The sequence below is a fragment of the Microbacterium sp. H1-D42 genome, from assembly GCF_022637555.1.
GTDB lineage: Bacteria > Actinomycetota > Actinomycetes > Actinomycetales > Microbacteriaceae > Microbacterium.
Map to the genome: position 1 here is coordinate 3,412,295 of NZ_CP093342.1, position 55,001 is coordinate 3,467,295.

A 55,001-nucleotide genomic window follows, 5' to 3' on the forward strand; every position below is an offset into this window, starting at 1 on the left:
GCCGGAAGCGTGATGTTCGGCGAGTTCCGCGTCGGCGACCAGTGGTTCTCGATGATGGACTCGAACGTCGCGCACGAGTTCGCCTTCTCGCCCGGTGTCTCGCTCGAGGTGCGCTGCCACGGTCAGGCCGAGATCGACAGACTGTGGGATGCCCTGTCGGCCGTGCCCGAGGCTGAGCAGTGCGGATGGCTGGCCGACCGGTACGGCGTGAGCTGGCAGATCGTGCCCGACAACATGGGCGAGCTGATGGAACGGCCAGGTGCCTACGGTCGGATGCTGAAGATGAAGAAGCTGGTGATCGCCGACTTCTGAACTATCGCCGACTTCTGACCCGATCCACGTCACAGGGCGGACAATGGAGAGATGGGACTGTTCACACAGAAGCCGCAGGAGCCGAGCGCGTGGGCCGCGCTGCCCGGCGAGCCGCTCGATGAGACCGACCCGGCAAAGCGGCTCGACGACGTGCCGGGCGTGGGCCTGAACGATTTCGGACTCGGCGCGCAGTACACGACCGTAGTGCTGCCCGTCACGCCGCCGACCCCCGAGGCCGTGGACACCTCCGAGAACGACGGCGAGTAGCCACTACACTCGCGACATGCCCGCATCTGATGAGGCCACGCGCCTGCTGCAGCTCGCCGTCGACGCCCGCACCCGTGGAGATTCGCTGCTGCACCTGCAGATCGACATCGCCCACCTGACGGGGCAGGCGTCGACGTGGGGATCGGCCGAGAATCGGATGCAGCGCGACGACCACGTCGGGTACTTCCTCAGCGAGGTCGAGAAGCTCGGCTGGCGGCTGGAGCACACCGGCTACGCGTTCGTCGAGAGTGGCGCGACCACCTCGGCGCGCGTGTGGGGCACCGGCGAGGGCGTTGTCAACCACGGCGGCGTCGAGGCGTTCTTCACCTTCCGCGCCGTCTGAGAACTGCGCGGGCTCGCTACCGGCTCGCGGCGATGACGCGCGACATGTCGTATCGCTTGGCGTCGACACTGAGCTTCGCACCGGCGCGCGAGCGCACGATGACGCGTTCGCGCCCGAACACCTTGGCCGTGCGGCAGGACTCGATATCGGCGTAGGCGATGCGCTTCTCGCGCCCGAAGACCGTGCGGTAGCCGACAGCATCCGACCCCGCCTCGATGTACCAGTTGCGAAACGCGAGCAGCACGCACAGCCCGGCGACGAACAGCACGACCGAGGTGACCCGCATCGGCAGCAGTTCGTGCGTGTACTGGGAGGTGAACGAGGCCAGCGCCATGACGAACCCGATGGCGAGCAGCGCAGCGCCGACCAGGGCGAACAGCAGGGGCATCCGCTGTCGCAGCGGCGCCTGCTTCACGGGCGCGGGGCGCACGCGTCGGAAGGCCCGCGCGACGATCACCACGAGCAACGCGATGACGATCGTGATCACCACGACCTTCAGGCCCAATCCAGACATCCTCTGAGGCTACCGTCCGGGGCGCACCCCGCCGACGGCTTACGGTTGAAGGATGACGATCACCGCCGCGGCAGACGGCTCCGCCCTCGGCAACCCCGGACCGAACGGCTGGGCCTGGTACATCGACGACGACCGGTGGGCCGCCGGCGGCTCACCGCACGGCACGAACAATCAGGGCGAGCTGCAGGCCGTGCTGGAGCTGCTGCGCGCGACCGCCGGCACCGATGAGAAGCTCGTCATCGAATGCGACAGTCGGTACGTGATCGATTCCGTGACGAAGTGGATGCCCGGATGGAAGCGCCGCGGCTGGCGCAAGTCCGATGGCGGACCGGTGCTGAACCGCGACCTGCTGGAGGGCATCGACGAGGCCATCCGCGGACGCGACGTCTCGTTCACCTGGGTGAAGGGGCACGCCGGACATCCGCTGAACGAAGCCGCCGATGAGCGGGCGAACGCCGCGGCGAAGGCCTATCAGCAGAAGCAGGAGCCCCGCCGCGGGCCGGGATTCGCGTCAGCCGTGGACGGGGGTGCCGCCCTCGCCGGCGCCATGGCCGTCACGTCTTCAAGTCCCCGCGCGGCTGTCGCGCCCGCGCCTGCGACACCGGCGACCCAGTCGCTGTGGGCTGAAGCCTCGGATCTGCTCGATGGCCTCGGGGATGCTGAGATCGCTCAGCCCGTCACGCTGAAGGTGTCACTCACCGGCGATGAACATGCCCGCCTGCGCGACCGCGCCCAGGCGCAGGACATCTCGCTTGAGCAGGCGCTGCGCCGCCTGATCTGACGGGAAACCGCGGTCAGCGACTGAAAATCGTGAGGTCGCGGGATCGACGCCCGTCGGCTGACGTCCGCGTACACTCGCCACATGACATCCGCTCCTCGAACGGTGGCACGGGTAGGCCTCGGCGGGCTTCTCGTGTTCGCAGGCATCGCGCATCTGACGTTCGGTCGACGCGGTTTCCAGGCCGTGGTGCCCGACTGGGTGCCGGGCGATCCGGACACGACGGTCGTGGCATCCGGTGTGATCGAGATCGGCCTGGGCGCCGCGATGCTCCTCGCCCGGCGTCGGCGGCGGACGATCGGCACGCTCGTCGCGCTCTTCTTCGTCGCGGTCTTCCCCGGCAACGTGACGCAGTGGACGCATCACCGCAGCACTCCGGGGCTCGACACTGAGATGAAGCGGTTCGGGCGGCTGTTTCTGCAGCCTGTCCTGGTGTGGCTGGCCCTGTGGTCGACGCGGGTCGGGCGGCGCACCTCGCGCAGTTCCTGAACCGGGTCAGCCTGACGGCCGGCGCTCACTCCGGAACGGAGCGGACCACGCGCGCCGGCGATCCCACGGCGATGGCTCCGGCCGGGACGTCCTTGGTGACGACCGATGCCGCGCCGATCACGGCATCGTCGCCGATGGTGACGCCTGGCAGGATCGTGGCGTTCGCGCCGACCCACACCCGGCGTCCGACGACGACCGGTGCCGGGTGCATGTCGGCGCGCCGGGAGGGCGCGAGATCGTGGTTGAGCGTCGCGATGACGACGTTGTGGCCGATCAGCGAGTCATCACCGATCGTGATGCCGCCCTGATCCTGGAACCGGCATCCGGAGTTGATGAAGATGCGCCGGCCGAGGTGGATGTTGCGCCCGAAATCGGCGGTGAACGGCGGGAACAGCGTCACGGTCTCGTGGACGGGCTGGCCCGTCAGCTCGGCGAGCAGTTCGCGCACGCGCTCGGGCTCCTGGTAGGTGCCGTTGAGCTCGGCGGCGATCCGCAGGGCCTCCTGACTGGTGCGGTGCATCGTCGCGTGCAGCGGCGAATCACCCGTGATCGTGCGGCCGGAGTTCAGTTCGGCGAGAAGGTCGTCGAGTTCCATGCTTCCTCTTTCAGCTGTCGACGGCGATCCGCGTGCGCGGCAGCGCCTCGGGGTGCTCCTGCTGCAGCCAGGTCATCATCTTCTCGCGCACCTCGCAACGCAGCACCCACTGAGCGTCGGAGTCCTCGGACGACATCACGAAGCGCACGGTCACGTGCCCGCCCTGCGAATCCGTGACGTACACGCTCGATGAGCGGCGATCCCAGGCATCCGACGCCTCGATGATCTCCTGGAACTTCGCGCGCACCTCGTCCATCGGCACGCGCCAGTCGAGGTCCATGTAGACCGTGCCGAGGATGGCATCCGACTTGCGCGTCCACGTCTCGATCGGGTTGGTGGTGAAGTAGCTGCACGGGATCACCAGGCGACGCTCGTCCCAGATGTAGACGACGACGTACGACAGGTTGATCTCGCCGATGCGCCCCCACTCGCCCTCGATGACGACGACGTCGCCGACCCGGATGGCGTCGGTGAACGCGATCTGGATGCCCGCGATGAGATTGCCGAAGATCGACTGCGCCGCCAGGCCCGCGATGACGCTGACGATGCCGGCGGATGCCAGCAGGCTCGTGCCCACGATGCGCAGCGCCGGGAACGAGAACAGCACGGTGCCCACGGCGACCACGCCGATCAGCACGAGGGTGAGGCGCTGGATGACCAGCAGCTGGGTGCGGCGGCGGCGCAGGTTCGCGCCGGTGAACGTCACCGTCTCACGAGTGAGCAGCCCTTCGAAGCCGAACGAGACGAGAGCTGCCAGCAGCCAGGCGGCGGTAAGGATCGCGGCGATGAGCAGCAGGTGGGATACGGCCGGCCACCAGTCCTCGCGGCCGGGTTGGGAAACCGCTCCGGCGATCCACACGGCGATGACGAGGCAGAAGGCCGACCAGGCCCGTCGCACTCTGCGATCGAGTTCGCGCATCCACTTCAGCTTGCGGCTGAGCAGCGATGCGAGCAATCGCAGGCCCAGGACGGCCGCCAGTGCGATGGCGACCGCAATCCCGATGGCGACGATGGTTCCGATCCACGAGGTCCAATCGATCATCCGTCCACCCTAGGCGGGGCGGACGCGCCTTGCTGGGCGCGCGGTGACCATCGGGGCGGCGGATGCCTGCGGCGCTCGGTGCCGTAACTCCGGAGAACCGCCGCCACGCACGCAAGAACCGGCCGATTCGCGCGCGAACCGGCCGGTTCTTCCGGAGTTGCGGCGGTCAGACGGTGAGCACCGCCTGCTCGAGCCGCTGGTACGAGGACTCCATGCCGTCGGCCATGCCGGTGGCGAGGATCATGTCGCGGGTGTCTTTGTCGGGGAACTCCATGAGCACCGTGACCAGGGTCGCGCCGTCCTCTTCGTACAGGTTCATGTCGTTCAGGATGTCGGGGCCGTCGGTGCCCTGCATCCGCTCGAGCTGCACCGCACGGCGCGGGGCGTCGACGAGCAGCGTCTCGCCCTCGAAGCCGAACGGTTCGCCTTCGGTGTCGCCGACCGGGGCCCACGAGTTGCGGTAGCGCTCGCCGGCCTTGAGGGCGACCTCGCACTCCGTCATCTCCCAGCCGTCGGGGCCGAGCATCCACTGCTTGATCAGCTCGGGCTCGGTGTACGCACGCCACACCAGATCGCGCGGCCCGTCGACCAGACGCGTGATGCTCACATGGGTGTCGTCGAGGTACTCGACGCGGGTGCCCTTGCCCTGCGCGTACTCGCGCAGGTCGTGCAGCACGGCGTCGATCTGAGACATCGCGGCGCGGGTGCCTTCGATGACACCCATGTCGACCACCTGCTGCAGCGCTTCGAGCGAGTCGAAGTGGCTGGAGGTGACCATGCGGGTGCCGTCGCCCGTGGGCTCGAAGGCGAACTCCATGCGCATCGCGGGCATGTCGGCGTTGGGCTTGCCCTGGTCATCGCTGAAGCCGTCGAGCACGGTGAAGCCGTGCGGCTCGTTGATGGTGAGGAACTCCCAGTAGGCGCGCGAGGACTCGCCGCGCGGACCGGTCATGGAGTAGTCCGCTCGTCCGCCGATCGTGTGGTCCCAGGTGTGGAACGTCGCCGGCCACCCGGGAGGACCCCAGAAGCGCTCGAGCTGGCGGGGATCGCTGTAGGCGTGCCAAACCCGCTCGATGGGGGCCGCGAACTCGGCGGTGACGGTCATCGTCAGGTTCTCGGTGTCGGTGTTGATGTCGATGACAGGCATTTCACTCTCCTTGAGTGGGTGGTTCTTGCGTGGACTTCGGTGGATGCTGCGCCGAGTCTCCGGCGAGCAGATCGTCGAGCCGTGCGACGCGTGCGCGCCAGAGCTCTTCATAGCGGGCGAGCAGCGCCCGAGCGCGCGCGATCATCTCAGGATTCGCGCGGACGAGCCGCTCGCGTCCCTCGGCGCGCTTGATGATGAGACCGGCCTCTTCGAGGACGGCGACGTGCTTCTGCACCGCCGCGAACGACATCTCGTAGTCGCTCGCGAGGGCCGATACTGATTGCTCACGTTCGATGGTCCGGCGCAGGATGTCACGCCGGGTCGACGTCGCCAGTGCGTGGAACACACGGTCGACCTCCGCTTCGCTGAGTTCATATTGTGCAACCATTTGGTTGTACGTTACGACGGGCGGATGCTGGTGTCAAGACCCTCTTGTCACCGATTCCGGATCCAACTCCGCATCCGCCTTTCGCACCAGATACCGAGCCTCCGGCTCGTTCGCCGTCATGTCAGCGGCGGCAAGGAAGTCGGCTCTCGCGTCAGCAGCATCCCCTTTCGCGTCGCGGAGGTGCGCACGGATCGCGTGCGCCCGATGCCGGGTCAGCGGGTGCTGCAGAAGTCCATGATCACGGTCCAATTGCTGCAGTAGCGCGTCGGCGTGAGAGGGACCGAATGCATGGGCGACGGCGACGACTCGTGCGAGCATGACGACCCCGCTGGGCTCGACCTGTTCGAGCGCGAGGTAGAGCGCAGCGATCTGCTCCCAGTCGGTCTCCTCGGCGACCGGGGCGGATGCGTGCACGGCTGCGATGGCGGCCTGAAGCCGGTACGTCCCGACGTCACCTTGCGACCACGCGGCGCGGATGAGTTCTGAGCCTTCGCGGATGGCTGCTTGATCCCACCGCGTGCGGTCCTGATCGGCCAGCGGAATGAGATCTCCGTTCGCACTGGCGCGCGTGGAGTGCCGCGAATCGGTCAGCAGCATGAGTGCGAGCAGTCCTGCGGGTTCTGGGTCATCGGGGACGAGGGCGTGAAGGAGCCGCGTGAGGCGAATGGCCTCGCCGGTCAGGTCGGTTCGGGTGAGCTGCGCCCCCGTGGTCGCCGTGTAGCCCTCGTTGAAGATCAGATACAGAACGCGCATCACGGCAGACAGCCGGGCCGGGAAGTCGTCGTCGGCCATGAACTCGAATCGCGCACCGCTCTTGCGGATCTGCTGCTTTGCGCGACTGATTCGCACGGCCATGGTCTGCTCGGTCACCCCGTAGGCGTGTGCGATCTCTGCGGTCGTCAACCCGCCCACCGCACGCAGCGTCAGGGCGACGCGAGAGGCGGAAGAGAGGGCCGGGTGGCAGCACAGCAAGAGAAGGTTCAGGCTGTCGTCGTGGTCGGCAGGGCTCGGGGGCGCGAGGCCGGCGACCGGCTCGGATGCTGCGTACTCTTCTTCACGGCGGCGATCCGCTGATTCGGCGCGGAGGGTGTCGATCATCCGGCGGTAGGCGATGCGAATCAACCAGGACCTGGGGTTCTCGGGGAGCTCTTCCTCCTGCCACTGCCGACTCGCGGCGAGGAGAGCGTCCTGCACGGCTTCCTCCGCGATGTCGAAGTGGCCGAAGCGGCGCACCAGGGCGCCGAGCACCTGCGGCGCCTCGGTGCGCAGCAGGTGCTCGATCGCTCCGGAAGGGGCTGTCACGCGAAGTCGTCACCCATGATCGGCCGGATCTCCATCGGTTCGCCGAGCATCTCGACCATCCGCGCGACGATGTCCTTTGCACGCTCCAATCCCGACACGTCGATCACAGCGAACGACGCGAGCACTTCCTTCAGCTCCGCGAACGGACCATCGGTGATGACGATGCTGCCGTCGGTCTTGCGCACGGTCGTCGACATGGCCGGATGCCCGAGTCCCTCCGTGCTGACGAACTCTCCGCTCGCACGCAGTTCGGCCTCGAACTCCTGGTAGGCGGCGAATGCGGCGAGCGCATCCTCGGTCGGGGCGTCTGCGGTTGCGGCATCCCAGCTGGTGCTCGGCGTGTAGCCGAGGATGAGGAACTTCACGGTGTCATCTCCTTGAGTCGGGGCGCGTCCAGGCTAACGAGCCATCTCGGTGATGTCAGCAACGAGATTGCGCTGGCGGTGCACCAGCCGAAGGCGAAGAGCCCCGTGATCGCCACCTGCACGCTGGCGATGTCGGGGATCACCGGGGCGAGAAGGGCGAGTGCGACGATGCCGTTGGCGACCGCAGCAACCACTCGGCGCTCGCGGATTGCGCGCACAAGGGCGACGATCGCTGCCACCGCCAGCGCGGTGAACGCCACGATCGCCACCACCATGTGGACAACGGCGTGCGGCGACGGCTCTGCGGCCGGTCCGTCAGGCGTGCCGATGGGGAATCCGTTCGCGGGATCCTGCGGGAAGACGCCGGCGGCGATGAAGCCCATCCCGCCGATCGCGATGAGCACCGGAATGGCGGTGCGACCGACGCCGGCCGTCACGACTCTGCGGTGCCCGATCGACAGGCAGATCAATCCGAGCCCCACCACGATGAAGGTGAGGATCTGGATCCAGCCCAGTTCCCCGGTGGAGAGCTGGCTGAGCGGGTGGATGCGAAGGTCGAATCCTGGGCGTGTCAGCATCTGCACGATCGCGGACAGATAGAACAGCGGTCCGGCGAGTGCACCGGCGAGCAGAAGGGTCCGCGTCGTGCGCGGCAGGGCTGGGTCTCTTGTGGTCACGGTGTGCTCCTCTGGTCATTTCAGTGACGATGCGCAGATACGTCGGAGCCGGATGCCGAGCATTGACATCTGCTCGCAAGACGAATTTCCGCGCCGATGTCAATCCGCGCGACCTGGCTCCGAGGTATCTGAAAAGGCGGCCCGCCGGGCTGCCGGCGAAAGGACACCCCATGAACGAGCACCCGTTGGAGACCATCACCTCCGAGCAGATCGACGCGTACGGACTCGATGAGCAGCCCGTGCCCAGCAGCGCTGTCAGCGCGCTGGACCGGCTCATCGGCGAATGGACGGTTTCGGGGGGCGCCGAGGGCGTCATCCGATACGAGTGGATGCCCGGACGATTCTTCCTGCTGCAGCATGTCGAACTGGAGCAGTTCGGCCAGACGATCACCGGCCTCGAAGTCATCGGGCAGCTGCACCCGTTCGGCGAACCGGCCGGGACGGACGTCGTGTCGCGGTTCTACGACTCGATGGGCAACACCCTCGACTACGTCTACGAGCTGCAGGGCGACACACTCACCATCTGGGCGGGCGCCAAGGGCAGCCCGGCCTACTTCACTGGCACCTTCAGCGATGACGACCGGGTGCTGGATGGCGCCTGGGTGTACCCCGGGGACGGCGGCTACGCGTCCACGATGACGCGCCGCTGAGACTGCCGACTTCTCGAAACGGACATGATCAAGATGACCAAGACCAACACTTCCCCCACCACCTCGCTGCACCAGGTCACGTCTGCGGACGGGACGAGGATTTCGTTTGAACGCAGCGGGCACGGGCCGACTGTCGTGCTCGTGGCGCAAGCGCTGTCCGACCTTCGCGACAACCACCGATTGGGGGCTCTGCTCGCAGACGGGTACAGGGTCGTGAACTACGACCGGCGAGGTCGCGGGAACAGCGGCGACGCCGGCTCGTGGGAGATCGCCCGCGAGGTCGAAGACATCGAGGCGCTCGTCGATGCGCACGGGGGCACCGCAGTGCTGTTCGGCGCATCGTCGGGCGCGGTCCTCGCCCTGGACGCCGCGGCAGGGCTGCCCGAGAAGGTCGTCGGCGTCATCGCCTACGAGCCTCCGGTGATCGTGGACGATCAACGCGCCCCCGTTCCTCGCGACCTCGCCGCACGCCTGGATGCCCTCGTACGAGACGGCCTCGCGTCAGAGGCGGTTCGCGAGTTCAACCGCGTCGCACTCGGTGCCCCCGCGCTCATGATCTGGGCGATGCAGGCGATGATCGGGCCATGGCGAGCCATGGTCAAGATGGCTCAGACTACGGTCTATGACACGCGGCTCTGCATGGGGCTGCAAGACGGCGAACCTCTCAGCACCGACCGGTGGAAGGCGCTCCGTGCGCCCGTTCTCGTACTCGTCGGAAGCAAGAGCGAACCGTTCCTGCAGAGCGGAACCCGAGAGCTCGCATCCCTCATCGGAGCCGACTGTTCGACGATCAACGGCGCGCACCACGCGACGCCGATGATGAAGCCCGCAGCCCTGATCCCCTGGGTTCGGTCCTTTCTCACCACCGCACATCCGTGATCGTGCCGGCGGACTGCCGCGTGTACTCCCCTGAGCTCGGCCCCGACGAGGCGGATCTCATCTTTCGGGCCCTGGGCGACGTCACCCGGCGTGACATCCTCACGCGCGTCCTGGGCGAGAAGCTCTCGGTCAGTGAGCTTGCACCTCGATACGACATGAGCTTCGCAGCCGTTCAGAAGCATGTCGCGGTGCTCGAACGCGCCGGACTGGTCAGCAAGCGCACCTGCGGACGGCAGCGGATCGTGTCTGCAGACCCGGCGATGATCCAGCGGACATCGCAGCTGCTCGGCGCCTGCGGGCAGACTGAGAAGATGGATGCCACGCTCGCCGCGCTCCCCGCGGACGCCGACCACCGCACAGCCGAGCGCGCATTCACGGATGCGGGATGGACGTGGGCCGGTGCCGGGGACTGGGCGCTCGCACTGCGCGCGCCCGACGGATCAGCGGCCGTGCGGATCAGCCCGTTCGATCCGACAGGGCCGTACACGGCGGAACTCTATCGTGCAGCGGCCCACACTCGGCTCGTACCCGAGCTGTTCGCACATCGGAGGCTGGTGGGCGGCGGGGACCTGCAGCTCATGGAATGGCTGACGCCGGTCGACGAATCCGACGCCCGCGCGTTCCACGGTCTCATCACCAAGCGCGATGAGACCGTGGCCGAGCTGGTGGATCTCATCGACGGCATTCATACACGCGCACTACGCGAGCTGCCCTGGTGCGGGCCGCTCGACACGAATCCGTCGAACGTGATGCGCGGCGGCGACGGCCGGCTCGTCGTCACCGACCTGTTCTACGCCGACGGGCCAGCGCTGTATGCGACGGCGGGCGGCGATCCCGACGCGCTCGTCTCGCGCATGCCGGAGCCGGAACGGCGCTTCCTCACCGAAATCCCGCTCGCCGCCTCGGGCCCGTGGGATGCAGCGTCGCGGGAGGAGATGCGCCGCGGCATCGCTGCGGCGGATGCGCGGCGGAACTGACAGCCGGGCGTCCGCTTCCCGACCGCGCGTGCAGCAGCAGCACCGACCGGCTCGTGAGCGTCACGCGCGGCGGCGGGGCCCGGCGGCGCAATCGGGACGCGACGGGTCGCTAGAGTGTTGTCGTACTCTCGCGGTATCGGCTCGAAACGGTAGCGCGTCGTCCCGCCGATCCCCCGGAGTCACCGATGCCTCGTCCTGACGGCGCGCCTGCGCTGCGCACTTCTGTCGTCCTCGTTCTTGCACTCGCACTCGGACTTGCCGGTGGCGTCGGAGGCGCCGTCGCCACCTCGGCGATCACCAGCACTGTCGCCGGCGCGCAAGGCGCGGATGGCGTACCAGGCACCCAGGGAGTAGCGGGCGAGGTCGGCGAACCCGGAGACCAGGGCGCACCTGGAGAGCCAGGTGCACCGGGATCGCCCGGGGCCCAGGGAGAGACCGGCGGCACCGGAGCGCAAGGCACGGCCGGAGCAAAAGGCGCGGCCGGAGAACAAGGCGCGTCCGGGGCGCAAGGAAACCCCGGTGCTGTCGGCCCCAGTGGCGCTGCAGGGACATCCGGCGAACCGGGCGCGGTGGGTCCCGCCGGGCAGCCGGGCCCCATCGGTGAGCCAGGTGCTCCAGGCCCCGTCGGCCCCATCGGTGAACCAGGTGTTCCCGGATCCGTCGGCCCTACCGGGCCTATCGGCCCTGCCGGACCCGCCGGGGAGGTAGGTTCCGTCGGTCCTCAGGGCGTCGCCGGCCCTGCCGGTCCAATGGGTCCGGCAGGGCCCACTGGACCCGCGGGCCCCGCCGGGGCCGACGGCGCATCCGCTGTACTCGCCTATACCTTCCTGTCTGCACGACAGACTCTGGCGCAAGGTTCGTCATTCGTCGACTTCACCGGCGTGCACTCAGGCTCGACGCCAGCGGTCACCCATGCCGACGGGACCATCGAGATCCCCGCCTCAGGCACCTATCGGGTCACCTACGTCGCTGCCCCGGACGCCGGGTCGACATCGACAATCTCGATAGGAGCATCCGACTCGTCGAAGTACTGGCTGAGCCACAACGGCTCCGCGATCGACAGCTCGGTGGTCAGCCGGCCCATCTTCGATGTCAACATCGCCCTGATCCTCACCCTGCGCACGATCGTGCAGGGCGGCTCGTATTCTGCGACGAGCTATGTGAACGCGCAGGCGGGTGACACCTTGCGACTGGAGAGCATGACGACCCCGGGCATCCGGATCCCGGAGACGGCATTCACCCTCGTCGTCGAGAGGATCTCCTGACGCTCGCGATGGCGTAGGAGGATGCTGCGGTGTCAGAGCAGCGGAACTCCGATCGCACTGCTTTCCTCATCGAGACGATTCCGCTTCAAGGTGAGTACCGAGAAACGGGCTCCGCGTTGCCTTCCCCTGCTATCGCCTGCCGAACAGGGCGTGCAGCAGTGGGAGCGCCGACAGGCTCATGAGCGTCACGCCCAGCCACGGGACCGGCCCGAGCAGCAGGGCGCCGCCGATCAGCATCCCCCCGAACAACACGGCCGATACCGCGCGGAACGCGACCCGGATGATCCGGTCGAGGCGCTGTTCGAGATGCGAGACGTCGAAGGTGAGCGTGCCGGCCTCGAAGCGGTCGATGAGCGTGTCGACGCGTGTCGGCATCCGCCACAGCACGCCGGCGTTGGCGAGGGACTGCTTGCCGAGATCCTGCAGAAGGTGTCCGCTCTGATCGCGCAGCAGCTTGCTGGCGTAGGGCTCGACGGGCTCCCAGATGTTGAAGGAGGGGTCGAGGGCGCTGCACATTCCGGATGTCAGCGACACCGCGCGCATGAGCAGCAGCAGCTTCTCGGGGAACTGCACCGGCAGGCTGCGCATGGAGTCGCCGAACTCGGCGGCGAAGTCGCGCAACTCGTGCGGGTCGACGTCGCGCAGTTCACTGAAGCCCATGCCGCCGAATCGCGCGAACAGCACGGTGAGTGCGCGCTCGAGCTCGATCGTGTCGGCCGAGGGCAGCAGGACTCCGATCTCCTGAGCGGCTTTCACGAGCCCGCGGCTGTCGCGCGAGGCGACGGCGATCACGAGGGTGCGCAGGCCGCTGCGCAGCTCGTCCGGCACCTCGGCCATCATCCCGAAGTCGATGAAGGTGAGTCGCCAGGTGCGCTCGCCGGCGCCGGCCTCTGGCAGCGGCGTGACGAAGATGTTCCCGGGATGCGGGTCGGCGTGCACGAACGAGTGCGTGAAGACCTGGTCGAGCATGACATCGGCGAACACCTTCGCGACGTCGGTCGGGTCGATGCCGGCAGCGCGCAGCGCGACCGTGTCGTTGATCTTGATGGCCGTGACGTCTTGCAGCGTCAGCACCTTGCGGGTGGTGCGCTCCCACACGATCGCGGGCGAGTCCACGCGGTCATCGTCGGCGAAGTCCTGGGCGAATCTCTCACCGCTGGCCGCCTCGTGCAGGTAGTCGATCTCCTCGTGGCAGGTCTGCGCGAACTCCTCGACGAGCGCGGGGGCATCGACGCGGGCGGCCACCACGCGTACCCGCTGCGCCCAGCGCGCGACGCGGCGGAGAGCTGCGAGGTCGACGTCGACGATCTGATCGATGCCTGGTCGCTGCACCTTGACGACGACGCCGTCGAGTCCGGTGTCAGCGGCGTCGGTCGGGTTGAGGGTGGCGCGGTGCGCCTGACCGAGGGATGCTGCCGCGACGGGCATCCGATCGAAGGAGGCGAACGCGCGCTCGAGCGGCATGCCGAGCTCGGCCTCGGCGACGGCGCGGATGTCGTCGAACGGCACGGCCGGCACTTCGTCCTGGAGCGCCGCGAGCTCGCTGGTGATCTCGGGTGGGAGCACGTCGAGGCGCGACGACATGAACTGCCCGACCTTGATCATGAGGCCGCCGAGGTCGACGGCCAGGTCGCGGAACCGGCGGGCGAGCGCCAGCATCCGTGCGTCGCGCGTGCGCTCGGCGACACGGCCGAAGCCGAACCGCGGCAGGATCAGTTCGAACCACCAGACCTGCGCGAAGGCGCGTGCGGCGAAGCGCAGGATGCGCCGGTATCTGGCGCGGCCCTTCGACGACCTCAAGACAGGCGCCGAGCCAGGGGAACCAGCCGTGCGCGCGCGGTCATCCCCCATCGAGGCCCCCTCGTTCGCTGTCACCCTTCGGCGAGAATTGCGTACAGCTTACGGCGCGCGTCTTCGAGGATGGCGACCCCCTGCTCGACCTGTTCCGGTGTGCCGGTGCGGGCGAGCTGCGCTGTGGCGCTGGCGAGCTCCATGCCGGCCTTGGGGAGGGCAGCGAGGTGGCTCGTCGAGCGCCCTCCGGTGTTCTCCCACGGTGCGGGCTTGGATGCTGCCTCTTCGGACTCGGCGATGCCGGCCTCCGTCAGCGAGTACGTCTTGCGACCGCCCTGTTCTTCAGCGGTGATCAGGCCTTCGTCGGCGAGCAGCTGCAGGGTCGGGTAGACCGATCCGGCACTGGGCTTCCACGCACCGCCCGAGCGCTCGCCGATCTCGCTGATGATCTGGTAGCCGTGCATCGGCTTCTCGGCGAGCAGCGAGATGACCGCCGCGCGCACGTCGCCGCGAGCCATGCGCGAGCCGCCGGAGCGCTGCTCGAAGCCGGTGCGCAGCTGGTCCATGGCCTCCCAGACGCCGGCCAGGGGGTTGCCCGCACCGTTGCTGGCGCCGAAGCCGAACCCACCAGAGGGGAATGCGTTGTTCATGATGCCTCCTCAGAATCTGAACGATGGTTAACGATATGTCGCTAGGTGTCGTTCGGCAAGTGGTCTGGGGTCGACTGGCGGCTGCTGCGGGGGCTCCGGCCGCAATTTCTCCCGCCTGCGGGGCCGGACGACGATTCCGGTCGCAATTTCTCCCGCTGCACGTCGATCGAAGCGGGAGAAATTGCGACCGGAATGGCGCACCCTCGCCCGGTCCCGCCCGCCCGCGAACCGCGCGCATCCGGACCCGGGAACCGCGCGCGCACCCAGCACCCTCGCCGCACGACGCACGCACGCACCTGCAGCACGCGACCGAACGATTAACGATAGATTATCCCCGTAGCTCGATGAGAGGATGTTGTCATGGGAAGAGTGACGATCTGGGTGCTGCGCGTCGTGATCGCGCTGGCGCTGCTGGGTTCGCTGGTCGTGCAGACCGTGATCGTGCCGCTGCTGTGGGCTGATCTCGACGGCGCCCCGCAGTGGTTCCGGGTGAGCTTCGTCGTCATCGCGATCCTCGGCATCGTGACGATGCAGGTGTTCGCGGTGTGCGTGTGGATGCTGCTGACGAAGGTGCGGCGGGGTTCGATCTTCCAGCCGTCGTCGTTCCGCTACGTCGACGTGATCATCGGCGCGTTCGGCGCCGCCGCGCTGCTGGCGTTCTCGTTCGCGGTCGTCCTCGCGCCCAGCGAAGCCGCGCCCGGCATCGTCGCGCTGGTGTGCGGCGCCGCTCTGGTGCTCGCCGGGATCGCCCTGCTCGTCGTCGTCATGCGCGCGCTGCTGCGTCAGGCCATCGACCGCGAGGACGAGGCGCGCCACCTGCGCGACGAGCTCGGCGAGGTGATCTGATGGCCGTCATCGTCGACATCGACGTCATGCTCGCCCGCCGCAAGATGGCTGTGGGCGAGCTCGCCGAGCGCATCGGCATCACCCCGACGAACCTCGCCGTGCTGAAGAACGGGCGGGCGAAGGCGGTGCGCTTCACGACGCTGGATGCCCTGTGCGAGGCGCTCGACTGCCAGCCGGGCGACCTGCTGCGCTGGGTGCCGGACGACGACGCGTAGGAGCAGTCCCGCCTGTGCCGCCGACGCGCAGGTCTGTCAACGGGGTTCGTCGGGAGAATTCCGGATGCCAGTGTGGGCTCTCCCGAGGGACGCCGATGAGCCCTCGTCACACGATCGGAGCCGAAGATGTCAGATCCCACGCCGTTTGCCGATGACCCGACGCGCGCCTCGGGCGTCGATCCCGACCTCAGTCAGGATGACGACGAGCGCGAGCGCCCCGACGAGCGCGACGGAGACGATCGCGACGAGGACGCCATCCCCGATGCCGACGACCGGATCGACGTCAAGGATCTCCCCTGACCGATGACCCGCGCTGCGACGCGTCGAGCCACGCTCGCAGAAGGTCCCGCGGCCGAAGACCTCTCGACCGCGGGACCCTCTGTCGACTCAGCGCAGCGTGAACTCCACCGTGGTGGAGTTTCCGGCCACGTCGTAGGCGACGAGGGTGTTCGCCCCGGTCACCGCGCCGAAGACGCCCGGCCTGACGAAGTTCACGTCCGACCAGGGATTGTCGCTCAGATCCTTCACGACTCCGTTGATCTCGACGCGATCGATCTTCCGGGCGTCGTGCAGCTTGAAGCTGACCGTCTCGTAGCCCGCCTCGTCACCGACCGTAGCCGAGACCTCGGTCTTCACCGTCACGGTCGGCGCCGTGGCGTCGATGACGACGTCGAACGTCGAGGTCTTCGAGACGTTGCCCGCAGCATCCTTCGCGTTGTACTTCACGGTGTACTCCCCGTCGGGAAGCGTCACCATCGCGTTGTGCGAACCACTGGTTCCCTCCACGGCGGACTGGGTGCTCTTGACGACCTTGCCCTTCTGATACATGTTCGCGACGATCCGCTCGAGCCCGACCTCGTCGGTCGCGTCGACCTGGATGTCCAGAACCGGTGACGGCCCGGCGGTGGTCGGGCTGACGAGACTCACCTGCGGTCGCACCGCGTCGCCTGCAGCATGGTCGGCGACCGCGAAGCGGGTGACGGCCTCACCGTCGATCTCCGTGGTGAGCTCCACGACCGCCACACCCGCGGCGATTGTCGACTGCTTGGTCTGGAACGTCCGCGAGACGGTCTCGCCGGGCCGCACGCCCGTGAACTCGTGGGCGCCGAACGCGGTCAGCACGTTCGCATCGACCGGCTCGCTGTCGTCGTTGGTGACCGAGACCGACAGCTTGACCTTGCCGCCGGCAGTGCTGGTCTCAGCAGTCACCGTCGCCTCGGGTCGCTGCGCCGCCAGGTGTCCGAGCGGCGTGAGCTCGGCGGCTGCACCGAACGCGAGTCCGTTGTGCGCGCTGATTCCGGTGAGCCGGATGTAGCGCCCGCGGACCTCCGCGAAGTCCACCTGCTTGGAGCCGGTTCCGGTGCTGAAGGATCCGGCTGCGACCGGGTCGCCCCACTGCTCGTTGTCGTTCGACACGTGGATCTCATAGCCCTTGAGGTTTCCGTTGGTCCCGGTCTGGCGGGGCAGGTACCGCAGACCGTCGAGCACATGCTCGGATCCCAGGTCGAGCGTGATCCAGTGCGGGAAATCCGCGGGCGGCGCGACCGCGTACTGCGTGTGCCACAGCGACGCCGGGTTGCCGTCGATCGCGTTCGCAGCGGCCTCATCGGCGCCGGCTCCCTGGCTGGAGAAGCCGGCGATCGACAGACGCGAGCTCGGCACCTCGCCGTCGGCGAGGGTCGTCAGAGCTGTGCGGCGCGTGATGGAGCCGGTCTCGCCCGCAGATGTGTAGGTTGCCTCGCCCGCCAGCGTGTGACGCCCGGCGGCAACATCCGTCGTGGGCACCACGACCCACTCGATCGCGCGCTCTTCTTCGTTCTTCAGCTTCTTGAAGTTCGAGTCGCCCGTGGCGAAAGCGTTCCAGCCCTCGGGCACGTTCAACGCGACGGAGACGTCCGTCATCGTCGCGCCCGACTGATTGGTGAAGGTCGTGGTGACCGTGGTCGCCTCGCCGGGGATCAAATCGGCGTCGGCGGTCGTCAGCTTCAGCCGGCTCGGCAATGCGGCAGCATCCTCACCCGCCACGAACTCGACCTTCTTGGGCTCGGATCGGTTGCCGTACATGTCGACGGCCGCCACCTCGGCGACGTACTCGGTGCCGCGAGTCAGGCTGACTGGCTCGGCATCGCTCTGGCTGCGGTTGCCGATCGCCAGTGGGATGTTCAGGATGCTCGGGCGGGGCGCCATCTGGAAGTCCGCCAGGACCTTGGCTCCGGCGCGGATGGGCAGTCCGAGCGCCCCGGTCGCAGCATCCGTCACCTTGACGTCGTAGCCGTACACCGACTCGTCATCGGTCGCTGCCGGCACGCGCAGCACGTCTTTGCCGTCAACGAGGATGTGCGCGGGCGTGCCGTCGAGCGATGGAGCGACGGTGTCGCGGGCGGCTGAGGTGTAGTCGAAGTTCTCGCGGACCTCGTCCGGGGTGCTTCCTTCGAGACGCACGGTCCAGGTGGGGCCGGCGAGCGTTCCGGCACTCGCAAAGGGATAGTCGTCCTGGTAAGCGCCCCACTGCCCATCCGCGTAGGTGCGCTCGTTCTCGGCCGCGAAGTTCACGCGGTCGATCTCGGTGCGATCGTCGTACACCTCGACGTACAACGCCTGCGCGGTCGGGATGGTGAATTCCTCCCAGAGCGCGTTGCCGTCGGACTGATAGACGTCGTGCGGAGTCTCGGTGTACGACATCGAACCGTCGTTGACGGCGGTGAAGCCGTCCTGCCAGATCGATCGCTCGTCATTCAGGTGCAGGTGCGAGTGGCCCGAGAAGTACACGACCTGGGGGTGCGCGGCGAGATCCTCGGTGAGGTCGCCGTTCGAAGACTGCGCACCGTCGTGCACGGTGCCGGATGCCGGACGGTGGCCCACCACGAACACCGGCGTGTCCAGGGCTTCGCCCTCCGCCGACAGCGCGGCCAGTCGCTGCTGCAGCCAGCTGCGCTGGGCGCCGGAGTAGCGCTCGGTGTCGATGACGAGGAAGGTGCTGCCGCCGATGGTCTTCTCGTAGTAGCCGCCCGTGGCGTTGGGGAACCAGTCGCCGTAGTACTGCGCCATGTCGGCGTTGCCGACGTCGTGGTTGCCGTGCGACATGAGGATCGGAGTGTCCTCGATGTCGAGCCGCGCCATGTTCTCGTCGAGAATGGTCTTCACGACCTGGTGATCGGGTGCGGTGTTCCAGTTGTTGTCGTTGATCTGGTCTCCGTTGGAGATGATCAGGTCGGGGTCGGGGTTGATCGATGCGAGCGTGTCGAAGTGGCTCTTCCAGATGCCACGGCTCTTCTCGTTCAGCTGCGACGTGTGGATGTCGCTCATCACGAAGAACGACAGCAGCGGCTTCTCGTCGGACTTGACGATGTAGCCTTCGATCTCGGCGGGGGATACGGCATCGCCCTTCACCGAGGTCGCCGCGATGTTGGTGGTCTCGTCGACGACGAGGGGCTTCTCGTACAGCGGGCTCTCGGCCGTGGGCATCGAGCCGTCGAGCGTGTAGCGGATCTGCGCACCCTCGGGCGCTGCGAGTTCGACGGTAGTCGACTCGGTGTAGCGGCCGCCGTCCTGGCTGAACGTGGGCGCTGCGAGCTCGTCCGCCGCCTGCGCAGCTGTCATCGGCAGCGCCGCAGCGGCCACGACGGCCGCCAGCGTGCAAACGCCTGCGATCTGTCTGTTCACTTCGTCCCACTTCCACGTGTATATCCATGTCGCACCGAACCGGTGACGATAGCGACGTTAGGGAGTGATCACAGACGCTGAGGGGCGAAGGAAGGAACGTTAGGTAAACAACCTCCCCGGAAAAGCGCGGAGGGTCGCGAAAAGAAGTAAATACAACATCACGAAAACTTGAGCCCGCCCTGTCGGCGGCCCCCTGCCTCACCGCCCGGCGAGCATCTCCCGCAGGCGCTCGGCCTCAGCATCCGCCATCGCGTACCCGTGCTCTGGTCCTGGATACGCGCCCGAGCGCACCTCGTCGGCGTACGCGGCGATGCCGTCGATCGCCGCTTCGCGCAGCGAGGCGTACCGCTTGACGAACTTCGCGGCGGGCCCGCCGTAGATCCCGAGCAGGTCATGGAACACCAGCACCTGCCCGTCAGCATCCGCCCCGGCGCCGATCCCGATCACCGGGATCTCGAGCAGCGGCATGAGGGCTGCTGTCACCTGTGACGGCACGGCCTCGATGACGAGAAGCGAGCATCCGGCGTCCTGCAGGGCGAGCGCGTCGTCGATGACGGCGAGTGCCGCCTCGGCGGTCCGGCCCTGCGCGCGGTAGCCGCCGAGCGCGGTCGCGGTCTGCGGCGTGAGTCCGACGTGCCCGACGACGGGGATGCCAGAGCCGACGAGCGCGCGCGCCCGGTCGACGCTGGTGCCACCGCGTTCGATCTTCACCAGGTCGACGCCGGCCTCTTTCACGAACCGCTGCGCGGTCGCGAGCGCCAGGGCATCCGAGCCCTCGTACGATCCGAAGGGCAGGTCACCGACGAGCAGCGGAGCGGTGAGGCCGCGCCGCACAGCCTTGGTGAGCATGAGCATCTCGTCGGTGGTGACGGGCACGGTGCTGTCGTATCCGAGCACGGTCATCGCGCCGCTGTCACCGACGAGCACCAGGTCGACGCCGGCGGCCTCGGCGATCTGCGCGCCGGGGTAGTCATAGGCGGTGACCATGACGATGGGCTCGCCGGCCTGCTTCTTGGCGGCGAGGTCGCCAACGGTGATGCGCTTGTTCGGGGCTGCGTGCGTGCTCACGATGCGACTCCGGTCAGCAGCTGGTCCACGGCGGCGTCGACCTGGATGATCGTGTTGCTGCGGTCGACGTGCACCACGGTCGGCGCGTAGTCAGCCAGGTCGTCGCGGGAGTACTCGGCGTACGAGATGACGATGATGGTGTCACCGGCGTGCACCAGCCGGGCGGCGGCGCCGTTGACCTGCATGACGCCGCTGCCGCGCGAACCCGCGATCGTGTAGGTCTCGAAACGGGCGCCGTTGTCGACGTCGACGACGTGCACCTGCTCGTGCGCGAGGATGTCGGCCGCCTCGAGCAGGTCGGGATCGATGGTGATCGACCCGACGTAGTTCAGGTCGCTTCCGGTGATCATCGCGCGGTGGATCTTCGATTTCAGCATGGTGCGTCGCATCAGCCGGCGCCTTTCAAGAGGTGATTGTCGATGAGGCGCGCAGCGCCGACGCGGGCGGCGACGGCGACGGCGAGCAGTGCATCCTCATCGACGCGGTCGAGGGTGCGCAGATCAGTGGCGCTGCGCAGTTCGAGATACTCGGGGGTCACGTCGGCATCGGCGAGCACGCGGCGGGCCGCGGCGAGGATCGCCTCCGCGTCGCGTTCGCCGGATGCGAAGAGGTCGGATGCTGCGCTGAGCGCCCCGTTCAATGCCGCGGCCTGCCGGCGGGCGTCCGCGTCGAGGTACACGTTGCGCGAGCTCATGGCGAGCCCGTCGGCCTCGCGCACCGTGGGGAGTGCTTCGATTCGCACGTCGAGGTTCAGGTCGCGAACCACCCGGCGCACGACGAGCACCTGCTGGGCGTCCTTCTGCCCGAAGTACGCGGTGTCGGGGCGCACGATGCCGAGCAGTTTGGTGACGACGGTGGCGACGCCGTCGAAGTGGTGCGGGCCGCGGGCGGCGCCGTCGAGCACGTCGGTCAGGCCTGAGACGTGGATGCTGGTGGCGAAGCCGTCTGGATAGATCTCTGCGGGTTCCGGGGCGAAGAGGATGTCGACGCCCTGCTGTTCGGCGAGCGCGGCGTCGCGGGCCTCGTCGCGCGGGTAGCTGCTGAGGTCTTCGCCCTGACCGAACTGGGTCGGGTTGACGAACAGCGACACGACGACGAGTTCGTTGTGCGCGCGAGCGTGTCGCATGAGGGCGAGGTGTCCGTCGTGGAAGGCGCCCATCGTGGGGACGAGTCCGACTCGGTGCCCCTGCGCGCGAGCAGCGCGCACGGCGTCGCGGACGTCACCGATCGTGCGGAGGATCTTCATGCGGCGGGCCTTTCTGCGAGCACTCGCGTGCTGTCGGCGAGCGCGTCGAAGAGGTGCTCGAGGTCGAGCGGAACGGTGGCCGTGCGCTGGCGGGCGACAGTGGTGTGGTCGCCGCGCGCGATCGGCCCGGTGAGGGCTTCCTTCGCCCCGACTGCCACCCAGTTGTCGACGCTCTGGCGCACGAGGGGTGCGAGCAGGTCGCGTGCTTCGTCGCGCGGGATGCCGACGGCGTGAGCGAGCTGCTCGGCGGCGTCGAGCACAGTGAGCACGAAGTTGGAGGCGAAGGACGCGGCCGCGTGATACTCCGCGCGGTGCGCGTCGTCGAGCACGACGGGACGTGCGCCGAGGGCGCGCGCGAGCTGCTCCGCTGTTGCGAGCGCCTCGGGCGTCCGTCCGGCGACGGCCGCGCCGATGCCGTGGAACACGTCGGGCGCCTCGGTTCCGGTGAAGGTCTGCAGCGGGTGGATGCTGAAATCCACGGAATCCAATGAAGTGGCACCGGAGACGTGTCCGATGAGATCCGCGTGCGGGCGGGCTGCGTCGGCAGCATCCGATATCGCGGAGTCGGGGACGCAGAGCAGGGCGATGTCGATGCGCTCTGTGTTCTCGGTGCTCTCGGTGGTCGAGGTGTTCGCGATCTCGTCGCGGACCAGCGGGCCTCGCACATCGAATCCGGCCGCGCGCAGGGCGCGCGCGAGCACCGTGCCGAGGCGGCCGGCGCCGACAACGGCGATGGTGGTCTCGTGCGGCGCTGCAGCGGAGAGGGGCATCAGGCTTCCCAATGGAGAGGTGGGTGGATGCCATGAGTATCCGCCCGCGCGGGTGGCTGATTCAAATTGCGGAGCAGATTGACAAGCACTAAACGCTCCGTAGTTATCCAAACCGAGCATCACGCACGACATTACTTGTCATTTCGATCCGCCGCCGAATCGGCGCGGCCGCCTTGCAGTTGCTCTTGCAGGAACCGGTGCGGTCAGTTGTCGGGGGTGAACAAGGTGTCCTCGAACCGTTGACAACCCTCAGACCCTCCGAAAGACTCTCGCGTACGACGAGATATTCCAGAATTCCGGAGCCTGTCCAACGAGGGAGTACGGCCATGAGGAAGAAGTCGATCGCGATTGCGCTGGGCGCGTCTGTTGTTCTCTCGCTGGGAGCGGCATCCACTCCTTCGGCGAAGAGCAGCGCAGAAGAGCGGTTCGAACCGGACGTCGCGTACGACCTTTCAGTGACCGGCGACGAGCGCGAGACGGTCCACGCAGAGGTGGATGCTCTGGCCGGCGTCGTCAGCAGCGCACGAGCCGGCGACGGTTCGTACGATCCACTCACGCTGGTCGGAGCGATGCTCGATGGCTCCAGTTACGACTCCATCTCGCGGGGCGGCACGGCCGCGACGACGTATCCCTTCCCGGTCAGCAACACCGAGGCGAACCAGAACGAGTACGACCGCAAAGTCGCCAAGCTCGCCTGGGTGGTCAAACTCGCGAAGGACCTCGGCTTCCCCGTGGTTGTGCAGCGGCAGCCCGATAAGTACGTCTACGTCGAGATCGGTGACCCAGACGCCCCCGAGATGGTCATGGCGCTGAGCCACCTCGACTCGTCGAGGTCCGCTGTGTCACCAGAGCAGTTGGAACGCTGGCGCGACGCCGACGGCAACCTCGGCGCGCCAGGGGCCTACCATTCGCCGTACGTGCAGGACGGCTGGATCTATGGCGCCGGCATCCAGGATGACAGCGGCCCGACGCTGGCAACGCTCTTGGCCGCGAAGGCGCTGCTTGAGGCCGGCCTGCCGATCGACCGGCGTATCCGCATCGTCATGGGCATCTACGAGGACGGCGGGCCGGGCACGCCAACCGCGGCGAACACCGCCGCCTTCCAATCCATCCCGTACAACGCGAACCCGAGCTTCTACGACAACTGGGCCTACAAGAGCCTCAATCGCGAGGAGATGCCGATCGCGGGCTACACCTCGGATTCGCGGTTCCCGGTAATCGTCGGCAACTCCGGCGCGGTCACGCCAACCGTGTCGATGGACCTGTCGAGCGACAGCACGAAGGCGTTCCATCTGACCGGCGCGACTGCCGGCGTCACGCTGCGCGAGGGCGATTCGACACTGAAGGACATCGCGTACGGCAGCACGACACAGATCGCGTCAAGGGCAACGTTCACGCTCGACGTGGCAGATGCGAGCATGGGTGATCGCGACGAGTTCGTCGACGCGATCACCGACTCCGCTACAGCCAAGGACTGGCTGCCGACGGAGGCCGGAGCCACACCGAAGGTTCAGGTCGCGATCGCGGACGGCGTGCTCAGCCTTGAGATCAACACCGACGTGGCGATGGAAATGCCCAGCCCGCAGTACGGCAAGAACGCGGTCGTCTGGGGCATGTCTTTGCTCTCCGACGGCTTCGACGCCGTGGGAGTGACTGCCGATGAACTGCAACTGAAGAAGGCATCCGATGGCGTCCGCGATCTGTTCTTCCAGGACGGCGTCGAGGGCGAGGCCTACATCGGCAAGTACATGGGCATCCCCGCAAGCCTCCTGCGCAACCCCGACAACGGAACGCCGAACCTCACGTTCGCGCTGATGGGCGGCATCCGCTCGGAGGAGCCGACGAGCTTCTTCGCGAACGACGCACTCAGCATCCCGATGTACGTGCGCAGCATGCACGTCACGGCAGACGATTCCAGCCAGGCGACGACCGCGGTGACAGCCGCTTTCCAAGGCAAGGGCTTCACGATCAGTGCGCTGGGAGCGCCGGTCGGAGCCGGACTCTACGTCACCCACGACAACCCGCTGACGGCGTTGCAGTACGGCAGCTATCGCGCCACGGTCGAGAGCGACACCGAGGAGTTCGCCGACCCGTACGCGCTGCAGGACGTGGTCTACCCGCAGGGCACCACCGGTGGCACGCTGGCCAGCAACTTCCGCAACAAGATGACCGCCTTTGGCGCCATCATCCCTGGCAACGAGCGCTGGTGGCACACGGCCAACGAGCGGATGGGTGTCGACTCAGCCGTGCAGATGACGAAGATGATGGCCGACGGGATGCTGGAGATGGCGCGATACACCGGGCCGGCCGGCGCGCAGTTCCTGTGGGCCGACATTCCGGGGCTCAACCCCGACCGAGCCGACCTCGATCTGCTCGACGTCACGATCGGCACGTACAAGGATGCGTCGAGCGAGGTGGATGCCAGTGCGCTCGACGACCAGGCACTGCTCGGCGCCACGTCGTTCACCATTCCGATGTGGGACGGGCGCGGCAATACGACGCGGAACGCCGCATCGTTCGCACTCGGACACGAGCCGGGCGGTGTGTATCTGCCATTGACGGATGCGGACTATCTGGCATCGACATACGTGGCGCCGATGCGGTTGGAGTTCAAGGTGGAGCGTCCTGCCTACATGTCGGATGCTGCGTGGCAGACCTTCGTCGAAGGCGGCTACGGTGACTTCGCGTTCAATATCCTCGCAGGCGATCAGGTGGTTCCGCTGGCAGCACCTTCGGGCCAGGATGCCGACGAGTACTTCTCGTCGCGAACCTCGGCGACGAACCCCGACGCTCTCTACCTGTCGGTGAACCTGGCGGTCACTGACGCCCCGTATGCCGGCGTCGAGGGGGTGCTGGCGGACTCCAAATCGGATCTCTACACCGTCAACCCCGACTACCTCGAGTCGAACTCGAACCCGTTCCCCGAGCGCGGCGCCGTCGAGAAGCGCGGCTTCTTCGTGTTCGGCGACGGCGCCAAGGACGCGGAATTCTCGTCACCTGACGCGGTCTACGTGACAGTCGACAACGCGGTCGTCGACGCCGAGCCGTCGGCGGTGGTGAAGAAGCTCAAGGGCAACACGAACGAGCTGACGATCACGGTGGACGAGACCCACGTTGACGGCAGCACCTCGAAGGTCTCGGAGACGTTCACCATCCGCAACAACGCATCGGGCACGTACACAGTCGGCGACTACGAGGTCTACGTCGAGACGAAGGGGAACACGCAGGTGCGGGTGGTGGAGATTCGGTAGCGGTGACGGACGGGCGTTGGCCGGGCATCACGCCTGCGTACGTGGGTGACGTGGCTCAGTAGGCCCCGACCTCAGGAATGCTGTCGTCGGTAACGCGCAGCGCTAGTGTGTGGATCAGCCGGATCTTGTTGCCCGCGCTGTCTGTGTCTTTATTCCACCTCGCTCGCGGCGCGCGCATGACCTCGGTTTAGCGAACGCCCGACCCTACCTGAACGCAGGTGTTCGCATGGCCCGCAAACGTCCGGTTGCTGTCGCTCAGAAGAAGAGCCCTCGCGGATGGATCGTGTTCGCGGTGATCGTCGGCATTTTGATCATTGGTGGCGTGCTGGGTCGGGTTGCTACGCCACTACTCGTCATCTCTGTATTGCTCGCCGTCGGCCTTGGCCTGTTCACTGTGATCAAGGGCGCCACCCCGAGGCTGGGGATGCGATCAAGGAAGTCAGGGTTTGTCGCCCTCGGAGCCGCCGTTCTGCTGATTGTGGGTGGCGGCGCTGCCAACGCAACCCCGTCCAATAATCCACAGGCTCCGGCGGCGCTCATGGAGATCGCGCCCGAACCGAACACCCCGAAGAAAGTGGATACTCCCACGCCGACTCCCATTCCCACCACGTACGAGCAGGTGAACGTCGACACGCCGATACCCTTCGAGCGCACGACCCTCGACGACGCGTCCCTGGCTGAAGGAACCACGACGGTTACGACGACAGGCGTCGACGGGACCATGCGCGCGACCTACAAGGTCACGTACGTTGACGGCGAGGAGACCTCCCGCGAACTGATTGAGGAGGCGGTGTTCCTGAACCCCATATCCGAGGTCACGACTCGCGGAACCCTCAAGCCGGTCGCTGCACCGGTACCGCTCGTGCAGAACGGAGGCGGCAAATGTGACTCCAACTACACAGGCGCTTGCGTACCGATCGCGAGCGATGTCGACTGCGCTGGCGGTTCCGGCAACGGACCGGCGTACCTCGATGGCCAAGCCCGCGTTGTGGGCTCAGATATCTATGACCTCGACCGCGACAACAATGGAATCGCCTGCGACTAGACGTACCGCAGGACGGCCGCGCGAATGTCCTCTGCGTGCGCGTAGATGTCATCCAGCCCCTCGATCGGATGACGGGTCTCGACCTTTTCCTCGTCGAGCAGACCGAGGTACTTCTGCTTGCCGTTGAAGTGCAGACGAGCGATTGGCTTGCGGTTGTTGTCGTCAAGCAGCACCGCGAAGTAGCTCTTTGCATCACGTTGGGTCACGCGCTGCGGCTTGACCTCTCCACAGGCGATCGCTTTGACAATCTGGTAACCCTCAAGCTCCTCGAGAGTCGTCTCAAGCTCAGGGTCACGGTCGATGTCCGCCTCGGCGATTTCCGAGCTCGTCGGACTTTCGGTCAGGGCGGTGCTCGAACTACTGGCCCCCAGCGCTGCCTTGAGGCGATCATTCACTCGTTCCGTAAGGAACTGCTGGGCAGCCTTTCCGACGAGTCCCGTGAACTGCTGCCGGACTCGCTGGGTGAAAGCCCCTTCGTACACTCGTGACGTAAAGAACTTGATCCATTCGTCAGACGGCTCACGGAACTGCGATGCAATCTCGCGCTTGAGTGCACCGATGTACTTGAGCTCCTCAGCGGCACTGATGATGGAATCGAGATCGAAGCTGTCCTTGCTGAGCTTCCGAAGCTCTGCGATCAGGGTCTCATCGATATCGAGCAAATCAAGCACCAGGAATGGCTTTGCGTCCATGCGATTGGGTGCATCAAGGTCCGTGTAAAACTCCCACATGACACCGTTCGTCAGAGCTGCGATGCGCGCGTTGGTCACCGAGAAGTATCGGAACAGTTGCGAAGCATGCTCGATCTTTAGCGCGCCCATCGACGGTTTGCACTCGATGAGAATCTGCACCTCGCCGTCACGCATGATGGCGTAGTCGACCTTCTCACCCTTCTTGGTCCCGACGTCAGCGGTGAACTCGGGAACGACTTCAAGCGGGTTAAACACGTCGTATCCGAGAATCGTCGCGATGAAAGGCATTACGAACGCGTTCTTTGTCGCCTCCTCAGTACCGATGGATTCCGCTTGGCTCCGCACCTTCCCAGCGAGGGCCCCGACACGCTCCGCAAACTCCACAGTTACTCCGCTCAATTCATCCGACATTGGATACTTCAGACCATAGCGGAGCCGAACGATTGGTCTCACGCCACGCGGCGGCGGGTGCGCGGGCAGGGCCGCCGATAGGCTTGCCGCAACCGGTACGTACACGGAGATTCATGTGAAGAAGCAGATCAATGTCGTTGGCGCAGTCGTCGTACGTGGCGACGCCGTGCTGTCGGCACGGCGAAGCACAGCAATGCAACTCCCGGGCGTATGGGAGTTTCCCGGCGGAAAGGTCGAGCCTGGTGAAACGCCTCAACAAGCTCTTCGTCGTGAGATGCGGGAAGAACTGCTTTGCGAAGTCGACGTGGGCGAACACGTCGAGACAACGAGCCACGAATACGACTTTGGCGTCGTCACACTGACGACATTCTTCGCGACGCTCGTGGCCGGCGAACCGCAACTCACCGAACACGCCGAGTTGCGCTGGATCCCCGCCGCGCAGCTGGGCTCCGTCGAATGGGCGCCCGCCGATGTTCCCGCCGTTCAGCGAGTGGTCGCAGTGCTTCTGGGATGATGTTGCTCCAGGTTGAATCCATCTCCGTCCTTGAACACAAGGCCCAGATCCGCCTGCTCGAGGTAGTCACGGAGATCTGCGCTCGGCCGCTCCGGGAGGAGGACTGAGCACCTTAGGTCACGTACTCCGACGTGCCGGCGATAGTCGTAGAGCTGGCCGACTGCCATGCGTAGCTCCGACCGTCCAGCCAGCGCCTTCGCCTCGTACAGCACCCGATCGGTCTCGTCATAGATGTCGGTGAGCAACGGTGAACGGTCTTCCGGCAACTTGATCGCAAACCTGGAGAACTCGTGGCCGGACTGGCTAGCGACGAATTCATCCACCAGAAGAGACTCACGCCGAACTGCAGGGCCACCGAGTTGGCCCGACGTTTCGAAGAAGTACTTTGAGTTGATCTCGATCGGCACTTTCAGAGACTTCGCCGTGTTGCGGATGCCCGTAAACCCGACGATTTGTTGCAATATCTCGGGGACCAGCCCGACAGGAAGTAACCGGAACACAATGACGGTCCGCGACGCTCCGTTCACGTCTGGCGCTGGCATCCGCTCGTACGGCCTAGCGGGATCCAAGATGAACTCACCGAGATAGCGTTGCCGCTTCGTCTGCGTCCCCGGCATGAGCCCGTCTGCGACGAAAGCGTGGAGCGATCGCCCCTTTTCGGCGTGCGTAACGATCGGAGAGTTTGAGCCCGTCTCCAGTTGATCGCCGCCCTGTCCAGCACCGGTGTAGTGGAGAACGGTGCCGTCAGGGCTGAATCCGTCATACACGTATCCGAACTGGTTTCCTTCACTGTGGTCCGTGAAAATGAAGACCGTGTTGGACCGCTTGCTGGCGATGATGCCGCCCTGGGTTGCGCCGCCGTACTCGAGCGCGAGGTCCCGACGCGTCACGTAGTCACCGAGTCCAAGGCGAATGGGAGTTGGCGACATGCTCACACTGTAGGGGCAAAGTCCAGCGGCCGGCCGGCGTAGCGAATAGCTAGTTGCGAGAAGGGCTGGAGTCTATCGCTGGGCTAGTCGGCTGTCGGCATCCGCCTCTTCACCGCTCCAGCACACACCACCGCCACCAGCCCCGCGATCGGCACGATCACCAGTCCGGCCCGCAACCCGACGTTGTCCGCGATGACCCCCACGACTGGCGGCGCGAGCAGGAACCCGAATCGCAGCATCCACGCAACGATCGTGATCCCGCTGCCGTGCTTCAGCCCCGGCATGTCATCCGCTTCCTGGAACGCCGTCGGAATCAGCGTCGCTGACCCGAGTCCGGCCAACGCGAAGCCGAGAATCGTCCCGGGCACTGTCGGGAATGCCAGCGCGAGCCCCATCCCCGCCGCGGCGAACAGGCCACCAGAGATCACCATCGCCCGAGCTCCGAACCGGTCGATCAGTCGGTCGCCGAAGATTCGACCGACGAACTGCGCTCCAACGAGGGCGATGTATCCAGTCGCGGCGAGCGCGGCCGCGGCGCCCAGCGAGTCCGACAGGTACAGCGTGGCCCACGACATGCCGGCATCCTCGATCACCGCCCCGGCGGTCGCGATCAGGATCAGCGCGACCAGCGTCACGGCCAGGCGCGGCGAGAAGCCAGTGCGCGCGCCATCACCAGAGGCGGTGGCACCAGCATCCGCCCCCGACTCCGCGTCGGGCCCCGGCAGGCACATGCGGTAGGCGAGCACGACGACCACACCGAACACGACCGTCGACACGGCCAGGTGCGCCCCGACCGGCACCCTCAGCGCGATCGCGACGGCGGCCATCGACCCGCCCAGCACCGCGCCGATCGACCAGATCGCGTGGAACGAGTTGATGATCGACCGGTCATACGCGCGCTGCACGCGCAGGCTGTGCGCGTTCTGCGCGACGTCGGTGATGGCATCCGCCGCCCCCGCCAGGAACAGACCCAGCGCGAAGACGATCGCCGTCGGCGCGAGCCCGGCAAACAGCAGCGCGAGCGCCGTGAGGATGCTGCCGATCATCGCCACGCGCGCCGAGCCGAATCGGCGGATGAACACCGCTGCCGAGAGCCCCACGAAAATCGCTCCGGCGGGGAAGGCGGCGATCGAGAGTCCGTAGAAAGTGGCGTCCAGCCCGAGCGACGCCTTGATCTCGGGGTAGCGCGGCAGGATGTTCGCCAACAGCGCGCCGTTCGTGAGGAACAGCAGCGCAACCCCCACGCGGGCGCGACGAATCGTCGGTGTCGGGTGGGGGATGGTCACAGGACGAGCCTACGGATCCTCCCGCCCGACACCGGTTTACGCCGCTTCCCCAGCTTCCCCTCCCGCCTCGATGCTCTGGCGCGAGCTCGCCTTCTCGATCCCCTTGAGCGCCTTGTCATCCGCGTTGCTGTGCCGCGCCTTGCGATATGCCTTGCGGATCTCGGCCGCGACGAAGCCGGTGAGGTACCCCCACGGATCCGCGGTGACCATCAGCCAGGTGCGCTCGGCTCCCCAGGTGTTGTCCTCGAGCACCTCGAGCACGATCGCAGCGACGCCGTTCGGGTCGAGCGTGGCGCCGACCTCGGCGAGCACGCGCGTGCGGATCTCGGGCACGATGCGGCGCCGCGCCTGCGCGAGGAAGCACGTGCGGTAGTCGTCGTCGGCGTCGACTCCGCGGGTGAAGACATCACCGGAGCGCAGCGCGGTGAGGAAGGTGCGAAGCTCGTCGTTGGTCCAGTCGATTTCGGGCATGGCAGAGACTCCTGTCGTGAGTGAACGATGACAAGAAGACGGGCCGCGGCGGCCCCGCAGTCAGGACTGCAGGTCTTCTTGTCTCGGTAGCTCGCGAGCGAATGACAGGAGGGCGGATGCCCGGTACGCGCCGTTCCACGCACGCCGAGCGTCGCCACGACGGGCAGACGTGCGGGTGCAGATGACGGACATGCAGTCGACCGTAGCGGGTGGGCGCGACACTGGTCAATAGCCCCGGCCGCCGGACGCACCCGTGTCGGCGACTCCGGCGTACCCTGACCTCACACGCCGAACCACGAGGAGCCCCGATGACCAGCCGCGAAGTCAAGATGATCGTCCTCTCCACCGACGACCTCGATGAGTCGATCCGCTTCTACACCGAGACCCTCGGGTTCCCGCTGAAGTTCCGCGACGGCAACCACTTCGCGGCCCTCGACGGCGGCACGATCACGATCGCCCTCGCGACCGAGATCGACCACCCGATTCCAGGGCAGGTCGTCGTCGGCATCAAGACCGGCGACGTCGACGGCGATGCCGCAGCCGTCGAAGAGAACGGCGGCGGAATCGTCAAGGCCGCGTACAACGATGCCCACGAGCGCCGCGCCGTCGCGTACGACAGCCAGGGCAACGGGATGGTGCTGTACTCACCACTGCCGCACTGAGCACCGGCAGACCCCTGCCGGATGTCCGTGGCGGGTGCGAGACTCTCTCCATGAGGCTCGCCGAGCTCACCACCAGCGTCGAAGAGGTCGCGGCCACGTCATCGCGGCTCGCGAAGATCGACGCGCTCGCGCGGCTGCTCGAGCGTGCCGAGCCCGATGAGCTCCCCGCACTGACCGGGCTGCTGCTCGCCGCCCCACGGCAGGGGCGACTGGGCGTCGGCTGGCGCGGGCTCTCCGCACTCGAGGTCGCGCATGCCGCCGATCCCACGCTCTCGATCACCGATGTCGACGACGCCCTCGACGCACTCGCGCATGCCTCGGGAACCGGATCCGCCGCGCAGCGCACCCAGATCCTCACCGGTCTGGCATCCCGCGCCACCGCGACCGAGTGGGACTTCCTGGCCCGCGCGATGCTCGGAGAGCTGCGCACCGGCGCGCTCAGCGGCGTGCTGCTCGACGCCATCGCCCGGGCATCCGCTCGACCGATCGCCGACGTCCGCCGCGCAGCCATGCTCTCCGGCGATCTCGGCGAGACCGCGGTGATCGCACTGACGGCGAGCGCCGAGCAGCTGGCATCCGTCGGTCTGCGCGTCGGCCGACCAGTGCTCCCTATGCTCGCCGCCACCGCCGCGACACCAACGGCCGCGCTCGATCTCACCGGCCGGGCATCCGTCGAATACAAGCTCGACGGCGCCCGCATCCAGGTGCACCGGCACGGCGACGACGTCGGCGTCTACACCCGCAGCCTCGCCGACATCACCCACCGCATCCCCGAGATCGTCGAGATCGTGCGCAGCCTGCCGGCCCGCGACCTCATCCTTGATGGCGAGACCCTCGCGCTCGATGAGAACGGCGGCCCGCGCCCGTTCCAGCAGACGATGTCGCGGTTCGGTGCCGACGTGGCGCGCGAGCTGGTGCTGCGTCCGTGGTTCTTCGACGTACTGCACGTCGACGGCCGCGACCTCATCGACGAACCGCTCTCGACCCGGCTCGCGGAACTCGAGAGGATCGCAGGACAGTGGCGGATGCCCGGCATCGTCACCGCCGACGCGGATGCCGCGGAGCAGTTGTCCCGCGAGGCCCTCGCGGCCGGGCATGAAGGCATCCTGGTCAAGGCGATCGCTGCGCCGTATGCAGCCGGGCGACGGGGCAAGTCCTGGATCAAGGTCAAACCGGTGCTCACCTACGACCTGGTCGTACTCGGCGCGGAATGGGGCTCGGGCCGGCGACGCGGATGGCTGTCGAACCTGCACCTCGGCGCTCGCGACCCTTCGGGGGAGTTCGGTGAACCCGGTGGATTCGTCATGGTCGGCAAGACCTTCAAAGGCCTCACCGATGAGCTGCTGCGCTGGCAGACCGAGACGTTCCCCGAGTATGAGCGCGACCGCACGCAGCATGCCGTGATGCTGCGGCCCGAACTCGTCGTCGAGATCGCCATCGACGGCGTGCAGCACTCACCCCGGTATCCCGGCGGAATCGCTCTGCGCTTCGCGCGGGTGAAGGGCTACCGCCCCGACAAGACCGCTGCCGAAGCAGACACCATCCAGACGCTGCGTGCGCTGCTGCGCGAGTAGGGGCGCAAGTCAGTCGCGAGCGCCGATCCCGCGCATGACCATCTGCACGACAGCATCCACTCGCTGCTCACTCAGCGGCTGACCCAGCAGCGCCGCATAGCTGGCGGTGGCGATGAAGTGGTCGGCGACGACGTCAGCATCCACGTCCTCGCGCACGTCCCCGTCGGCGACCGCCTGCCGCAGCCGCGTCTTCACCCACTCGCGGATGGGCGCCGCCAGGCGCTCGTTCAACACGAGCCCGAGTTCTGGATCGGTCGCGGTCACCGCAATCAGCGCACGCGCCACCTCGATGCCGACCATATCGCCCTGCCCCGCCGACACCCCAGCGAACCACGCCCGCAGGTCGGCGGCCAGGTCATCAGTGGTCGGCACGACAGCATCCGACCCCGGCAGCTCACCCTCGAGCAGCGCCTCGCCGAGCACGGCGGCCTTCGACGGCCACCACCGGTAGATGGTCTGCTTCGAGACGCCCGCCTCGGTCGCGAGGCCCTCGATCGTGACGGCCGCGTAGCTGTCTTCGGCAAGCGCGCGACGCATGGCCGACATCACGGCCTGCCGGGCTTTCTCACTGCGGGGACGAGGCATTCCCACAGGGTAGCGCGCGTACACTGGAATAACGAGACGATGCGTTGCGTTATTGCTTGACACGAGGCCTACAAGAGGAGAAACCATGGCACTCACCGCTCACTCCACCATCGGCGAATGGCTCGACGACGCCACCGGCGGCCCGCTGATCACCGCCCTGCTCACGCAGTCCGGCTCCGATCCTGCACAGCTGACGCCCGTGCTCGGCCTGCCCCTGCAGCAGCTCGTCGCGATGAGTCAGGGCGCCATGCCTCAGTCCGTCGTCGACGACCTCGTCCGCGCCGCGAACGGCGGCGAGATCCCCGCCGACACCGAGACCGCCGGCTGGACCGAGAAGGTCACCGCCGGACGCTTCGCCGGCAAGACCGTGATCGTCACCGGCGCAGCATCCGGAATCGGCAAGGCTACCGCCACGCGCATCGCTCGCGAGGGCGGCCGCGTGATCGCGTCCGACATCGCCGCAGACAAGCTCGACGCGCTGCGCGAAGAACTGTCGGATGCTGACATCGTCACCGTCGCGGGCGACCTCACCAAGCAGGACGCCGTCGACGCCGTCATCGCCGCCGCCGGCGACCGCATCGACGCGCTCGCGAACGTCGCCGGCATCAACGACGACTTCTCTCCCGCCGGAGAGACGTCGGATGCTGTCTGGGACCGCGTCATCGCGATCAACCTCACCGCGCCGTTCAAGCTCATGCGCGCGGTGCTGCCTCTGATGGAGGCAGCCGGTCGCGGGTCGGTGCTCAACGTCTCGAGCGAGGCCGGCCTGCGCGGCAACGCCTCGGGCAACGCCTACACGGCCAGCAAGCACGGCATCATCGGCGTCACCAAGTCGGCCGCATTCATGTACGGCCCGAAGGGGATCCGCGTGAACTCCGTCGCTCCGGGTGGCGTCGCCACCGGCATCCCGATGCCGCCGAACATGTCGGCCGCAGGGTCCGCGCGCCTCGCGCCGTTCCAGCAGGCGATCCCCTCGGTCGCCACGGCTGAGCAGCTCGCAGCATCCATCACCTTCCTGCTCAGCGACGACGCCGTCAACATCAACGGCGCCATCCTGGCCTCCGACGGCGGGTGGTCGGTGCAGTAAGCACCTGCGCGATTCCGTGCGGGCGCGGCCGGACTCCTGTCCCGGTCGCGCCCGACCTGTCAGAAGCGAGTACCGTCGCATCCATGCCGCGCCCCGACACCCTCGCCGCCGTCCGTGACTTCGCCGCCGAGCGCGGGTGGCATCAGGCGCATTCGCCGGAGAACCTCGCCAAGAGCATCTCGATCGAGGCCGCCGAGCTGCTGGAGTGCTTCCAGTGGACGCCCGACTACGACGCCGATCACGCCGCCGACGAGCTCGCCGATGTGCTCACCTATTGCATCCATCTCGCCGACAGGCTCGGCGTCGACATCGATGACATCGTGCTGCGCAAGCTCGAGAAGACGCGGCAGAAGTACCCGGTCGAGCTGCAGGGCACGGCCATCCCGACACCAGTCGAGCGGCCGGCCTGACCCCAGGCCCAGCCCCGCGCGCGCCCGCACACTTTTCCCCGTTCTGCACATGGATTCACCCGGTTCCTGTGCACTCCGGGGGTTTCTGTGCGTGCGCGGCGACGCACCCCGTCCCCGCATGGGAGGCCCCATAGACTCGCCCCATGGATGCCGACGTCGCCACCACCCAGCAGGCTGACGAGCTCGCGGCCGACATCATGAGGCCGCGCCAGCGCCCGCTGGTGCTGGTCTCGACAGCATCCGACGGTACGTTCCGCTTCGACGTCCCGCGGCTGCGCTCCGAGCTCGACGGCATCGCCGATGTCGTCACCATCGCCACCGGCACGGCGACCAAGCACCTCGAGCACCTGCTGCCGCCGAAGGCCCAGGTGTTCAACGGCGCCGGCCGCTCGTACCCACCGGACTTCAACGGCGACGCCGACTGGCACCGCTCGCACCTGCGCTTTCCCGAGCACTCCGACACCCGCGACCTCGTCGACGATGCGATGGCGCAGACCGGCCGGCGCACGGTCGAATCCGCGCGCACCCCCAGCATCCGACGCGCGACGGGCATCGTGCAGCGGTTCTTCGATGACGACACCCGTGCGATCGTCCGGCTCGGCGACGGCACGATGGTCAGCGCGACCGCCGCGCTGCTGCCGCCCGACCTCCCGCTCGCGGCGGCGCTCGTGGTCGGCGAGCCGGTCAGCGGCATCCTCGACGATCTCGAGCTGCGTCCGGAACCTGTCGCCGCCGACCTCTCCGCACTCAGCGCCGGGTCGCACACGCTCGCCCTGGTCGTGAAGGTCACCGAGCTGCGTGCGACGGTGCAGCTGCACCCGCGCGAGGCGTTCGTGCTGCGCCGCCGCGATGTCGCCGGGGACGACGTGCCGGTCGGCGACGTGCTGCACGTAGGAGACGTGATCCGCGTGCGCGTGCGGCGCGATCCCGGCCTCGCGCTCAGCCACGCGGATGCCGACCCCGCAGCACCGCTCACCCCGGCACCCGCACTGGTGGTCGGCGGTGCGCCGTGGCTGGCCGAGGGTCGCGCGCGAAGCGCGCCGAATCAAACGATGTCGGATGCTGCCGCGCCTGCCACGCCGGTCACAGAGCCGCAGGATGCCCCGCCGGCACCCACTGCATCGGCCGCGCCGCGCGACGCTGATCACGCCACCCGGCACGACGTGAACGCCCTGGCGCGGGAGGTCTCTGCCCTGCGCGGTGACATGCTGGCGCTGACCAATCTGGTCGCACGTGGTGGACGCAGCGCGACCGACGACGGCACGCTCGCGCGATTGCGCGCCGAGAACGAGCAGCTGCGGGCGAAGCTCGCCGAGGAACGTGCCGAGCGGGCGAACGCCGAGGCGAAGTTGGCCGAAGCGACCCAGGAGGGGCGTGAGAAGGGACGCGCGCTGCGTGACGCCCGACGGGCCGCGGAGCGGTCGCATGTGGATGCCACAGCCGACGGCATCCGCTTGGAGATCGAACGCACCTGGGGAAACCGCACCGCTCCCGGCGAGCGCACCCGCTGGCCCCTGCGCGAGTACCGCTTCGGCACGGGCTTCATCGAGTCGCTCGACGCGCTCGACGAGAATCAGTTGAGCAAGGCCGTTCGCGCGTGCGTGGATGCCATCACCGGGCGTGACCGCGAGATCCCCGCTCGTGAACTGCACCGGCTGCGCACCGGCGAGGGTGGCGACGATCCGTACGTCATCCGCGACGCGGACGGCGCCAGATGCTGGCGTTCATCGATCGAGCAGAACGCTCCGGGGGCGCGGCGCCTGCATTACTGGGAGCTCCCAGGCGGCGTGATCGAGCTCAGCCGCATCGTGCACCACGACGACACGAGGCCGTAACGCCGCAGTCGGCCGGGCCGCGTCTGCCGTCAGAGTCATCGATCTGCGATCCGATCCCGTAGGTTGATCTGAACACCGTCCTTCTACCGCGCGGAACCTCCATTGCCTCAGTTCGACTTCGGCCACTTCTACAAGTTCATCGTCTCTGCAGGCCTCGTCCTCGTCGCGACGGCGCTCGTGGTCCCGTGGATCGTGTTCCAGTCCACCGGCATCCTGACGATCCCCAAGAGCGAGCTCGACGGACTCACCGACACCGCGAAGACGATGATCGTCGAGCGCCAGAGCGGTCTCTCGGACTTTCAGGACTGGGCATTCCCCGGACTCCCGCTCGCTCTCGGCACCGTCGGGTTCGGTGTGATCGTGCTCGGGCTGATGTCCTGGCACAAGCGCCAGACCCAGCAGAACGCCATCGATGACCTCGACCTCGAGACCAAGCGCGCCGCGTTCGCTGACGCCACGCAACTTGAGGTCGACTCCAAGCTGCGTGACGAGGTGACCGAGGAACTCCGGGCGGAGGCGGCGACCACCCCGGCCGTCGAACCCGTGCCCGACGATCCGGCATCCGACGGCGAACGTGAGCCTTCGATACAGACTCCGCCGGGCGAGCCCGGCCTCTCCCGACCCGGTGCGGATTCCGACCCGAGCGGCGTCACCTCGCTGATGCATCGCATGCGCGACTGGGAGGTATCGCTGTTCGAGCGACTCGAACTCGCCTATACCGGTGCGACCGAGCCTCGGCGCAACGTGCGCATGACGACCGGAGACGGTCGCGTCTACATCCTCGACGCGCTGCTCTCGCCGGACGGCGAGAGCGAGTGGGGGCAGCTCGCGATCGAGTTGAAGGCCGTCTCGACGGCGCAGCTCGTCGTTCCCCGCATCCGCGACGCCATGACTCGGATAGGCGCCGTCGCCGTGAATCTCAAGCCAGGGCTCGTGTACACCGGGCTGCCCGGGCGTCCACCCCGGACGACGACTACCGCTGTCGTCATGCTCATCTGCCAGGACTTCGAGGCCGGTCAACGGCTGCGGTCGTCAGCGGAAGCGACCGTCCGCGAACTCAACTCGATCATGCAGGTGCGGGTCGGAGTGATCGTGATCTCTGCAGAGTCCTTCGAGAACGCGGATGCCACCACGCTGCGACGGCTGATCACACGGGCGTGGTCGAGCCGCGGCGACGAGGGTCAGCTCGTCTGGCATCCCTGACGGGCAGCGACTTGGGCGGCAGGTGCCGGTCAGTCCGCGCGGCGGGAGAGCAGCATCCGCACGCCCGTACCCAACAGACCGATCACGAGGGCGACCACGGCGGGCTGCCACAGCACGGCCAGTGCCTGCGGGAAGATCTGCGTGGCAGCATCCGCCATCTCGCGCAGGTCTCCCAGCAGCACTCGTGAGCCGAGAACGTACTGCATCGCGGTGAACACCGCCGGCAGCACCCACACGGCGAGCGGGCCGACGATCCAGACGGCGAGCCGACTGAGCGGACGCACGCCGCACCACGCGAGCGTGACGCCGACGATCACGGCCGGCAGCCAGCGCAGCACTTCGCTGACGACCGGCGGATAGCCCATATAGGTGGTGAACGCGACTATCGCCGTGCCGATCCAGCTCGCGAACGGCACGGCGGCGAGCACGATGCCCAGAGCGACCGGCGTCACGGTGCGGCGCGAGGTCAGCAGCAGTCCGAGTTGGGCGAAGAGGATGCCCATGATGACGCCACCCAGCATCCCGCCGAAATAGAGCACTTCGCGTCCGCCGGCGGTGCCGCGCGTCAGGCCGAGTCCGTCAGCCACCACCGCGAAGGACTGCACCGTCACGATCGCGTGCACGAGCAGCACGCCGAGCGCCGCGATGCCGGCGCGCATCGGCCGCCTTCGTGACAGCACCCGCACGGCAAGCCCGGCCACGATTCCGCCCATGAGCAGCATGCCGAAGATGTTCAGCGCGTAGTACTGACTGACCGGCAGCAGCGAGAACGGCATGTCGTCCGGCATGGTCTGCGTCTGCCACAGGTTCTGCAGCGGCAGCCGCCCTCCGCCGACCCACGACGGGAACAGCATGACGGCGGATGCCACGATGCCGACCAGCAGCGATGGCCAGGTCGCGGACTTCTCAGCGCTCGGCTCAGCGCTCGGCTCTGCGGTCGATGTGGTCGCGGCTTGAGTCTCTGCGGTCGCGGCGTCGATGCCAGGTTCCATGGGTCGAGTCTGGCAGGTGCGTCATCGCGGAGTACGCGGGACACTGGAGACCGGCGATATGAGGAGGCCCATGACGAACCCACCCACCGTGCTGCTGCACGTCTCAGACCGTCCAGAGGACATCGTTCGGGCCCTCGGCTCCGCCCGCACCCTGCACGCGCACCGGCCCGAGTTCAGCATCCGAATCATCGTCAACGGCCCCGCCATCACAGGTCTCACCGTCGGCGCGCCGGCGCTCGAACTGTCGGAAGCGGCGACCGTGGAGGCCTGCGAGGTCGGGATGCGCGGCCACGACATCCGCGCCGAGCAGCTGCAGCCGGGCGTGCGCACGACAGCATCCGCCGTCGTCGCACTCAGCAACGGGCAGTTCGACGGCGCGGCCTACGTGCGGATCTGACTGAGCGGGGTTGTGGGCCAGGTCCGCACGGGCCGTCAGGCCTTCGCGAGCTTCGCCAGCGTCGCGTTGTCGTTGGGGAATCCCGCGTTCGCCATGAACACGTCGTACGCCTTGACAGCGTCGATCCGCGTCAGTGACGGGTCGTACACCGTGAAGACGCCGGTGACGAGGGCATCCGCTCCCGCCGCCGCGCAGGCCTGCGCCATCTCGAGAGTCACCCCGCCGTCGATCTGGATGAGCGCCTCTGGGTTCTCGCGGTCACGCAGACGCGAGAGCTCCTCGAGTCGCTGCAGCGAGCCGGGCAGAAAGCTCTGCCCGGCGAATCCGGGTTCGACTGTCATCAGCACGACGTAGTCGACATACGGGAGTACGGGCACGACGGCGTCGACCGGCGTCGACGGGTTGAGAGCGACCCCGGCACGCATGCCGGCGGCCTGGATCTGGGCGACAGTGCGGCGGGCGAACCTCGTCGAGTCGAGATGGAAGCTGGCGGCATCGCAGCCGGCCTCCTGCAGGGCTCCGATGTACTGCCCCATGTCGTCGACCATCAGGTGCGCATCGATGACGAGTTCGGGGTAGTTCCGGCGCAGCGATCGCACCATGTCCACCGAGAAGCACAGGTTCGGCACGTAGTGAGCATCCATCACATCGACGTGCACCCCCCGCACTCCGGCGTCGACGAACGCGTCGAGATCGGCGCGCAGCGTGAGGAAGTCCGAGTTCGCGAGAGAGGGCAGATTGATCATTCGGGCTCCTAGTTGAACGTGGTGCCGTATGCGGGCTGGATGCGGAGGTTCATGAACTCGCGATCCTCGCGCTCATGCGACGCCATGAAGTAGATGTATGAGATGCCGCCGGCGGGGCTGCCCACGCTCGGGTGATATCCCCGCGGCACCGAGACGAGGTGCCCCTCCCGCACGAGGGAGACCGAGTGCGGGGCATCCATGCCGTCGTCGTCGTAGGCGAGCTGCACGCCGAACGAGCCGTCGAGCCCGAAGTAGACGTACGTCTCCTCGCGTTCGAGGGTGTGCTCGTGCGGAGGCCAGGCTGTCCAGCCGCCGAGCGCCCCCTTCGCCTGACCGCACAGCACGCGCTGCGAGTCGAAGTCGCCGTCGATCACGTCCCACACGTCCCGCAGCGTGTTGGCTCCGGCATCGCCGTACACGTTGTGGCGTCGCGGATCTGCATCGACGTCGGCGAAGGCCAGGTGTGCGAAATCGGTGGCGCGGTCGCAAGGCACCCAGAACGCCATCACCACGGGCAGCTCCGAACCCTGCGGACGCAGGGTGATCGAGTCGCGCCACGGCACGTAGAGAGTGTCGCGCAGAGTCGCCGTCCCGCTTCCGGATGCATGGTCGAAGTCGACTGAGCCGGCGATCACCACGAGGACGAGCTCTTCATCGGCGGTCGGAATGCTCACGTCTTCACTGACTTCGAACCGCTGCACCGACGTCAGTCGCTGGCCGATCTCGTGTGCCTCGACCCGACGGGTCAGCTGCTGTGGCAATAGGTGGACAGAGGTCATGGTCGATCAGCCCTTCTCGAGAATTCCCGGCCGCACGCGGCCGTTGTGAACATGTGCCGGCCAGCCCCCACCTGGGCGGCCGAGCACGGTGGGAGTTCCAGGCCCGACGACCGCGACGTCTTCGGCCTTGAACCCCGCATGCGAGGGGTTCCAGGCCACCACCATGCCGGGAGCCAGGTGGAGGTTCTCGCCCTTTCCCGCGATGACCTCGCGGGCGACGAGACCGGCCAGCCCTCCCTGGTGGTGCGCTTTCCACGCGTCGCTCTCCAGTCCGGATTCGGCGTAGGCTCGCGTGCCGCGTGCGAAGACGCCGTTCAGATCCGCACCGGCGACGGAAGCATCGAGGAATGCGCCCTCCACCTGCAGCAGGCGCTGGAACAGATCCCGCTGCTCATTCCCCAGCGGGCCGAGGGCCGTGATCCGCGTGACGCTGGTGACGACGCCGTCGCGCTGCGCGCCGACCGAGACCAGGACGTTGCCCGCGAGGGGTTCGGCGGACGGAAACGGATGCTTGACGCGGGCGAACCGGTCGCCGCTGCCCACCAGCAGCACCGCGGGCTGAATGCCGTTCCGACGCAGCGCTCGGGCGAGGTCCCCCGCCAGGTCCCGCTCCGAGGCACCGCCGTCGGCGAGCAGCAGCGCGTCCTCGACGACCCTCGTGACGTCGTCGGTGAGCGCCTCGAGCCGGGTGAGGTGCTGCGGCAGCATGGTGCGCCGCAGCACCTTCAGGTCGGCGGTGAACGCCGCATCCGTCTCTTTCGCCATCGGCCACTGCTGCCATGGAACGGCTTCGAACTCCAGGGCTGCGCCCTGCACAACACCGCCGAGCATGAGGTCCCGCACCTGTTCGATCTCATTGACCGGGGCGATCACTCGGACGACCGGCTCGTCACTCAACGCCGACAGATCGATGACGAACGCCGGATCGGTGCTGCCCTCGCGCACCGCGCTGCGGATGCCCAGCATCCAGTTCAGCACCAATCCGTCGTCGATCACCGCACGATCGAGTCCGTGCGTCGCCGCGAGTTCTGCGATCCGCTGCAACGGCGCGGTCAGATCCCAATCGGTCACGCTGCGACCCCTCCTGCTCGGTGCGGTCTCTGGTCAGGCTGCGGCGCGAATGGCGTCGTAGAGGGCCTTCTTGTCATCCGTGTCGAGGACGTCGTCGACCATCGGCTCCAGCACGGCCCGGAACGCGTCGGCGTCGACTTCGTTGAACGTCGAGCCGGCGGCTTCGGCGGTCTTGACCGCTTCGGCGGACTGCGCATCCCAGATGGACATGAACTCGTCGACCGAGTTCAGGAACGCCGTCGAGACGATCTGCTGGTCCTCATCGCTCAGGGAGTTGAAGACGTCCGAGTTCAGCACCAGGAAGTCGGCGCCGATCAGGTGGCGGGTGTACGAGAAGTAGGGTGCCACCTCGTAGTGCTTCTCGGTGACGTAGGAGACGCTGTTGTTCTCAGCACCGTCGATGACGCCGCTCTGCAGCGCGGTGTAGACCTCGCCGAACGCCATCGGCGCCGGCGATCCGCCCATCGCTGTGAGCATGGACACGTGCAGCTCGCTCTCCTGCACTCGGACCTTCACACCGGCGAGGTCGGCCGGCGTCTCGACCGCGTTCTGCGAGTTGTACACCGAGCGCGCACCCTGCGTGTAGGCGCCCACGATCGTCAGCTTGTTGCTCGACTCGAGCGACTTGAACAGCTCCCCGGTGATCGTGGGATCGTTGATCGCCTTCATCTGGTGTGCTTCGCTGTCGAAGACCAGCGGCATGTCCAGCACGGCGAAGTCTTCGTTCAGGTTGTTCATCTGCGTGCCAGAGATCGATGCCGCGTCGACGGCACCGCTGCCGACGAGCTGGACGCTCTCCTGCTGCGCGCCGAGCACGGCGTTCGGGAAGATCTGGACGTCGACCCGACCGTCGGTCTTCTCACGGACCTCATCGGCGAAGCTGGTGAGTGCCAGGTAGTTCGGGTGCTCTTCGGTCTGGTTCAGCGACAGCCGGATCTCGACCGTCTCGGCGGCGCCGTCGCCTTCGGACTGCGTCGTGCCGGCGCAGCCGGTGAGGGCGAGCAGTGCGACCGTGGTGATGCCGAGCAGGCGGGCGGTGGACTTGATCTTCAAGGGGTGCTCCTCTGTGACGGGCGGGCGTGGGCGCGACGGAACGTCAGCTGCGACGATGGATCGGCTTGCTCTCACGCAGTGGATCGGGTGGTTGCGCTCATCACAGCACACGATCGACGACCGCATCGCGGAGTTGCCAACTGTTGCGAGAACCACCAGGTGCCCCAATACCGGAAATCTCGCGCCACCAGGCGAGAACTAGGATGACGACATGGCCGCACCGTCGGATCCGTCGCGTCGGGTCACCATCTACGATGTTGCCGAGGCGGCCGGAGTATCGCCGTCGACGGTGTCGCGCGCGCTCTCGCGTCCGGGCCGCATCAGCGCTCTGACCGCCGACAAGATCCGTGTGGCCGCCGATGCGCTCGGCTATCAGCGCCTGGCGGGTCTGCCCAGCGGAGAGCCCGCCGAGCTTCGACTGCTCGTAATGCTGGTCAATGACATCGGCAACCCGGTGTTCGTCGAACTCATTCGCGGTGTCGAGGCCGTCGCTGACGCTGCCGGCTACACGGTGGTCCTTCTCGACTCTCGGGAGAGTCACGTCAGAGAGCGCCTCGTCGAGGAGTTCTTCCCCGCGGTCAGCGGCCTGGTGCTGGCGAGCCCAAGACTGTCGGATTCGGGCATCCGACGCCTGGCGAAGACCCGCCCTCTCGTGGTGCTCAATCGCGCGGTGCACGGGGTGCCATCGATCCTGGCCGACACCGCCAGGGGAGCGCGCACCGCCGCAGGCCACCTCCATGATCTCGGCCACCGCGAGATCACCTACCTCGCCGGCCCTGAGACATCATGGGCCGACGGGATGCGCTGGCGCGCTCTGCAGGAAGCAGCACGCGAGCTCTCGATCAGAGTCCGCCGACTGGGTGCGCATCAGCCGACCGTCTCCGGCGGTCACGCCGCCGCGAGATCGTGGATGGAGCAGCAGACCACAGCAGTCCTCGCGTTCAACGACGTCGTCGCAACGGGCTTCATGCAGGTCGCCGAGGAGAACGGATTCGATGTCCCGACTGATGTGAGCGTGATCGGCTTCGACAACAGCCAACTGGCCTCACTGGTTCGGCCCGGCCTGACCTCGATCGCTGCACCGTCCCGCAAACAGGGTGAAGCCGCCGCCCGCGCCCTCATCGACATCATCGACGGCGCCCGCCCCGACCCGATCCCGCTGTACCTGCCGACCCGCCTGATCTCGCGGTCGTCGACGGCACCGGTGCCCCCGGCGTGACGCGGCCGGCCGCAAACGCAGCCACCGCGAACGGCCGAGTCACGGCCGGGTGAGGGCCGACGAATAAGCGCCTAAACTGGAGGTGCCCCGCCGGCCCCTGATCTTGGAGTGCGCGTGACCACCCCGAACACCCCCACCACACACGTCCCCGACTCCGTCGCGAATGCCGCTGCGACGCCCGAGAAGGAGCAGCCGTACGGCGCTCTCGGGCTGAAGGACGACGAGTACGCCCGCATCCGAGAGATCCTCGGCCGCCGCCCCACCAGCGGCGAGCTGGCGATGTACTCGGTGATGTGGTCGGAGCACTGCTCGTACAAGAGCAGCAAGAACTATCTGCGCCGCTTCGGCGAGAAGGTCTCGGAAGAGATGAAGGAACGCCTCATGGTCGGCATGGGGCAGAACGCCGGCGTCGTCGACGTGGGCGAGGGCTGGGCCGTCACCTTCAAGGCCGAGTCGCACAACCACCCGTCGTTCATCGAACCCTTCCAGGGTGCCGCGACCGGCATCGGCGGTATCGTCCGCGACATCATCTCGATGGGCGCCCGCCCCGTCGCCGTGATGGATGCCCTGCGCTTCGGCGCCATCGACCACCCCGACACCCCCCGCGTGGTGCACGGCGTCACCAGCGGCATCAGCTTCTACGGCAACTGCCTCGGCCTGCCGAACATCGGCGGCGAGACCGTCTTCGACGCCGTCTACCAGGCCAACCCGCTGGTGAACGCCCTCGCGGTCGGCGTACTGCGCCACGAAGACCTGAAGCTCGCGAACGCCGAGGGCGTCGGCAACAAGGTCGTGCTGTTCGGCGCCCGCACGGGCGGCGACGGCATCGGCGGAGCGTCGATCCTGGCATCCGACTCCTTCGACGACGGCGGCCCCACCAAGCGCCCCGCGGTGCAGGTCGGCGACCCGTTCGCCGAGAAGGTGCTCATCGAGTGCTGCCTCGAGCTGTACCGCGACGAGCTCGTCGAGGCGATCCAGGATCTCGGCGCCGCCGGCATCTCGTGCGCCACCAGCGAGCTCGCCGCCAACGGCAACAGCGGCATGCACGTGTCGCTCGACAACGTGCTGCTGCGCGACCCCACCCTGACCGCCGAAGAGATCCTGATGAGCGAGTCGCAGGAGCGCATGATGGCGATCGTCGCGCCCGAGAAGCTCGACGCGTTCCTCGCGGTCGTAGCGAAGTGGGACGTCGAGACCAGCGTGCTAGGCGAGGTCACCGGAGATGGCCGCCTCGTGATCGACTGGCAGGGCGAGCGAATCGTCGACGTCGACCCGTCGACCGTCGCCGTCGACGGCCCCGTCTACGACCGTCCCGTCGCGTACCCGACGTGGATCGACGCGCTGCAGGCGGATGCTGCCGAGGACCTGCCCCGCTCGAGCGAGCCCGCGGTGCTGCGCGAGCAGTTCCTCGCGCTGCTGGGCTCGCCGAACCTCGCCGACACCAGCTGGATCACCAACCAGTACGACTATTACGTCGGCGGCAACACCGCCCTCGCCTTCCCCGACGACGCCGGCATGATCCGCGTCGACGAGGAGTCGGGCCTCGGCTTCGCGATCTCGACCGACGCCAACGGCCGCTACTGCCAGCTCGACCCGTACGCCGGCGCGCAGCTGGCCCTCGCCGAGGCGTACCGCAACGTCGCCGTCACCGGCGCCACCCCGACCGCGATCACCGACTGCCTGAACTTCGGCTCGCCGGAGAACCCCGAGGTCATGTGGCAGTTCGGGCAGACCGTCGATGGCTTGGCGGATGGATGCTACGAGCTGGGCACCCCGGTGACCGGCGGCAACGTGTCGTTCTACAACCAGACCGGCGACGTGCCGATCCACCCGACCCCGCTGGTCGGCGTGATGGGCATCATCGACGACGTCTCGCGCCGCATCCCGTCCGGCTGGCAGGACGCGGGCGAGAACATCTACCTGCTCGGCGTCACCTCGACCGAGCTGTCGGGCTCGGCATGGGCCGACACCGTGCACGACCACCTCGGCGGGCTGCCGCCGAAGGTCGACCTGGCCGCCGAGAAGCGCCTGGCGGGCCTGCTCGGAGCCGCGCGCGAGGAGTGGCTGATCTCGTCGGCGCACGACCTGTCCGAGGGCGGCCTCGGCCAGGCCCTCGCCGAGGCCGTCATGCGCTTCGGCGTCGGTGCCCGCCTGTGGCTGACCGAGCTGATGGAGCGGGACGGAGTGGATGCTGCATCCGCACTGTTCTCGGAGTCGACGGGCCGCGTGCTCGTCACCGTGCCCCGCGAGGACGACGTGAAGTTCCAGGGCCTGTGCGAGGGTCGCGGCTACCCCGTGCTGCGCATCGGCGTTACCGACAGCGAGCCGACGCTCGAGGTGCAGGACGTCTTCACCGTGTCGGTCGACGAACTGCGCGAGACCTCACGCGGTACGCTTCCTGCAGTGTTCGGTCCGACCGTGACCGAGCCCGCCTCTGCCTGACCGATCGACGACCGATCCGTCAGCCCCCTGAACCGAAAGACTCCGAGAAGAGCCTGATGAACTCCACGCACGAAGAAGCCGAAGACCTCTCCGTCTACAGCGAGCGTCGCCAGAAGCGCATCCGCGTCATCGCCTGGGTGACCATCGGGTCGCTGATCCTGGTCGGCGGCGGCGCAACCGTCCTGTCGCTGCTGTTCGGCTGATCTGCGGTGAAGGACCTCAAGCGTCTGCGCGCCCTGCTCGCGTCGGACAAGCCGCTGAACTGGGTGCTGACCGGCGACTCGATCACGCACGGGCTGCTGCACACGCTCGGCGAGCGCAACTACGTCGACCACCTGCACGAGCTGGTGCGCGGCGACATGGGACGCGTGCAGGACGTCATGATCAACACGGCCATCAGCGGCTGGCGGGTCAAACTGCTGCTGAAGGACTTCGACCGGCGCGTCGCCGCGTGGAAGCCCGATGTCGTGACGCTCATGATCGGCACGAACGACTGCTCTGACGCCGGCAAGTTCCCCGTGATCTCACCGGCCGAGTTCGCGGCATCCGTCACGGAGTTCGTCCGCCGCGTGCGCGCCCTCGGGGCGATCCCGGTGCTGCAGACGCAGCCCACCATCGACGTCGCACACGCCCCCGAGCGGGCGCGCATCGCCCAGTTCGCGCAGGCGATCCGCGATGTCGCCGCTGCAGAGGACGTCATCCTCGTCGACCAGTTCGCGAAGTTCACCGAACTCGGCCACGGCGGCGTCGCGATGAACCTGCTGCACGACCCATTCCACCCCGGCGCAGCAGGACACGCCGTGCTGGCCCTGGAGATCGCCCGCGTCCTCGGACTGCAGCCCCCACCGGCATCCGATCGAGTGCTGCCCGACCTCGCCATCCGCGCCGCGCGCTGAGCGACGCCTCAGGTGGCGGGTCTTGGGCCGCCGCGCGCGATCAATCGTGCGCCGGTGGAACCAGCCGCACGCAACTCGGTGCAATCGGTTGCAGAGGGTTGCAGAAGCCGATAGAGTCCACACTGTACCCGTTGATGCGACGGGGTACAGGATGGGTATACGTGGATGACACCGTCGTCGTTCCACCACAGGACCTCGGCACGCGCCCGGGGCGGAAAGGGCTCACCGTGGCCAAAGTGACGATCTATTCGATCGCAGAAGAACTCGGCGTGCATGCGTCGACGGTGTCGCGGGCGTTCAGCCGTCCGGATCTGGTGAAAGACGATGTGCGGCAGCGCGTGCTCGACACCGCAGAGCGTCTCGGCTTTCAGCCCAGCCGCGTCGCCCGACGTCTGGCGACGGGCAGCACCGGCGCGATCGGTCTGCTCGTGCCCGACATCACGAACCCGTTCTTCCCCCCACTCGTGCGCGAGATCCAGGCTGCCGCGGGCGAGGTCACCGTCGTGCTCGTCGATGCCCAGGGCTCTGCCGAGGCCGAGCCGGCCCTGATCGCACGGCTGCGAGCGCAGGTCGACGGCATCCTGCTCGCCTCCCCCCTCGCGTCGGACGACGTGCTGCGCGAAGCGATCGGCTCGACGCCGACGGTCGTACTCAACCGCGAGATTCACGACCTGCCATCGGTGGTCAGCGACATGTCCACAGCCCTGCATGCCGCGGGCGACTATGTGTATGGGAACGGTCACCGGCGCGTCGCGCTGCTCACCGGCACGGTCGGCTCGTGGGCGGCCGAGCAGCGACGCGATGCGATCCGCGCGTGGGCGGCGACCACCGACGTCGCACTCACCGAGCTCGGTCCCTTCGACGCTTCCTACGACGGCGGCCGAGCAGCGGCCAGCGCCTTACTCGACACCGACGCCACAGCCGCGTTCGCATTCGACGATCTCACCGCCTGCGGCGTGATCGCCGGCCTGGCGGAAGCCGGCGAGCGCGTTCCCGATGATCGTTCCGTGATCGGCTGCGATGACGTGCTGCTGGCGCGTGTGGTGACACCCACCCTCAGCACCGTGCGGACACCGAACGAAGAGCTGGCACAGACCGCGATCGCGACGCTGCAGGCCGCGGTCGCGGGTGAAGAGACCGCCTCCGCGCGGCTGGAGGGGACCTTCGAGCCACGGCAGTCGATCGCGTCGGCGGCCTGAACGAGACCATCAGCACAGGCTGCGCCTGGCCGTCTGCGCCGCGGCGAAGACGTTCGCGTACACAGCGGCCGTCCTCGCCGCACTGACCGCCGGAGTTCCACCCCGAGCGAGCTCGAGCATGGCGTCCGCCGCGCCGTGATACCCCAGCTCCGCCGCGCCCGGCGCGAGCTCGACGACCCGCACGCCGCGGTCGGTCACCGCGCGCACGGCGTAGACGTCGGTGCCGTCCACGCCTGACACGCTGACGTTCACCTCGACCGTGCCGATCCGCGCGCGGACGGTGCCGTGTGCCTCGGATGCCGTCGGCAGTCCCTCCCGCGCCGCGGAGCCATCCAGGATCTCGGCCCGCCCGCCTGGCAGCAGCACGTCGACCATTTCCCAGGCATGCACTCCGAAGTTCACCAGCGTGCCGCCAGCCCCGGTGAGCTCGTCCTGCCAGCTGCGCGGCTCCAGAAGCGCGGCGATGCTGTGCTGCACGCGCACATCGAGGGTGCGCAGCTGCCCGCCGGCGATCTGCTCGGCTAGGGCCACGAGCTTCGGCGCGAAGCGCAGCACCGACGAGGTGAAGCGGGGCGCGCTCCCGGCCGCTGTCCACTCCGCGTAGGCCGCAGGCGTGCTGGCGACGGTCTTGTTGAAGAACGCCGGTGTTCTGCTCTCGGCGACCACCAGGGCAAGCTCCGCGGCGCGCGGCGTGCGGACGGTCGACACGATCAGATCGGCCTCGGTGAACAGACGATCCCGATCGGCAACAGCGGAGACCTCGAACTCAGCGCAGAAATCCGCCGCGCGGCTGGGATCGTCGACGTCCCACAGCCCGATGATCTCCGCGCCAAGAGCGCGCAGATTCCGGGCGTCCGAGAACGCGTGCGAGTGCGCCGCCCCGGCGAACGCGACGCGCGGTGCCCGCTCGCCGCGACGCACTACCGCAGCCACTCGTCGCGATGCTCGGCGATGAACTCGTCGTCGAGCAGCTCGGGATACGCATTCCGCACCCGGCGGATCTCGTCGGATTGACCGGGCGAGAGCCCCTCGTCCGGATCGAGGCACCAGATGCCCTCAAGCAGCCCTTGCTGTCGCAGCACCTCGTGCACCCCGGCGATGACCCCGTGGAAGTCATTCGCAGGGTCGAAGACGGCCTGGTTCAGATCGAGCAGGTCCGTCGCGGTCGACGAGAGCTCGGCCAGTGCCTCGCGGTCACCCGCGGCGCCCCGGTGCACTTTCTGCAGCATCCGCACCGCCGCTCGCGTGCCGACGGCCCACTGCCCGAGCAAGCCGCCGGCGAAGCGCAGCGTCTGGCGATCATCGGGCGTGTGTACGTGATACTCGGCCAGCAGGTCACTCACGATCGCGTCGTCGTTGCCGGTGTACAGCGCGATCTCGCTCGCGCGTCCCGACTCGGCGATACCTCGCACCAGCTCGAGCGTGCGGTAGCGATCGAAGGGTGCCGCCTTGACGGCGACCACCGATGGAATCGCCCCGAAGTCACGCCAGAACGAACGATCGAGCGCTGGCCCGCCGATCGCCTGCTGCAGATAGAAGCCGACGACCGGCATCACCTGGCCGACGATCCGCGCTCGCTCCAGCAGGTCGGCTGGTGTGGCCCCGGCGACGCGGGGGCTCAGCAGCACCGCGTCGTAGCCCAGCGATCGCGCGAGCTCGGCCTCGGCGACTGCCTGCGCCGCCTCACCGACGACGCCGGCGATTCGCACCAGCGACGCATCGCCATGGGAATCCATCTCCTCGGCGGCGAGAGCAAGCACCGGTTCGAACAGGCCGTGCTCGGGCAGCCGGATCTCGAACTGGGTCGTGTGCACTCCGACGGCCAGACCGCCCGCCCCGGCCGTGAGGTAGTACCGGGTGAGCGCTCGCTGACGTCTTTCATCGAGACGACGTGACGCGTCGAGGGCGAGCGGGTGGGCGGGGATCACCGTGCCGCGCGCCAGCGTGGCCGCGGCTTCGAGGCGCAGAGCAGGATGGGCGGAAGCCATCAGAACCGACCGTCCCGCACGGCCCACTTGGTGGGCTTGGCGACGAGAGGAAGGTCGGCGCTGATCCAGCGAGCCTGCCAGTCGATGAGCGTGTCTGTGGCCACGCTCGGGTACCCGAACAGCGAGGCGCAGCGCCGGGCGTCACTCAACAGCGCGGTGGGCTGCGGGTCGTCGGCGAAGGTGACCGGCCGTTCGAAGAGCGCTCCGAATCGGCGTGCGATGGTCGCGACGCTCAGCAGCTCGGGTCCGGTGAGGTTGACAATGAACGGCTCGGTGGATGCGTGGCGCAGGCTGCGCAGCACGACCTCGTTCGCGTGCCCCTGCCACACCACGTTCACGTTCGCCGTCGCCAGCGAGATCGGCTCACCGCGGTGCACGGCGAGTCCGATGTCGGCGAGCACGCCGTAGCGCAGATCGACAGCGTAATTCAGCCGGATTGTCGCGACCCTCGTACCGCGCTCGACTGCACCGAACTCGAACACCCGCTCGCGACCGAGACACGATTGCGCGTACTCCCCCACCGGCGCGGGCGTCGTGTCCTCGTCCGCACCGCCGGAGGAGGCCGGAACGAAGGGGTAGACGTTGCCGGTGGACATCACGGTGATCGCGCTGTCGCGGTAGCGGCGTGCCACCCGGTCGGGGAGGGCCGCGTTGACCTCCCACGCCCACGACGCGTTGGTGGCGGCGCCGAACTTCGCACCGACCATGAAGATCACCTCGGCGGCATCCGGGAGCGCCGACAGGTCGTCTTCGGCGATGAGGTCGAACGGAATCGTGCGGACACCGGCATCCTCGATGCGGCCACGCACCATCTCGTCACTGAAGCGCGACACGGCGTACACGGTGTCCTCGGTGCGGCCCGCGAGGTCGAACGCGCGACGTGCGAGCATCGCCAGCGTCGGCCCCATTTTTCCGCCAGCGCCGAGGATGACCAGGTCACCCCTGCCGTGCGCCATGTCGGCGACCAATGCGTCGCTCGGGGTGGACAGATTCTGTTCGAGTTCGCCCTCCGAGGCGAATCCGTCATTCATGCGTGCTCCTTCTGAGGGCTTTCGTCATCCAGCTCGATCAGCTGCATGAGGTTGCGGGTGATGTGGAACGGATCCTTCACTGGCAGTGCGACCACCTGGTCGAGCGGGCTGCCGTCGCGGTTGCGTATCTGCACCCACTCCGAGCCCTCATCGACCCGCGGGAAGGTGCTGAGCGCGTAGTCCCAGATACGGGTGCGCCAGGGCTCGCACTCGGCGCGCCCATGCCGGCGGGCTCCGATCGCCGTGGTCGCAGCGGCCTCGCTGTGCACCCACCACAATTTCGTGTCCCAGGTGCGGTGCACGAGCTGCTCGTAGTCGGTGTCACCGGATGCCCCGCGCGGCTTGCCGCCGGAGCGGTCGACGTAGCGCAGCATGCCGCCGAACTCCGAATCCCAGCCCAGCTCGCAGAGCGGCGCGATCGAGTCGAGCGCAGGCGTGCGGTGCGCGGCGGCATCGCCGCCAGCCAGCACGATGGCATCGAGCACGATCCAGATCGCCTCGAGCGCGTGGCCTGGTACCCGGTGACGCGTGATCAGGTCGTCGCCATCGCGGCCATCCAGGCGCGGCATCTCAGCGAAGGCGCCGTCATCAGTGCGGAAGGACATCACCGCGTCGATCTCGTGCGAGAGCTCGACGTCGAGAGTGCTGGATGCCCCGATCGCGCGCTCTGCGGCGGTGAACACGCCGAGCGCGTTGAGCAGGATGAGGCGCGGCCCGAATGCACGATGACCGGCGGGCACCGCGTACGGCGGGGTGGGTGCAGTGCGGTCGCGGATGTCATCGATGGCGCGCAGCAGAATGCCACGCGCCGGCGCGATCCAGTCCCTCTCACCCGACACCCGTGCGTACTCGGCGAAGCCCATGGCCGCGAAGAGGTCGGCGTACACGCTGCGAACGGGCTGCCCGACGACCGGCTGCGACCCGTCGCGTGTCAGCGCGAACGCGCAGGTGCCGTCGAAGCGCAGCGCGTTCTCACGCAGGAAGACGGCACCGCGGCGCGCCAAGTCGAGCGCGCGCTCCGCATCGACCCCTGGTACCGCGAGCTTGCCACGTTCGGCGAGCCCGGCGGCATGCGCGAGCAGCCAGATGAAGCGACCTTGCGACCAGGTGTACTTGTCGTCAGCGACGCGGGTGCGGCCGCGATTGTCGAAGCAGGTGTGGAATCCGCCGTGCTCGAGGTCGATTCCCTGCCTGATCCAGAACGGCAGCACGACCTGTTCCAGGTGGCTTCGTGCATCCTGCGTCATGCGACTCCTTCGTGGCGGCGCCATCGTTGACCTCGGCGACGGTCTTCCCGTAGTGTAACCTGCAACCGATTGCAAAGGAACACCATGCACAACATCCCGATGGAGATGCCCCGCATACACACAGCGGCATCAGTCGCCGAGGCGGGGCGCGAAGCGGCGCGGCGGGCGGCAGCCGTCCTGCGCGAGGCGATCACCTCCCGGGGCACGGCGCGAGTGATCTTCGCCTCCGCACCGTCACAGCAGGCCATGCTCACCGCGCTCGCCCAGGAACCGGGCATCGACTGGACCCGAGTCCATTCATTCCACATGGACGAGTACCTGGGTCTTCCTGACGACCATCCGAACAGCTTCGGGCAGTGGCTGCAGCAGCGCCTTCCCGCCGAGGCCCTGCCGCGGCTCGAGCGGATCCGCCCCGACGTCAAGCCCGCCGCCGAGGCCGCACACTACGCGGGCCTGCTCGCCGAAGCGCCCATCGATCTGGTGTGCCTCGGCATCGGCATGAACGGCCACATCGCCTTCAACGAACCCGGCACCTCCAGCCCCGATGACTCCGAGACAGTGCGCGTGGCGACACTCGACGAAGCATCCCGTCGTCAGCAGGTCGAAGAAAAGCTCTTCACACAGCTCTCCGAGGTGCCCACACACGCTCTCACGCTCACCGTGCCCGCCCTGCTGTCGGGCAGGTCACTGGTCTGCACCATCATCGGCGCCCACAAAGCGGACGCTGTCGCGCGCGCAGTACGGGGACCGATCGACTCCTCGCTCCCCGCCAGCTTCCTGCGCACCCACCCGGACGTCTCCTGGTTCCTCGACGCCGCCGCAGCCGCAGCACTGAATCGCGAACCGACGCACCCCCGCACTAGCCTCCAGCTATGAGCGTGACATCGTGGCCAGGACTCGTCGACCTGCAGGTGAACGGGTTCGGCGGCTTCGACGTCAACGCCGACGACGTCACGCCCGACACGATCGTCGCACTCACGAGGGCACTGTGGCGCGAGGGCGTCACCACCTATCTGCCGACGGTGATCACAGCATCCGAAGAGAAGATCGCGCACGCCCTCGAGACGATCGCGCTCGCCAGGCAGATCGACCCCCTCATCGCCCGCTCGATCGCCGGCATCCACATCGAGGGCCCGTCGCTCAGCGCCGACGACGGTCCACGCGGAGCACATGATGCCGCGCAGCTGCGCGACCCCTCCGTCGACGAGTTGACCCAATGGCAGAACGCGGCCCCGGGACTCGTCCGTATCGTGACGCTCGCGCCGGAGCGTGCGAGGTCGCTCGAGTACATCACTGCGGCGGCGGCCCGTGGCATCCGAGTCTCGATCGGCCACTGCGCACCGGACACAGAGCGGATCCGCGAGGCAGTCGCCGCCGGAGCGAGCCTGTCGACGCATCTCGGCAACGGCGTCCACCGGGAGTTGCCCCGCCACCCGAATCACCTCTGGGCGCAACTCGCCGCCGACGAACTCACCGCGATGTTCATCGCGGACGGCCACCATCTGCCTGCTGACACGCTGACCGCCATGATCCGGGCGAAGGGCGTGCAGCGCAGCATCCTCACCTCCGACTCGGCCGCCCTCGCCGGATCCCCGCCCGGCCGCTACGCGACCCCGGTCGGGGGCGTCGTGATCGTCGCAGAGGACGGCCGTCTGTCGCTGGGCGACACCGGACTGCTGGCCGGGTCGGGAGCGTCCCTGCGACACTGCGTCGAGTGGGCACTGGCGCACCTGCCATTCACGGAGGA

At 67.7% G+C, this 55,001-nt stretch carries 58 protein-coding genes (2 of these 58 running past the window's edge); 29 read left to right on the forward strand and 29 right to left on the reverse strand.

Going from position 1 to position 55,001, the window contains the following annotated elements; genetic code table 11:
* The 3 genes in view from MNR00_RS16050 to MNR00_RS16060 are tightly spaced (at most 51 nt apart) and all read left to right on the forward strand, a layout consistent with a single transcriptional unit that may run on beyond the window.
* A protein-coding gene (locus MNR00_RS16050; RefSeq protein WP_241926911.1) for a VOC family protein crosses the window boundary here: on the forward strand, positions 1-312 show its 3' portion. 591 nt of this gene lie to the left of the window's left edge; 312 of the gene's 903 nt are visible here — the last part of the coding sequence; its start codon lies beyond the left edge, outside the window; the stop codon is at positions 310-312.
* Positions 313-363: 51 nt separating this feature from the next.
* The gene (locus tag MNR00_RS16055; RefSeq protein ID WP_241926912.1) at positions 364-579 is read left to right on the forward strand and encodes a hypothetical protein; all 216 of its coding nucleotides are present in this window, start codon (positions 364-366) and stop codon (positions 577-579) included.
* Positions 580-595: 16 nt separating this feature from the next.
* Positions 596-922: a hypothetical protein gene (locus MNR00_RS16060; RefSeq protein WP_241926913.1), complete on the forward strand. Its 327-nt coding sequence runs from the start codon at positions 596-598 to the stop codon at positions 920-922.
* 16 nt (positions 923-938) lie between these two features.
* Here the strand turns inward: MNR00_RS16060 and MNR00_RS16065 are convergent, their stop codons facing one another.
* Positions 939-1,436 (reverse strand): hypothetical protein, encoded by a 498-nt coding sequence (locus MNR00_RS16065; RefSeq protein WP_241926914.1) that lies wholly within the window; start codon positions 1,434-1,436, stop codon positions 939-941.
* A 52-nt stretch (positions 1,437-1,488) separates the two neighbouring features.
* On the opposite strand from MNR00_RS16065, the gene MNR00_RS16070 reads away from it, so the two are divergent.
* On the forward strand, positions 1,489-2,217 hold the full coding sequence (locus tag MNR00_RS16070; protein WP_347271918.1) for a ribonuclease H: 729 nt from the start codon (positions 1,489-1,491) through the stop codon (positions 2,215-2,217).
* A gap of 81 nt (positions 2,218-2,298) precedes the next feature.
* Entirely contained in the window at positions 2,299-2,703 is a 405-nt protein-coding gene (locus MNR00_RS16075) for a DoxX family membrane protein (protein WP_241926915.1), read from the forward strand.
* Positions 2,704-2,728: 25 nt separating this feature from the next.
* On the opposite strand, the gene MNR00_RS16080 is transcribed toward MNR00_RS16075, so the two are convergent.
* The 7 genes from MNR00_RS16080 to MNR00_RS16110 all read right to left on the reverse strand — a co-directional run bounded on the left by MNR00_RS16080 (position 2,729) and on the right by MNR00_RS16110 (position 8,219).
* Positions 2,729-3,298, reverse strand: coding sequence for a DapH/DapD/GlmU-related protein (locus MNR00_RS16080; protein ID WP_241926916.1), 570 nt, complete (start codon positions 3,296-3,298; stop codon positions 2,729-2,731).
* A 10-nt stretch (positions 3,299-3,308) separates the two neighbouring features.
* A complete protein-coding gene (locus tag MNR00_RS16085) occupies positions 3,309-4,340 on the reverse strand; it encodes a mechanosensitive ion channel domain-containing protein (RefSeq protein ID WP_241926917.1) in 1,032 nt (343 codons plus the stop codon).
* A gap of 166 nt (positions 4,341-4,506) precedes the next feature.
* Positions 4,507-5,487 carry an SRPBCC family protein gene (locus MNR00_RS16090; RefSeq protein WP_241926918.1) on the reverse strand — a complete coding sequence of 327 codons (981 nt, stop codon included), beginning with the start codon at positions 5,485-5,487 and terminating at the stop codon, positions 4,507-4,509.
* Position 5,488: 1 nt separating this feature from the next.
* The gene (locus tag MNR00_RS16095; RefSeq protein WP_241926919.1) at positions 5,489-5,875 is read right to left on the reverse strand and encodes a metalloregulator ArsR/SmtB family transcription factor; all 387 of its coding nucleotides are present in this window, start codon (positions 5,873-5,875) and stop codon (positions 5,489-5,491) included.
* A 33-nt stretch (positions 5,876-5,908) separates the two neighbouring features.
* Positions 5,909-7,177 (reverse strand): sigma-70 family RNA polymerase sigma factor, encoded by a 1,269-nt coding sequence (locus tag MNR00_RS16100; protein ID WP_241926920.1) that lies wholly within the window; start codon positions 7,175-7,177, stop codon positions 5,909-5,911.
* Entirely contained in the window at positions 7,174-7,542 is a 369-nt protein-coding gene (locus MNR00_RS16105; RefSeq protein ID WP_241926921.1) for a YciI family protein, read from the reverse strand. The genes MNR00_RS16100 and MNR00_RS16105 overlap by 4 nt, the downstream gene beginning before the upstream one ends.
* Entirely contained in the window at positions 7,539-8,219 is a 681-nt protein-coding gene (locus MNR00_RS16110) for a DUF998 domain-containing protein (RefSeq protein ID WP_241926922.1), read from the reverse strand. The genes MNR00_RS16105 and MNR00_RS16110 overlap by 4 nt, the downstream gene beginning before the upstream one ends.
* Before the next feature lie 170 nt (positions 8,220-8,389).
* On the opposite strand from MNR00_RS16110, the gene MNR00_RS16115 reads away from it, so the two are divergent.
* The 4 genes from MNR00_RS16115 to MNR00_RS16135 all read left to right on the forward strand — a co-directional run bounded on the left by MNR00_RS16115 (position 8,390) and on the right by MNR00_RS16135 (position 11,990).
* Positions 8,390-8,869, forward strand: coding sequence for a hypothetical protein (locus tag MNR00_RS16115; protein WP_241926923.1), 480 nt, complete (start codon positions 8,390-8,392; stop codon positions 8,867-8,869).
* A 33-nt stretch (positions 8,870-8,902) separates the two neighbouring features.
* The gene (locus MNR00_RS16120) at positions 8,903-9,748 is read left to right on the forward strand and encodes an alpha/beta hydrolase (RefSeq protein WP_241926924.1); all 846 of its coding nucleotides are present in this window, start codon (positions 8,903-8,905) and stop codon (positions 9,746-9,748) included.
* Positions 9,749-9,768: 20 nt separating this feature from the next.
* On the forward strand, positions 9,769-10,725 hold the full coding sequence (locus MNR00_RS17230; protein ID WP_347271919.1) for a metalloregulator ArsR/SmtB family transcription factor: 957 nt from the start codon (positions 9,769-9,771) through the stop codon (positions 10,723-10,725).
* Between the two features lie 749 nt (positions 10,726-11,474).
* A complete protein-coding gene (locus tag MNR00_RS16135) occupies positions 11,475-11,990 on the forward strand; it encodes a hypothetical protein (protein ID WP_241926925.1) in 516 nt (171 codons plus the stop codon).
* Between the two features lie 129 nt (positions 11,991-12,119).
* Here the strand turns inward: MNR00_RS16135 and MNR00_RS16140 are convergent, their stop codons facing one another.
* Together MNR00_RS16140 and MNR00_RS16145 are read right to left on the reverse strand one after the other, a co-directional pair.
* Positions 12,120-13,790 carry an AarF/UbiB family protein gene (locus tag MNR00_RS16140; protein ID WP_241926926.1) on the reverse strand — a complete coding sequence of 557 codons (1,671 nt, stop codon included), beginning with the start codon at positions 13,788-13,790 and terminating at the stop codon, positions 12,120-12,122.
* Between the two features lie 71 nt (positions 13,791-13,861).
* Positions 13,862-14,431 (reverse strand): PadR family transcriptional regulator, encoded by a 570-nt coding sequence (locus MNR00_RS16145; RefSeq protein ID WP_241926927.1) that lies wholly within the window; start codon positions 14,429-14,431, stop codon positions 13,862-13,864.
* Between the two features lie 360 nt (positions 14,432-14,791).
* Here MNR00_RS16145 and MNR00_RS16150 point away from each other — a divergent pair, with 360 nt between their 5' ends.
* The 3 genes from MNR00_RS16150 (at position 14,792) to MNR00_RS16160 (ending at position 15,792) form a co-directional block, all read left to right on the forward strand.
* Entirely contained in the window at positions 14,792-15,277 is a 486-nt protein-coding gene (locus MNR00_RS16150; protein WP_241926928.1) for a DUF2975 domain-containing protein, read from the forward strand.
* Positions 15,277-15,492 (forward strand): helix-turn-helix transcriptional regulator, encoded by a 216-nt coding sequence (locus MNR00_RS16155; protein WP_241926929.1) that lies wholly within the window; start codon positions 15,277-15,279, stop codon positions 15,490-15,492. The genes MNR00_RS16150 and MNR00_RS16155 overlap by 1 nt, the downstream gene beginning before the upstream one ends.
* A gap of 126 nt (positions 15,493-15,618) precedes the next feature.
* Entirely contained in the window at positions 15,619-15,792 is a 174-nt protein-coding gene (locus tag MNR00_RS16160; protein ID WP_241926930.1) for a hypothetical protein, read from the forward strand.
* Between the two features lie 87 nt (positions 15,793-15,879).
* Here MNR00_RS16160 and MNR00_RS16165 read toward each other — a convergent pair whose 3' ends face one another.
* The 5 genes from MNR00_RS16165 to MNR00_RS16185 form a co-directional block, all read right to left on the reverse strand.
* Positions 15,880-19,155 carry a discoidin domain-containing protein gene (locus MNR00_RS16165; protein WP_241926931.1) on the reverse strand — a complete coding sequence of 1,092 codons (3,276 nt, stop codon included), beginning with the start codon at positions 19,153-19,155 and terminating at the stop codon, positions 15,880-15,882.
* 198 nt (positions 19,156-19,353) lie between these two features.
* Positions 19,354-20,223 (reverse strand): 3-methyl-2-oxobutanoate hydroxymethyltransferase, encoded by an 870-nt coding sequence (gene panB / locus MNR00_RS16170; protein ID WP_241926932.1) that lies wholly within the window; start codon positions 20,221-20,223, stop codon positions 19,354-19,356.
* Positions 20,220-20,612, reverse strand: a complete 393-nt coding sequence (gene panD, locus MNR00_RS16175) for an aspartate 1-decarboxylase (protein WP_241926933.1) — start codon at positions 20,610-20,612, stop codon at positions 20,220-20,222. Before panD ends, panB begins: the two co-directional genes overlap by 4 nt.
* On the reverse strand, positions 20,612-21,469 hold the full coding sequence (panC, locus tag MNR00_RS16180) for a pantoate--beta-alanine ligase (protein WP_241926934.1): 858 nt from the start codon (positions 21,467-21,469) through the stop codon (positions 20,612-20,614). The genes panD and panC overlap by 1 nt, the downstream gene beginning before the upstream one ends.
* Positions 21,466-22,239: a Rossmann-like and DUF2520 domain-containing protein gene (locus tag MNR00_RS16185; RefSeq protein WP_241926935.1), complete on the reverse strand. Its 774-nt coding sequence runs from the start codon at positions 22,237-22,239 to the stop codon at positions 21,466-21,468. The genes panC and MNR00_RS16185 overlap by 4 nt, the downstream gene beginning before the upstream one ends.
* Positions 22,240-22,565: 326 nt before the next feature.
* Between MNR00_RS16185 and MNR00_RS16190 the strand changes: the two genes are divergently transcribed.
* A complete protein-coding gene (locus tag MNR00_RS16190) occupies positions 22,566-25,490 on the forward strand; it encodes a M20/M25/M40 family metallo-hydrolase (RefSeq protein ID WP_241926936.1) in 2,925 nt (974 codons plus the stop codon).
* A 226-nt stretch (positions 25,491-25,716) separates the two neighbouring features.
* Positions 25,717-26,535, forward strand: coding sequence for a G5 domain-containing protein (locus tag MNR00_RS16195; protein WP_241926937.1), 819 nt, complete (start codon positions 25,717-25,719; stop codon positions 26,533-26,535).
* On the opposite strand, the gene MNR00_RS16200 is transcribed toward MNR00_RS16195, so the two are convergent.
* Positions 26,532-27,611: a type I restriction endonuclease gene (locus MNR00_RS16200; protein WP_241928874.1), complete on the reverse strand. Its 1,080-nt coding sequence runs from the start codon at positions 27,609-27,611 to the stop codon at positions 26,532-26,534. The genes MNR00_RS16195 and MNR00_RS16200 overlap by 4 nt on opposite strands.
* Before the next feature lie 142 nt (positions 27,612-27,753).
* Between MNR00_RS16200 and MNR00_RS16205 the strand changes: the two genes are divergently transcribed.
* Positions 27,754-28,152, forward strand: a complete 399-nt coding sequence (locus MNR00_RS16205) for a (deoxy)nucleoside triphosphate pyrophosphohydrolase (RefSeq protein ID WP_241926938.1) — start codon at positions 27,754-27,756, stop codon at positions 28,150-28,152.
* Here the strand turns inward: MNR00_RS16205 and MNR00_RS16210 are convergent.
* The 3 genes from MNR00_RS16210 to MNR00_RS16220 all read right to left on the reverse strand — a co-directional run bounded on the left by MNR00_RS16210 (position 28,122) and on the right by MNR00_RS16220 (position 30,838).
* Positions 28,122-29,081, reverse strand: coding sequence for a hypothetical protein (locus MNR00_RS16210; protein WP_241926939.1), 960 nt, complete (start codon positions 29,079-29,081; stop codon positions 28,122-28,124). The two genes, MNR00_RS16205 and MNR00_RS16210, sit on opposite strands and share 31 nt — an antisense overlap.
* An 83-nt stretch (positions 29,082-29,164) precedes the next feature.
* On the reverse strand, positions 29,165-30,367 hold the full coding sequence (locus tag MNR00_RS16215) for an MFS transporter (RefSeq protein ID WP_347271920.1): 1,203 nt from the start codon (positions 30,365-30,367) through the stop codon (positions 29,165-29,167).
* Between the two features lie 36 nt (positions 30,368-30,403).
* Positions 30,404-30,838: a hypothetical protein gene (locus MNR00_RS16220; protein WP_241926940.1), complete on the reverse strand. Its 435-nt coding sequence runs from the start codon at positions 30,836-30,838 to the stop codon at positions 30,404-30,406.
* Between the two features lie 308 nt (positions 30,839-31,146).
* Between MNR00_RS16220 and MNR00_RS16225 the strand changes: the two genes are divergently transcribed.
* Both MNR00_RS16225 and MNR00_RS16230 read left to right on the forward strand, forming a co-directional pair.
* Positions 31,147-31,500, forward strand: coding sequence for a VOC family protein (locus MNR00_RS16225; RefSeq protein ID WP_241926941.1), 354 nt, complete (start codon positions 31,147-31,149; stop codon positions 31,498-31,500).
* Between the two features lie 50 nt (positions 31,501-31,550).
* The gene (locus MNR00_RS16230; protein WP_241926942.1) at positions 31,551-33,074 is read left to right on the forward strand and encodes an ATP-dependent DNA ligase; all 1,524 of its coding nucleotides are present in this window, start codon (positions 31,551-31,553) and stop codon (positions 33,072-33,074) included.
* A 9-nt stretch (positions 33,075-33,083) separates the two neighbouring features.
* On the opposite strand, the gene MNR00_RS16235 is transcribed toward MNR00_RS16230, so the two are convergent.
* Positions 33,084-33,659, reverse strand: coding sequence for a TetR/AcrR family transcriptional regulator (locus MNR00_RS16235; protein WP_241926943.1), 576 nt, complete (start codon positions 33,657-33,659; stop codon positions 33,084-33,086).
* A gap of 85 nt (positions 33,660-33,744) precedes the next feature.
* Between MNR00_RS16235 and MNR00_RS16240 the strand changes: the two genes are divergently transcribed.
* The 4 genes from MNR00_RS16240 (at position 33,745) to MNR00_RS16255 (ending at position 38,194) form a co-directional block, all read left to right on the forward strand.
* Positions 33,745-34,746 (forward strand): SDR family NAD(P)-dependent oxidoreductase, encoded by a 1,002-nt coding sequence (locus tag MNR00_RS16240; RefSeq protein WP_241926944.1) that lies wholly within the window; start codon positions 33,745-33,747, stop codon positions 34,744-34,746.
* Between the two features lie 83 nt (positions 34,747-34,829).
* A complete protein-coding gene (locus MNR00_RS16245) occupies positions 34,830-35,156 on the forward strand; it encodes a nucleotide pyrophosphohydrolase (RefSeq protein ID WP_241926945.1) in 327 nt (108 codons plus the stop codon).
* Positions 35,157-35,299: 143 nt separating this feature from the next.
* Positions 35,300-36,991 carry a hypothetical protein gene (locus MNR00_RS16250; RefSeq protein ID WP_241926946.1) on the forward strand — a complete coding sequence of 564 codons (1,692 nt, stop codon included), beginning with the start codon at positions 35,300-35,302 and terminating at the stop codon, positions 36,989-36,991.
* Between the two features lie 102 nt (positions 36,992-37,093).
* On the forward strand, positions 37,094-38,194 hold the full coding sequence (locus MNR00_RS16255; RefSeq protein ID WP_241926947.1) for a hypothetical protein: 1,101 nt from the start codon (positions 37,094-37,096) through the stop codon (positions 38,192-38,194).
* A gap of 29 nt (positions 38,195-38,223) precedes the next feature.
* Here MNR00_RS16255 and MNR00_RS16260 read toward each other — a convergent pair whose 3' ends face one another.
* Positions 38,224-39,186 carry a hypothetical protein gene (locus MNR00_RS16260; protein ID WP_241926948.1) on the reverse strand — a complete coding sequence of 321 codons (963 nt, stop codon included), beginning with the start codon at positions 39,184-39,186 and terminating at the stop codon, positions 38,224-38,226.
* Positions 39,187-39,256: 70 nt separating this feature from the next.
* Between MNR00_RS16260 and MNR00_RS16265 the strand changes: the two genes are divergently transcribed.
* A complete protein-coding gene (locus MNR00_RS16265) occupies positions 39,257-39,583 on the forward strand; it encodes a hypothetical protein (RefSeq protein ID WP_241926949.1) in 327 nt (108 codons plus the stop codon).
* A 35-nt stretch (positions 39,584-39,618) separates the two neighbouring features.
* Here the strand turns inward: MNR00_RS16265 and MNR00_RS16270 are convergent, their stop codons facing one another.
* The 4 genes from MNR00_RS16270 to MNR00_RS16285 are packed head-to-tail and all read right to left on the reverse strand — an operon-like array spanning position 39,619 to position 43,232.
* Positions 39,619-40,329, reverse strand: a complete 711-nt coding sequence (locus MNR00_RS16270) for a ribulose-phosphate 3-epimerase (protein ID WP_241926950.1) — start codon at positions 40,327-40,329, stop codon at positions 39,619-39,621.
* An 8-nt stretch (positions 40,330-40,337) separates the two neighbouring features.
* Positions 40,338-41,108, reverse strand: coding sequence for a 5-deoxy-glucuronate isomerase (locus MNR00_RS16275; protein WP_241926951.1), 771 nt, complete (start codon positions 41,106-41,108; stop codon positions 40,338-40,340).
* 6 nt (positions 41,109-41,114) lie between these two features.
* Positions 41,115-42,179 (reverse strand): M24 family metallopeptidase, encoded by a 1,065-nt coding sequence (locus tag MNR00_RS16280; protein ID WP_241926952.1) that lies wholly within the window; start codon positions 42,177-42,179, stop codon positions 41,115-41,117.
* Positions 42,180-42,212: 33 nt separating this feature from the next.
* Positions 42,213-43,232 (reverse strand): TRAP transporter substrate-binding protein, encoded by a 1,020-nt coding sequence (locus tag MNR00_RS16285; protein ID WP_241926953.1) that lies wholly within the window; start codon positions 43,230-43,232, stop codon positions 42,213-42,215.
* A 211-nt stretch (positions 43,233-43,443) separates the two neighbouring features.
* Here MNR00_RS16285 and MNR00_RS16290 point away from each other — a divergent pair, with 211 nt between their 5' ends.
* From MNR00_RS16290 to MNR00_RS16310, 5 genes are all read left to right on the forward strand, one after another.
* A complete protein-coding gene (locus MNR00_RS16290) occupies positions 43,444-44,451 on the forward strand; it encodes a LacI family DNA-binding transcriptional regulator (RefSeq protein WP_241926954.1) in 1,008 nt (335 codons plus the stop codon).
* A 114-nt stretch (positions 44,452-44,565) separates the two neighbouring features.
* Complete coding sequence (gene purL / locus MNR00_RS16295) at positions 44,566-46,893, forward strand: phosphoribosylformylglycinamidine synthase subunit PurL (protein ID WP_241926955.1); 2,328 nt, start codon at positions 44,566-44,568, stop codon at positions 46,891-46,893.
* 56 nt (positions 46,894-46,949) lie between these two features.
* A complete protein-coding gene (locus tag MNR00_RS16300) occupies positions 46,950-47,096 on the forward strand; it encodes a hypothetical protein (RefSeq protein ID WP_241926956.1) in 147 nt (48 codons plus the stop codon).
* A gap of 6 nt (positions 47,097-47,102) precedes the next feature.
* Complete coding sequence (locus MNR00_RS16305; RefSeq protein ID WP_241926957.1) at positions 47,103-47,789, forward strand: SGNH/GDSL hydrolase family protein; 687 nt, start codon at positions 47,103-47,105, stop codon at positions 47,787-47,789.
* A 161-nt stretch (positions 47,790-47,950) separates the two neighbouring features.
* On the forward strand, positions 47,951-48,988 hold the full coding sequence (locus MNR00_RS16310; protein WP_241926958.1) for a LacI family DNA-binding transcriptional regulator: 1,038 nt from the start codon (positions 47,951-47,953) through the stop codon (positions 48,986-48,988).
* Between the two features lie 9 nt (positions 48,989-48,997).
* Here the strand turns inward: MNR00_RS16310 and MNR00_RS16315 are convergent, their stop codons facing one another.
* The 4 genes from MNR00_RS16315 to MNR00_RS16330 are packed head-to-tail and all read right to left on the reverse strand — an operon-like array spanning position 48,998 to position 53,254.
* A complete protein-coding gene (locus MNR00_RS16315; protein WP_241926959.1) occupies positions 48,998-49,921 on the reverse strand; it encodes a hypothetical protein in 924 nt (307 codons plus the stop codon).
* On the reverse strand, positions 49,909-50,976 hold the full coding sequence (locus MNR00_RS16320; protein ID WP_241926960.1) for a dihydrodipicolinate synthase family protein: 1,068 nt from the start codon (positions 50,974-50,976) through the stop codon (positions 49,909-49,911). The genes MNR00_RS16315 and MNR00_RS16320 overlap by 13 nt, the downstream gene beginning before the upstream one ends.
* Complete coding sequence (locus tag MNR00_RS16325; protein ID WP_241926961.1) at positions 50,976-52,007, reverse strand: epimerase; 1,032 nt, start codon at positions 52,005-52,007, stop codon at positions 50,976-50,978. The genes MNR00_RS16320 and MNR00_RS16325 overlap by 1 nt, the downstream gene beginning before the upstream one ends.
* Entirely contained in the window at positions 52,004-53,254 is a 1,251-nt protein-coding gene (locus MNR00_RS16330; RefSeq protein ID WP_241926962.1) for an AGE family epimerase/isomerase, read from the reverse strand. The genes MNR00_RS16325 and MNR00_RS16330 overlap by 4 nt, the downstream gene beginning before the upstream one ends.
* Positions 53,255-53,338: 84 nt before the next feature.
* On the opposite strand from MNR00_RS16330, the gene MNR00_RS16335 reads away from it, so the two are divergent.
* Positions 53,339-54,130, forward strand: a complete 792-nt coding sequence (locus MNR00_RS16335) for a glucosamine-6-phosphate deaminase (protein ID WP_241926963.1) — start codon at positions 53,339-53,341, stop codon at positions 54,128-54,130.
* Positions 54,127-55,001: the 5' portion of an amidohydrolase family protein gene (locus tag MNR00_RS16340; RefSeq protein ID WP_241926964.1), read on the forward strand. It continues 145 nt past the right edge of the window; only the first 875 of its 1,020 coding nucleotides appear in the window; its start codon is at positions 54,127-54,129; its stop codon lies off the right edge, out of view. Before MNR00_RS16335 ends, MNR00_RS16340 begins: the two co-directional genes overlap by 4 nt.

What these genes read in the sequence shown, in the direction of transcription:
- MNR00_RS16055 (WP_241926912.1), top strand. Translation starts at nt 364, where the DNA reads ATGGGACTGTTCACACAGAAGCCGCAGGAGCCGAGCGCGTGGGCCGCG.
- MNR00_RS16060 (WP_241926913.1), top strand. Translation starts at nt 596, where the DNA reads ATGCCCGCATCTGATGAGGCCACGCGCCTGCTGCAGCTCGCCGTCGAC.
- MNR00_RS16065 (WP_241926914.1), bottom strand. Translation starts at nt 1,436, where the DNA reads ATGTCTGGATTGGGCCTGAAGGTCGTGGTGATCACGATCGTCATCGCG.
- MNR00_RS16070 (WP_347271918.1), top strand. Translation starts at nt 1,489, where the DNA reads ATGACGATCACCGCCGCGGCAGACGGCTCCGCCCTCGGCAACCCCGGA.
- MNR00_RS16075 (WP_241926915.1), top strand. Translation starts at nt 2,299, where the DNA reads ATGACATCCGCTCCTCGAACGGTGGCACGGGTAGGCCTCGGCGGGCTT.
- MNR00_RS16080 (WP_241926916.1), bottom strand. Translation starts at nt 3,298, where the DNA reads ATGGAACTCGACGACCTTCTCGCCGAACTGAACTCCGGCCGCACGATC.
- MNR00_RS16085 (WP_241926917.1), bottom strand. Translation starts at nt 4,340, where the DNA reads ATGATCGATTGGACCTCGTGGATCGGAACCATCGTCGCCATCGGGATT.
- MNR00_RS16090 (WP_241926918.1), bottom strand. Translation starts at nt 5,487, where the DNA reads ATGCCTGTCATCGACATCAACACCGACACCGAGAACCTGACGATGACC.
- MNR00_RS16095 (WP_241926919.1), bottom strand. Translation starts at nt 5,875, where the DNA reads ATGGTTGCACAATATGAACTCAGCGAAGCGGAGGTCGACCGTGTGTTC.
- MNR00_RS16115 (WP_241926923.1), top strand. Translation starts at nt 8,390, where the DNA reads ATGAACGAGCACCCGTTGGAGACCATCACCTCCGAGCAGATCGACGCG.
- MNR00_RS16120 (WP_241926924.1), top strand. Translation starts at nt 8,903, where the DNA reads ATGACCAAGACCAACACTTCCCCCACCACCTCGCTGCACCAGGTCACG.
- MNR00_RS16135 (WP_241926925.1), top strand. Translation starts at nt 11,475, where the DNA reads ATGGGTCCGGCAGGGCCCACTGGACCCGCGGGCCCCGCCGGGGCCGAC.
- MNR00_RS16145 (WP_241926927.1), bottom strand. Translation starts at nt 14,431, where the DNA reads ATGAACAACGCATTCCCCTCTGGTGGGTTCGGCTTCGGCGCCAGCAAC.
- MNR00_RS16150 (WP_241926928.1), top strand. Translation starts at nt 14,792, where the DNA reads ATGGGAAGAGTGACGATCTGGGTGCTGCGCGTCGTGATCGCGCTGGCG.
- MNR00_RS16155 (WP_241926929.1), top strand. Translation starts at nt 15,277, where the DNA reads ATGGCCGTCATCGTCGACATCGACGTCATGCTCGCCCGCCGCAAGATG.
- MNR00_RS16160 (WP_241926930.1), top strand. Translation starts at nt 15,619, where the DNA reads ATGTCAGATCCCACGCCGTTTGCCGATGACCCGACGCGCGCCTCGGGC.
- panD (WP_241926933.1), bottom strand. Translation starts at nt 20,612, where the DNA reads ATGCGACGCACCATGCTGAAATCGAAGATCCACCGCGCGATGATCACC.
- panC (WP_241926934.1), bottom strand. Translation starts at nt 21,469, where the DNA reads ATGAAGATCCTCCGCACGATCGGTGACGTCCGCGACGCCGTGCGCGCT.
- MNR00_RS16185 (WP_241926935.1), bottom strand. Translation starts at nt 22,239, where the DNA reads ATGCCCCTCTCCGCTGCAGCGCCGCACGAGACCACCATCGCCGTTGTC.
- MNR00_RS16190 (WP_241926936.1), top strand. Translation starts at nt 22,566, where the DNA reads ATGAGGAAGAAGTCGATCGCGATTGCGCTGGGCGCGTCTGTTGTTCTC.
- MNR00_RS16195 (WP_241926937.1), top strand. Translation starts at nt 25,717, where the DNA reads ATGGCCCGCAAACGTCCGGTTGCTGTCGCTCAGAAGAAGAGCCCTCGC.
- MNR00_RS16210 (WP_241926939.1), bottom strand. Translation starts at nt 29,081, where the DNA reads ATGTCGCCAACTCCCATTCGCCTTGGACTCGGTGACTACGTGACGCGT.
- MNR00_RS16220 (WP_241926940.1), bottom strand. Translation starts at nt 30,838, where the DNA reads ATGCCCGAAATCGACTGGACCAACGACGAGCTTCGCACCTTCCTCACC.
- MNR00_RS16225 (WP_241926941.1), top strand. Translation starts at nt 31,147, where the DNA reads ATGACCAGCCGCGAAGTCAAGATGATCGTCCTCTCCACCGACGACCTC.
- MNR00_RS16230 (WP_241926942.1), top strand. Translation starts at nt 31,551, where the DNA reads ATGAGGCTCGCCGAGCTCACCACCAGCGTCGAAGAGGTCGCGGCCACG.
- MNR00_RS16235 (WP_241926943.1), bottom strand. Translation starts at nt 33,659, where the DNA reads ATGCCTCGTCCCCGCAGTGAGAAAGCCCGGCAGGCCGTGATGTCGGCC.
- MNR00_RS16240 (WP_241926944.1), top strand. Translation starts at nt 33,745, where the DNA reads ATGGCACTCACCGCTCACTCCACCATCGGCGAATGGCTCGACGACGCC.
- MNR00_RS16245 (WP_241926945.1), top strand. Translation starts at nt 34,830, where the DNA reads ATGCCGCGCCCCGACACCCTCGCCGCCGTCCGTGACTTCGCCGCCGAG.
- MNR00_RS16250 (WP_241926946.1), top strand. Translation starts at nt 35,300, where the DNA reads ATGGATGCCGACGTCGCCACCACCCAGCAGGCTGACGAGCTCGCGGCC.
- MNR00_RS16260 (WP_241926948.1), bottom strand. Translation starts at nt 39,186, where the DNA reads ATGGAACCTGGCATCGACGCCGCGACCGCAGAGACTCAAGCCGCGACC.
- MNR00_RS16265 (WP_241926949.1), top strand. Translation starts at nt 39,257, where the DNA reads ATGACGAACCCACCCACCGTGCTGCTGCACGTCTCAGACCGTCCAGAG.
- MNR00_RS16270 (WP_241926950.1), bottom strand. Translation starts at nt 40,329, where the DNA reads ATGATCAATCTGCCCTCTCTCGCGAACTCGGACTTCCTCACGCTGCGC.
- MNR00_RS16275 (WP_241926951.1), bottom strand. Translation starts at nt 41,108, where the DNA reads ATGACCTCTGTCCACCTATTGCCACAGCAGCTGACCCGTCGGGTCGAG.
- MNR00_RS16290 (WP_241926954.1), top strand. Translation starts at nt 43,444, where the DNA reads ATGGCCGCACCGTCGGATCCGTCGCGTCGGGTCACCATCTACGATGTT.
- MNR00_RS16300 (WP_241926956.1), top strand. Translation starts at nt 46,950, where the DNA reads ATGAACTCCACGCACGAAGAAGCCGAAGACCTCTCCGTCTACAGCGAG.
- MNR00_RS16320 (WP_241926960.1), bottom strand. Translation starts at nt 50,976, where the DNA reads ATGGCTTCCGCCCATCCTGCTCTGCGCCTCGAAGCCGCGGCCACGCTG.
- MNR00_RS16325 (WP_241926961.1), bottom strand. Translation starts at nt 52,007, where the DNA reads ATGAATGACGGATTCGCCTCGGAGGGCGAACTCGAACAGAATCTGTCC.
- MNR00_RS16330 (WP_241926962.1), bottom strand. Translation starts at nt 53,254, where the DNA reads ATGACGCAGGATGCACGAAGCCACCTGGAACAGGTCGTGCTGCCGTTC.
- MNR00_RS16335 (WP_241926963.1), top strand. Translation starts at nt 53,339, where the DNA reads ATGCACAACATCCCGATGGAGATGCCCCGCATACACACAGCGGCATCA.